Origin of the sequence: Solibacillus cecembensis, assembly GCF_050272495.1 — a bacterium.
Taxonomy (GTDB): Bacteria; Bacillota; Bacilli; order Bacillales_A; family Planococcaceae; genus Solibacillus; species Solibacillus cecembensis.
On sequence record NZ_JBNNMF010000004.1, the window covers coordinates 115,343 to 173,013 of the forward strand.

53 protein-coding genes, 1 tRNA gene, 1 other RNA gene and 1 pseudogene (1 of these 56 cut by a window edge) are annotated in these 57,671 nt (G+C 36.4%); 15 read left to right on the forward strand and 41 right to left on the reverse strand.

Annotation, left to right across the window (positions count from 1 at the left end; all coding sequences use genetic code 11):
* From ACQKIH_RS05290 to ACQKIH_RS05315, 6 genes are all read right to left on the reverse strand, one after another.
* On the reverse strand, positions 1 to 1,163 hold the 5' portion of the coding sequence (locus ACQKIH_RS05290; RefSeq protein ID WP_427763843.1) for an erythromycin esterase family protein. The gene continues 103 nt to the left of window position 1, outside the view; only the first 1,163 of its 1,266 coding nucleotides appear in the window; it begins with the start codon at positions 1,161 to 1,163; its stop codon lies off the left edge, out of view.
* A gap of 14 nt (positions 1,164 to 1,177) precedes the next feature.
* Positions 1,178 to 1,906 carry an ABC transporter permease gene (locus ACQKIH_RS05295; protein ID WP_427763845.1) on the reverse strand — a complete coding sequence of 243 codons (729 nt, stop codon included), beginning with the start codon at positions 1,904 to 1,906 and terminating at the stop codon, positions 1,178 to 1,180.
* The gene (locus ACQKIH_RS05300) at positions 1,906 to 2,616 is read right to left on the reverse strand and encodes an ABC transporter permease (protein ID WP_427763847.1); all 711 of its coding nucleotides are present in this window, start codon (positions 2,614 to 2,616) and stop codon (positions 1,906 to 1,908) included. Before ACQKIH_RS05300 ends, ACQKIH_RS05295 begins: the two co-directional genes overlap by 1 nt.
* Positions 2,613 to 3,524: an ABC transporter ATP-binding protein gene (locus ACQKIH_RS05305; protein ID WP_427763849.1), complete on the reverse strand. Its 912-nt coding sequence runs from the start codon at positions 3,522 to 3,524 to the stop codon at positions 2,613 to 2,615. The genes ACQKIH_RS05300 and ACQKIH_RS05305 overlap by 4 nt, the downstream gene beginning before the upstream one ends.
* 95 nt (positions 3,525 to 3,619) lie before the next feature.
* Positions 3,620 to 4,993, reverse strand: coding sequence for a HAMP domain-containing sensor histidine kinase (locus ACQKIH_RS05310; protein WP_427763851.1), 1,374 nt, complete (start codon positions 4,991 to 4,993; stop codon positions 3,620 to 3,622).
* Positions 4,990 to 5,658 (reverse strand): response regulator transcription factor, encoded by a 669-nt coding sequence (locus tag ACQKIH_RS05315; RefSeq protein ID WP_427763853.1) that lies wholly within the window; start codon positions 5,656 to 5,658, stop codon positions 4,990 to 4,992. Before ACQKIH_RS05315 ends, ACQKIH_RS05310 begins: the two co-directional genes overlap by 4 nt.
* A gap of 468 nt (positions 5,659 to 6,126) precedes the next feature.
* On the opposite strand from ACQKIH_RS05315, the gene ACQKIH_RS05320 reads away from it, so the two are divergent.
* The 4 genes from ACQKIH_RS05320 (at position 6,127) to ACQKIH_RS05335 (ending at position 10,828) form a co-directional block, all read left to right on the forward strand.
* Positions 6,127 to 6,654, forward strand: coding sequence for a DUF2179 domain-containing protein (locus ACQKIH_RS05320; RefSeq protein ID WP_427763855.1), 528 nt, complete (start codon positions 6,127 to 6,129; stop codon positions 6,652 to 6,654).
* Positions 6,655 to 6,980: 326 nt separating this feature from the next.
* Positions 6,981 to 8,678 (forward strand): methyl-accepting chemotaxis protein, encoded by a 1,698-nt coding sequence (locus ACQKIH_RS05325; RefSeq protein ID WP_427763858.1) that lies wholly within the window; start codon positions 6,981 to 6,983, stop codon positions 8,676 to 8,678.
* 497 nt (positions 8,679 to 9,175) lie between these two features.
* Positions 9,176 to 9,862, forward strand: coding sequence for a Dph6-related ATP pyrophosphatase (locus ACQKIH_RS05330; RefSeq protein WP_427763860.1), 687 nt, complete (start codon positions 9,176 to 9,178; stop codon positions 9,860 to 9,862).
* A 126-nt stretch (positions 9,863 to 9,988) separates the two neighbouring features.
* Complete coding sequence (locus ACQKIH_RS05335) at positions 9,989 to 10,828, forward strand: YitT family protein (protein WP_057983441.1); 840 nt, start codon at positions 9,989 to 9,991, stop codon at positions 10,826 to 10,828.
* Between the two features lie 57 nt (positions 10,829 to 10,885).
* On the opposite strand, the gene ACQKIH_RS05340 is transcribed toward ACQKIH_RS05335, so the two are convergent.
* The 7 genes from ACQKIH_RS05340 to hsdR form a co-directional block, all read right to left on the reverse strand.
* The gene (locus ACQKIH_RS05340) at positions 10,886 to 11,044 is read right to left on the reverse strand and encodes a hypothetical protein (RefSeq protein WP_427763863.1); all 159 of its coding nucleotides are present in this window, start codon (positions 11,042 to 11,044) and stop codon (positions 10,886 to 10,888) included.
* Positions 11,045 to 11,905: 861 nt separating this feature from the next.
* Positions 11,906 to 12,235, reverse strand: coding sequence for a hypothetical protein (locus ACQKIH_RS05345; protein ID WP_427763865.1), 330 nt, complete (start codon positions 12,233 to 12,235; stop codon positions 11,906 to 11,908).
* Between the two features lie 177 nt (positions 12,236 to 12,412).
* Positions 12,413 to 14,341 (reverse strand): GTP-binding protein, encoded by a 1,929-nt coding sequence (locus tag ACQKIH_RS05350; protein WP_427763868.1) that lies wholly within the window; start codon positions 14,339 to 14,341, stop codon positions 12,413 to 12,415.
* Between the two features lie 448 nt (positions 14,342 to 14,789).
* Positions 14,790 to 15,077, reverse strand: a complete 288-nt coding sequence (locus tag ACQKIH_RS05355; RefSeq protein ID WP_427763870.1) for a hypothetical protein — start codon at positions 15,075 to 15,077, stop codon at positions 14,790 to 14,792.
* A gap of 353 nt (positions 15,078 to 15,430) precedes the next feature.
* Positions 15,431 to 16,192, reverse strand: a complete 762-nt coding sequence (locus ACQKIH_RS05360; protein ID WP_427763872.1) for a restriction endonuclease subunit S — start codon at positions 16,190 to 16,192, stop codon at positions 15,431 to 15,433.
* Positions 16,189 to 17,658, reverse strand: a complete 1,470-nt coding sequence (locus tag ACQKIH_RS05365) for a class I SAM-dependent DNA methyltransferase (RefSeq protein WP_427763875.1) — start codon at positions 17,656 to 17,658, stop codon at positions 16,189 to 16,191. The genes ACQKIH_RS05360 and ACQKIH_RS05365 overlap by 4 nt, the downstream gene beginning before the upstream one ends.
* A 12-nt stretch (positions 17,659 to 17,670) precedes the next feature.
* Positions 17,671 to 20,013: an EcoAI/FtnUII family type I restriction enzme subunit R gene (hsdR, locus tag ACQKIH_RS05370; RefSeq protein ID WP_427763877.1), complete on the reverse strand. Its 2,343-nt coding sequence runs from the start codon at positions 20,011 to 20,013 to the stop codon at positions 17,671 to 17,673.
* Between the two features lie 772 nt (positions 20,014 to 20,785).
* On the opposite strand from hsdR, the gene ACQKIH_RS05375 reads away from it, so the two are divergent.
* The 4 genes from ACQKIH_RS05375 to ACQKIH_RS05390 all read left to right on the forward strand — a co-directional run bounded on the left by ACQKIH_RS05375 (position 20,786) and on the right by ACQKIH_RS05390 (position 24,014).
* A complete protein-coding gene (locus ACQKIH_RS05375) occupies positions 20,786 to 21,685 on the forward strand; it encodes a ribonuclease H1 domain-containing protein (protein ID WP_427763880.1) in 900 nt (299 codons plus the stop codon).
* Positions 21,686 to 22,780, forward strand: coding sequence for an RNase LS family HEPN domain-containing protein (locus ACQKIH_RS05380; protein WP_427763883.1), 1,095 nt, complete (start codon positions 21,686 to 21,688; stop codon positions 22,778 to 22,780).
* A gap of 64 nt (positions 22,781 to 22,844) precedes the next feature.
* Positions 22,845 to 23,216 (forward strand): type II toxin-antitoxin system RnlB family antitoxin, encoded by a 372-nt coding sequence (locus tag ACQKIH_RS05385; RefSeq protein WP_427763886.1) that lies wholly within the window; start codon positions 22,845 to 22,847, stop codon positions 23,214 to 23,216.
* A gap of 531 nt (positions 23,217 to 23,747) precedes the next feature.
* Complete coding sequence (locus ACQKIH_RS05390) at positions 23,748 to 24,014, forward strand: type II toxin-antitoxin system Phd/YefM family antitoxin (RefSeq protein ID WP_427763888.1); 267 nt, start codon at positions 23,748 to 23,750, stop codon at positions 24,012 to 24,014.
* A 266-nt stretch (positions 24,015 to 24,280) separates the two neighbouring features.
* Here the strand turns inward: ACQKIH_RS05390 and ACQKIH_RS05395 are convergent, their stop codons facing one another.
* The 4 genes from ACQKIH_RS05395 to ACQKIH_RS05410 form a co-directional block, all read right to left on the reverse strand.
* Entirely contained in the window at positions 24,281 to 24,640 is a 360-nt protein-coding gene (locus tag ACQKIH_RS05395; protein WP_427763890.1) for a hypothetical protein, read from the reverse strand.
* A gap of 602 nt (positions 24,641 to 25,242) precedes the next feature.
* On the reverse strand, positions 25,243 to 28,170 hold the full coding sequence (locus tag ACQKIH_RS05400; protein ID WP_427763892.1) for a hypothetical protein: 2,928 nt from the start codon (positions 28,168 to 28,170) through the stop codon (positions 25,243 to 25,245).
* Positions 28,171 to 29,380: 1,210 nt separating this feature from the next.
* Entirely contained in the window at positions 29,381 to 29,794 is a 414-nt protein-coding gene (locus ACQKIH_RS05405; RefSeq protein ID WP_427763894.1) for a hypothetical protein, read from the reverse strand.
* A 141-nt stretch (positions 29,795 to 29,935) separates the two neighbouring features.
* Complete coding sequence (locus ACQKIH_RS05410; protein WP_427763896.1) at positions 29,936 to 30,262, reverse strand: transposase; 327 nt, start codon at positions 30,260 to 30,262, stop codon at positions 29,936 to 29,938.
* Between the two features lie 153 nt (positions 30,263 to 30,415).
* Here ACQKIH_RS05410 and ACQKIH_RS05415 point away from each other — a divergent pair, with 153 nt between their 5' ends.
* Positions 30,416 to 30,757: a helix-turn-helix domain-containing protein gene (locus ACQKIH_RS05415; protein ID WP_427763898.1), complete on the forward strand. Its 342-nt coding sequence runs from the start codon at positions 30,416 to 30,418 to the stop codon at positions 30,755 to 30,757.
* A gap of 767 nt (positions 30,758 to 31,524) precedes the next feature.
* Here ACQKIH_RS05415 and ACQKIH_RS05420 read toward each other — a convergent pair.
* Positions 31,525 to 32,166, reverse strand: a complete 642-nt coding sequence (locus tag ACQKIH_RS05420) for a hypothetical protein (protein WP_427763900.1) — start codon at positions 32,164 to 32,166, stop codon at positions 31,525 to 31,527.
* Between the two features lie 775 nt (positions 32,167 to 32,941).
* Between ACQKIH_RS05420 and ACQKIH_RS05425 the strand changes: the two genes are divergently transcribed.
* Complete coding sequence (locus ACQKIH_RS05425; protein WP_427763903.1) at positions 32,942 to 33,196, forward strand: helix-turn-helix domain-containing protein; 255 nt, start codon at positions 32,942 to 32,944, stop codon at positions 33,194 to 33,196.
* Positions 33,197 to 33,302: 106 nt separating this feature from the next.
* Positions 33,303 to 34,475 carry a site-specific integrase gene (locus tag ACQKIH_RS05430; protein ID WP_427763906.1) on the forward strand — a complete coding sequence of 391 codons (1,173 nt, stop codon included), beginning with the start codon at positions 33,303 to 33,305 and terminating at the stop codon, positions 34,473 to 34,475.
* A 135-nt stretch (positions 34,476 to 34,610) separates the two neighbouring features.
* Here ACQKIH_RS05430 and ssrA read toward each other — a convergent pair.
* The 7 genes from ssrA to ACQKIH_RS05465 form a co-directional block, all read right to left on the reverse strand.
* Positions 34,611 to 34,966: a transfer-messenger RNA gene (gene ssrA, locus ACQKIH_RS05435) on the reverse strand.
* A gap of 211 nt (positions 34,967 to 35,177) precedes the next feature.
* The gene (locus ACQKIH_RS05440; protein ID WP_427763909.1) at positions 35,178 to 35,531 is read right to left on the reverse strand and encodes a helix-turn-helix domain-containing protein; all 354 of its coding nucleotides are present in this window, start codon (positions 35,529 to 35,531) and stop codon (positions 35,178 to 35,180) included.
* A 207-nt stretch (positions 35,532 to 35,738) separates the two neighbouring features.
* A complete protein-coding gene (gene smpB, locus ACQKIH_RS05445; RefSeq protein WP_057987363.1) occupies positions 35,739 to 36,203 on the reverse strand; it encodes an SsrA-binding protein SmpB in 465 nt (154 codons plus the stop codon).
* A 57-nt stretch (positions 36,204 to 36,260) separates the two neighbouring features.
* Entirely contained in the window at positions 36,261 to 38,669 is a 2,409-nt protein-coding gene (rnr, locus tag ACQKIH_RS05450) for a ribonuclease R (RefSeq protein ID WP_427763913.1), read from the reverse strand.
* A gap of 39 nt (positions 38,670 to 38,708) precedes the next feature.
* Positions 38,709 to 39,455 carry an alpha/beta hydrolase gene (locus ACQKIH_RS05455; RefSeq protein WP_427763916.1) on the reverse strand — a complete coding sequence of 249 codons (747 nt, stop codon included), beginning with the start codon at positions 39,453 to 39,455 and terminating at the stop codon, positions 38,709 to 38,711.
* A 169-nt stretch (positions 39,456 to 39,624) separates the two neighbouring features.
* Complete coding sequence (gene secG / locus ACQKIH_RS05460) at positions 39,625 to 39,852, reverse strand: preprotein translocase subunit SecG (RefSeq protein WP_057987356.1); 228 nt, start codon at positions 39,850 to 39,852, stop codon at positions 39,625 to 39,627.
* A 111-nt stretch (positions 39,853 to 39,963) separates the two neighbouring features.
* Positions 39,964 to 40,527 (reverse strand): hypothetical protein, encoded by a 564-nt coding sequence (locus ACQKIH_RS05465; RefSeq protein ID WP_427763919.1) that lies wholly within the window; start codon positions 40,525 to 40,527, stop codon positions 39,964 to 39,966.
* 277 nt (positions 40,528 to 40,804) lie between these two features.
* Between ACQKIH_RS05465 and ACQKIH_RS05470 the strand changes: the two genes are divergently transcribed.
* Positions 40,805 to 41,053, forward strand: a complete 249-nt coding sequence (locus ACQKIH_RS05470) for a hypothetical protein (protein WP_427763922.1) — start codon at positions 40,805 to 40,807, stop codon at positions 41,051 to 41,053.
* Positions 41,054 to 41,079: 26 nt separating this feature from the next.
* On the forward strand, positions 41,080 to 41,757 hold the full coding sequence (locus tag ACQKIH_RS05475) for a nuclease-related domain-containing protein (protein WP_427763924.1): 678 nt from the start codon (positions 41,080 to 41,082) through the stop codon (positions 41,755 to 41,757).
* Positions 41,758 to 42,045: 288 nt separating this feature from the next.
* Here the strand turns inward: ACQKIH_RS05475 and eno are convergent, their stop codons facing one another.
* The 9 genes from eno to ACQKIH_RS05520 all read right to left on the reverse strand — a co-directional run bounded on the left by eno (position 42,046) and on the right by ACQKIH_RS05520 (position 51,137).
* On the reverse strand, positions 42,046 to 43,338 hold the full coding sequence (eno, locus tag ACQKIH_RS05480) for a phosphopyruvate hydratase (protein WP_427763927.1): 1,293 nt from the start codon (positions 43,336 to 43,338) through the stop codon (positions 42,046 to 42,048).
* Positions 43,339 to 43,405: 67 nt separating this feature from the next.
* Positions 43,406 to 44,950: a 2,3-bisphosphoglycerate-independent phosphoglycerate mutase gene (gene gpmI / locus ACQKIH_RS05485; RefSeq protein WP_427763930.1), complete on the reverse strand. Its 1,545-nt coding sequence runs from the start codon at positions 44,948 to 44,950 to the stop codon at positions 43,406 to 43,408.
* Complete coding sequence (gene tpiA / locus ACQKIH_RS05490; protein ID WP_057987348.1) at positions 44,943 to 45,704, reverse strand: triose-phosphate isomerase; 762 nt, start codon at positions 45,702 to 45,704, stop codon at positions 44,943 to 44,945. Before tpiA ends, gpmI begins: the two co-directional genes overlap by 8 nt.
* A 19-nt stretch (positions 45,705 to 45,723) precedes the next feature.
* On the reverse strand, positions 45,724 to 46,908 hold the full coding sequence (locus tag ACQKIH_RS05495; RefSeq protein WP_427763933.1) for a phosphoglycerate kinase: 1,185 nt from the start codon (positions 46,906 to 46,908) through the stop codon (positions 45,724 to 45,726).
* A gap of 292 nt (positions 46,909 to 47,200) precedes the next feature.
* The gene (gap, locus tag ACQKIH_RS05500) at positions 47,201 to 48,214 is read right to left on the reverse strand and encodes a type I glyceraldehyde-3-phosphate dehydrogenase (RefSeq protein WP_427763935.1); all 1,014 of its coding nucleotides are present in this window, start codon (positions 48,212 to 48,214) and stop codon (positions 47,201 to 47,203) included.
* An 83-nt stretch (positions 48,215 to 48,297) separates the two neighbouring features.
* Positions 48,298 to 49,332, reverse strand: a complete 1,035-nt coding sequence (locus ACQKIH_RS05505) for a sugar-binding transcriptional regulator (RefSeq protein WP_427763937.1) — start codon at positions 49,330 to 49,332, stop codon at positions 48,298 to 48,300.
* Positions 49,333 to 49,493: 161 nt separating this feature from the next.
* Positions 49,494 to 49,733 (reverse strand): glutaredoxin family protein, encoded by a 240-nt coding sequence (locus ACQKIH_RS05510; protein ID WP_427763939.1) that lies wholly within the window; start codon positions 49,731 to 49,733, stop codon positions 49,494 to 49,496.
* A gap of 91 nt (positions 49,734 to 49,824) precedes the next feature.
* Entirely contained in the window at positions 49,825 to 50,580 is a 756-nt protein-coding gene (locus ACQKIH_RS05515; RefSeq protein ID WP_427763941.1) for a TPM domain-containing protein, read from the reverse strand.
* Positions 50,581 to 50,618: 38 nt separating this feature from the next.
* Positions 50,619 to 51,137, reverse strand: coding sequence for a LemA family protein (locus ACQKIH_RS05520; RefSeq protein ID WP_083493706.1), 519 nt, complete (start codon positions 51,135 to 51,137; stop codon positions 50,619 to 50,621).
* 176 nt (positions 51,138 to 51,313) lie between these two features.
* Here ACQKIH_RS05520 and ACQKIH_RS05525 point away from each other — a divergent pair, with 176 nt between their 5' ends.
* Positions 51,314 to 51,925: a spore coat protein gene (locus ACQKIH_RS05525; RefSeq protein ID WP_427763944.1), complete on the forward strand. Its 612-nt coding sequence runs from the start codon at positions 51,314 to 51,316 to the stop codon at positions 51,923 to 51,925.
* A 96-nt stretch (positions 51,926 to 52,021) separates the two neighbouring features.
* Here ACQKIH_RS05525 and ACQKIH_RS05530 read toward each other — a convergent pair.
* Both ACQKIH_RS05530 and ACQKIH_RS05535 read right to left on the reverse strand, forming a co-directional pair.
* Positions 52,022 to 52,189: pseudogene (locus ACQKIH_RS05530) on the reverse strand (peptide ABC transporter ATP-binding protein); the annotation flags it as partial.
* Positions 52,190 to 52,798: 609 nt separating this feature from the next.
* Positions 52,799 to 52,873, reverse strand: a tRNA-Arg gene (locus ACQKIH_RS05535).
* A gap of 239 nt (positions 52,874 to 53,112) precedes the next feature.
* Between ACQKIH_RS05535 and clpP the strand changes: the two genes are divergently transcribed.
* Positions 53,113 to 53,709: an ATP-dependent Clp endopeptidase proteolytic subunit ClpP gene (gene clpP, locus ACQKIH_RS05540; RefSeq protein ID WP_057987332.1), complete on the forward strand. Its 597-nt coding sequence runs from the start codon at positions 53,113 to 53,115 to the stop codon at positions 53,707 to 53,709.
* Between the two features lie 129 nt (positions 53,710 to 53,838).
* On the opposite strand, the gene ACQKIH_RS05545 is transcribed toward clpP, so the two are convergent.
* The 5 genes from ACQKIH_RS05545 to ACQKIH_RS05565 all read right to left on the reverse strand — a co-directional run bounded on the left by ACQKIH_RS05545 (position 53,839) and on the right by ACQKIH_RS05565 (position 57,560).
* Entirely contained in the window at positions 53,839 to 54,096 is a 258-nt protein-coding gene (locus tag ACQKIH_RS05545) for an HPr family phosphocarrier protein (protein ID WP_427763948.1), read from the reverse strand.
* Between the two features lie 108 nt (positions 54,097 to 54,204).
* A complete protein-coding gene (gene whiA / locus ACQKIH_RS05550) occupies positions 54,205 to 55,152 on the reverse strand; it encodes a DNA-binding protein WhiA (RefSeq protein ID WP_427763951.1) in 948 nt (315 codons plus the stop codon).
* A gap of 69 nt (positions 55,153 to 55,221) precedes the next feature.
* Entirely contained in the window at positions 55,222 to 56,187 is a 966-nt protein-coding gene (locus ACQKIH_RS05555; RefSeq protein ID WP_427763953.1) for a gluconeogenesis factor YvcK family protein, read from the reverse strand.
* Between the two features lie 4 nt (positions 56,188 to 56,191).
* The gene (rapZ, locus tag ACQKIH_RS05560; RefSeq protein ID WP_427763956.1) at positions 56,192 to 57,076 is read right to left on the reverse strand and encodes an RNase adapter RapZ; all 885 of its coding nucleotides are present in this window, start codon (positions 57,074 to 57,076) and stop codon (positions 56,192 to 56,194) included.
* 16 nt (positions 57,077 to 57,092) lie between these two features.
* A complete protein-coding gene (locus ACQKIH_RS05565; RefSeq protein WP_427763959.1) occupies positions 57,093 to 57,560 on the reverse strand; it encodes an NUDIX domain-containing protein in 468 nt (155 codons plus the stop codon).
* Between the last annotated feature and the right edge of the window lie 111 nt (positions 57,561 to 57,671).

A 57,671-nucleotide genomic window follows, 5' to 3' on the forward strand; every position in this document is an offset into this window, starting at 1 on the left:
TACCACGAACGAAAATCATCGCCTATATTCCCCATTTTTTGTTCAGTAGAAAGAATCGTTGCTAACTCTTTTGATGTGCTAGCTTGCTCAAAATCTACATAAAAAACATTTTCCTCTACACCACTAAAGGCATCTACTAAATCGTTATGATGCTCCAATGTATAGTTTTTTCGTTCACCCGAGCTGCCATTTAGTGCTTGGAATGTATTATCAATAAAATCTGTACCAATCGAAAAATATGCCTCGCCGTAAATTTCCTCTAAATAATCACCCATTGCTTTATAACCTGCTAATGACGCCGATGTTTTTTCGATATGCCCATTATGTGCAGAAATCAGTACTTTATCATGCCCGCGCGCCGCTTCAAAATCCACAATCCATTGCAGATTTTCTGCTAAATATTGGTCTCGCAAATGGGCATAATTGCTATCATTTAAAAATAACTGCGTACGTTGCTTCATAATTTGTGCGTATTGTAATGCCAATGCAAAGGACTCTTCCGAAGAACTTGATCTATATACTGGGCTATTTAACTGTAAATCTGAAATAATCGTGTCCATCGTTGCATCCAGTTCTTGCAGTTGGCTATTTGTTAATTCACGCATCGTCTCATTAGAAACATGCTCCAACTGTTTTACATAACCTTTTGCCGCATCCCCGTTCACTTTTTCATAATAATCTAGCAATCCTATTTTACTGTAATCATAGCGTTGCATGTCATTGCCGTAAAAATAAACTTGCTCATTCTCATCTACCGTCCTGTTGTAATCATGCATCCATTGCACGAGCGCTATCATCTGCTCCGTTTGGTAAATTTTATAGTCAAGGGCATTAACAGCCTCTTCAGCAGTACCATTGCCCGTTAATATAAACTGATTAATTTGCTGTGCACCACCGAAATCGCCTTCTAAAACAAAGACACGAACATCTTCATTCTCAACTAAAGCTTGAAATAAATCCTTTTTCAATTCATGAAATTCAATATTCCCATGTGTCGCTTCTCCAAAACCGATGACTTTCACATCATTTGGAATATCAATAGTTTCTACCGTTGATGTATATTGTGCTACATTTTCTACTGCCTCTCCAGTACCACACCCTGCTAAGAAAACAGAAAGAGCTATGGATGCAGTTACAAACCAACTTTTTTTCAACGCAAACATTCCTCCTAAGCAAGTTATACTGCTTTTCTCTGAAAGTACAAATAACCTCCAATGAAAAACAATAGAAAACTACCACCTACAACCGCAATTAATTGAACCCATGGCACAAAAAATACATCTCCTGTGCTTCCACCGATATTCATCATGAAGAAAGGTTGCACCCACGGATAATAAGGGCCAAATTGTTCAGAATTTGCAACGATTATCGCTGGCAAGGTAAAAATGACGTTCACTGCAAAAGGAGCAGCAAAACTTTTAAACATCACAGACATCCACAATTGCAATGCAACTAAGGGAAAAGTAGCTACCCATCCTCCAAAAATACTCTTCCAAACGATTTCCATTGGGAATGGATCTGTATAACCTTTTATCATTCCTACCGCATAGATTGAACTTAAATATAATAATTGCATCGCCATAATTAGCAGCATGATTAATACAAATTTTGCTACAAATACTCTTCCCCTCGTGACAGGCAATGCTAACAGCTGTTTCCAGCCACCCGCTTGGTGCTCATATCTACAAATAACACTTGCAAAAATCCCTGAAATAAGTGGCAGAAACAATAATGCATATGTTAAATTCATCGAAACTAACGCGAAATACCATTTATTCACATCATAATCATCCTCAAAACTGATCGCTAACCCTATAAACAGTCCAATCATCGGTCCTGTAAAAATAAGCGGAATCATTTTTGATTTCCATAATTTATACCATTCAGAGTGAAGTATCGCGCGCATTATTTCACATCCCTTCTCGTGAAATCGATCATTCCAACGATATATAATAGAACCCCTACACCTAGACCTAGTGCCACATTGATGATTGGTTCATTCCATTCATTCATTAAAGATGGCCACTTCCAAATCATCCAATCTGGCAAATTATACGCTGAAAAGGCAAAGATCACACCGAAGACCCCAGTAGTAATTGGGATCGCTTGATTTTGACTAACTGTCGCAATCCACAGCTGCAATGCCAATACAGGCAATGACGCTAAAAACGGATAATAACTGGATTTAACTATCTCCGTATAAGGAATAGCCGCTCCCAAATCTAAATACACTCCGTAAGCAAGTGATAAAACCAACAAAAGCGAAGAAGATACAAATAATAATAGAGCGAGTACGGTAAACTTGGATAAATACACTTTCATTTTCGATACCGGTAAAGCTATTAACTGCTTCCATGCATTTGTTTCACTTTCAATGCTCGCCATGAAAGATGTTAAGATCGCAATCCCTAAAATAAGTGCAAGTGGGGTAAACGCATGTACATTTCCTAAATAATAGCCCCAATCATCGTCACTTTGCTGTAACAAATAGTCTTTTCTTATTCCGTAATTGACCGTTTGTAGCGCCACTACCCCAATAGGGCCTAAAGCGGTTAAAAACCATAATCCTTTACGTTTAATTTTTAAGAAGTCCGACGACAAAAGTTTACCCATCATATCGCCTGCACTCCCGCCGTCATTTGAAGGAATATATCCTCCAATGATTGTTTTTCTTCTTCTACGCGATAAACCGAAAAATCCTCTTGCACAAGAATCTGAACAATTTGCGCTACTTTTTCATCAGAGCATTCATCGAGTACAATTTGCCCCTCTTTGCATTCCGCTTTAATCCCATGTGCCACTAACAACCGCCACGCTTGCTCACTTTTATTCACCTTAAATAATACTTTTGGCTGTGCATGCATTCGCATTGCTTCAATTGAATCTTGAAAAATCATTTTCCCTTTCGAAACAATGCCAACTGTTGTCGCCATTTGATCAATTTCAGACAATAAATGACTTGAAATCATGACCGTCATCCCATATTCAGATGGAAGTCTTTTAATTAGATTTCGAATTTCAATAATGCCAGATGGATCAAGCCCATTTGTTGGTTCATCTAAAATTAATAATTCTGGATTGTGTAATAGTGAAGCGGCAATACCTAGACGCTGCTTCATACCAAGCGAAAATCCTTTCACTTTTTTATTAGCTGCCTCTGTTAAACGAACAATTGCTAACACTTCATCAATGCGCGCTTTTGGAACACCTAAAATTTTTCGTAATGCTTCTAAATTTTCATACGCTGTTAAATGCGGATAATAGGATGGATTTTCAACTAATGAACCAATTTTCGATAATATTTCGATGCGTTCCTTTGTTATATCCTTTTGAAAGATTTTTATCTTGCCAGCTGTCGGTTTCATCAACCCTAAAAGCATACGAATAGTCGTTGTTTTCCCTGCGCCATTTGGGCCTAAAAATCCGTATATTTCCCCTTTACGAATTTTTAAATCTAACCTTGATACTGCCTGCTCTTTACCAAATGATTTTGATAAGTTTTCTGTTTGTACGATATATTCCATTTCCCTCACCTCTTTATTTAGCATAAACAACCAAGTTTAAAAGCAGGTACGAACGAAGTTTAAATTTTGTTTAAAAAAAGAAGCTACCCGAAAATTTATTCGGATAGCTTCTTACGTCTTATTATTTTAATCATTGTGCCAGATTCACTTGATATGATATCCCAATCTAGCTCCATCCCTTTCACCATAATATCCACAATCGATAAACCAATGCCTGCACCTTTTGCATTGGATTCATTGTTCATTCCTTTTCCACAATCTGAAATAACGAAAGCATCATAGTGCTCTGTCGATTCTGTTTTAAAGCCAATATATTGCCCACTGCTCGCATGGCGTAATACATTTTGAAAGAAATTATCAAATATACGACCTAACCAAAGTGTATCAACTCGCCAATTATTATCCTCAAATGAATCGAATGCTACATCTATTTCAAAGCCTTCCTTTTCAAAAACAGAATACCACGTCGTCATATGCTCCCGTGCAAATCGAATAACATTGATTTCTTTTGGTTCAAATTTATATTTACTCGCCATCAATAACGTATAAGACATTAAATTTTCCATTAATCCATCAATATTAACAATTGACGTTTCCAAAGCTTTCACAGCGTATTTGCCTTCATCGGATAATTCTTCTTTACTAATGGAATAAGTTTGCGCCCGTACTTTCGTCAAAGGCGTACGTAAATCATGAGATAGATTAGCAATTAGTTCCCTCCGCAATTGTTCCTCTTTTTGCTCACGATTTTTACTTTCCCTAAGCTCACACACCATGCGATTAAAGCTATGCTCGAGTTGACCAATCTCGTCCTTCTTTTTCACATGAATCTCTATAGGTAACCCGTCTACATCACGTATTTCCATCGCATCCTGTAACATTAATAATCGTTTTCGAATCCCTCTAAAAAATAAAAAGGATACACTGATAAAAAATATAATAATCGCAATAACTCCGAAAAATAAAATGGGCCCATAATGGTTATATACATTTTTAAGTGGTGGATTAAAAAGCGATTTTGGCATTTCTAAAACAATAAAGCCATTTGCCTCTTCTTCTCCTAGAAATGCAATAACTGTATAAGGATCTCCTCCATATCGTGATTTAATATACTTTGTGGTATATGCAGGTGTCCATTGTGCCGGAAGCTGCTCCTGCACATTTACTTCTGTTAGTAATATCCCCTGCTCACTTATCCAAAACATAGATGCTTCAGGATATTGTTGTTCCCAGCTTTCAAAATGCCGAGAGATTACTTCAAGCTCATAATTTATTATTTCATTTGCTTCAGCATGCCATCTTTCTTCAATGTCACTTTCAAGGATAACTTCACCCAAACCTGCTTTATCTTCATTTTTTGCTATTCCCATCACAAAAAAACCAATAATAAAATATGCTAATTGAAAAATTGACATGGCTAATACAATAATAAACATATACTTCGCTAATAGTGAGCGGAAAAATTTCATAGTTTCACCCGATATCCGATGCCGCGAATGGTTTCAATAATAAGCGGCTTCGCTGGATTTAATTCTATTTTTTCTCTTAAATGGCGAATGTGGACCATTAATGTTTTATCCCCTTCTATATAAGCCTCTTCCCAAACCCCTTCATATAGCTGTTCTTTTGTAAGGATTTGATTTAAATGACGAATAAAATATTGAAACAAATAAAACTGCTTGCTCGTTAATTGAATTTCTTCATTAGAGTTACTGTCCATTATTCGCATCTCTTTTGTATGTATTTTTAAATGTTGCAACTCAATTACATCATCATTTTTTTGATATCTCCTAAGTAATACTTCGACACGTGCTACTAGTTCATCCGGATGGAAAGGTTTTGTTAAGTAATCATCCGCGAAATTTAGCCCCTCAATTTTATCCTCCACAGCTGTGCGTGCAGAAAGCATTAAAATCGGTAATTCTTTATTTTCTCTCTTTATTCTTTTCCCAATAGAAAAGCCATCTAAACCAGGTAACATCACATCCAAAATAACCACATCGGCAGATCCTATGTAGTGTTCAATACCTTCACCAGATTCTAGCCAACTTACCTCAAATCCTCTTCCCGTTAATTCCTTCGTAACCCATTGCCCAATTTCTTTTTCATCCTCTATGTATAAAATACGAAACAACTGCTATCAACTCCCACTCTCAATCCAATTAGAAATACCCATTTTGAATTATTATACATTTAAGTAAAAAAGCACTCAATCTATAATCCTTTCTTTTAATATTTATTTAGGCAGTCATGTTTATAGAGAATCAAAAAAGCTACATTAAAAGCCCAAAAATTTGAGCTATGGCGTAACTTATTTATTTTTAAAATAACCTATATTGGCTACAAAGATTGACTTATCAAAAAAAAGCGTTAAAAATTACTGCGGGCTGAAGAGGAGTCTATGGGAAAGTTGATATAACATTAATGGATACGAATCGAGCGAAAGTGGCGATTATTAACCTTGCACAAGGTGCACACACAATACTTTTTTAGGACTCACTACCCAATGTTTTGAGCACCCTCGCTCATTATTCATATAGATTGCATTTAAAACTTGTTCCGTATATGATGGGCATATTCTATAGTAAAGGACTCGATTTGAATGAAGGAAATTTTACTTATACTATTACTTCAGCTAATATATGTACCTTTATTTACACTTCGTACGATTTTTCTAGTAAAGAATATTACTGTGCTCGCATCGTTGATTGGCATTGTGGAGATGTTGATTTATGTATTTGGTCTGTCCCTTGTGTTTAGTGGAGATCAAGGTTTCCTTGCGATGGTCGTTTACGCTGTCGGCTTTGGTATCGGGATTATTATCGGAACACGTATTGAGCAAAAGCTCGCGATTGGCTATATTTACGTAACGATTAATACACAAAATCGCAATGAAGAATTGATCAAAATGATTCGTGAGGAAGGGTTTGCGCTCACTACATACGTAGGCGAAGGGCGTGACAGTCAGCGTTATAAATACGAAATTTTAACAAAGCGTAATCGCGAAAAGGAATTGTTTATGCTCGTGCAACATTATGAGCCGACTGCGTTTATTATTTCCTATGAGCCAAAGTCGTTCAAAGGCGGATTTTTAGTCAAACGAATGAAGCAACATAACAAACATAAATAGCTAGAACTTACTAAACTTAGTGCCATGTCTGCCATTGCACTAAGTTTTTTTTGAAATTGAGGTGCTGTGTGTCCTGCACAGGGTACTAATACAATTAGTGAAATAAATTGTAATATTGTCGATATAAAATTGTAGAAAAAAGTATTATAGACTAACAATATAAATGTTAGATACCAGATACCATGACTAAAAAAATAGTGAAAATATTCTCAGTGTTTTAACTAGGCTTTTTCTACATGTTTTTTTTTGAAAAATAAGAAGGGAATGGGATAATGAATAGTAGGTTAAATAAAATATCAGTAAAACTTTTACTTTCAATTCTACTTATGGCAGTAGTGATTAGTACTACGATAGGAACGGTAAATTATAATTTTGCTAAGAAACAACTTATTGAAAGTGGAAAACTAGATTTGCAGCATTTAACAAATACATCAATAGCTACTTTAGAAACGCTGAACCAAGCTGTAGAAGAAGGCACGTTATCTGAAGATGAGGCAAAAAATCAAGCGCGGGAAATATTAAATGGACCAAAAGTAGACAACGGAAAGTTAATCTATGATTATAAACAATCACCATTTGTCTATAAAGAGAATGGTTATCTTTTTGGAGTAGACTCTTCACTTGATGTTGTATTAAATCCAGTCATTCCATTGGGAACTGATAAAACGTCAGAACAAGGAAAAGTAGTGCGGGAAAATTTAATACAAGCGGCTAAAGCTACAGATGAGGAAAAGCATTTTTATACATATGAATGGAAAAATGCTGGCGAGGATAAACCCCGAGAAAAAATTGCCTATATGACGTATTTTGAACCGTGGGATTGGAGTGTAGGAATCGGTGCTTACACAGACGAGTTTTATGAATCACTAAAGATGATGAAATGGGTAACGATCCTACTTTGTCTTGGTATAACTCTAATCAGCATGCTAGTCTTTTATTTTGCTATTCGAAATAAATTAAGCATATTAAATCAACTTTATATTGCTTCATCTCAAATAGCGAATGGTCATTTAAACATAGATACACTTCCAGAGTCAGCGGATGAACTAGGTCATTTGGGTGCTGCTTTTAATAAAATGACAGTGGAACTTCGATTGATGGTGCAGCATTTACAGGAATTAAGTATGAATCTAGTAGATTCTGCTAATCAACTATCGGCGATATCAGAGGAAACTGCCGCTGGTAGCGAAGAAGTAAGTCGAGCGCTGATCGAAATAACAAGAGGGACGGTAGCCCAAGCTTCTGAAACTGAGGAGACAAGTGATAATATAGGTTTACTTACACAATCAATTGAAAATATGAATGAACAGTACTGGAAATTAAAAGAAGTGACTGCAACTTCTGAACAGGCTGCGGAAAATGGTCGTAAAATGGTTACAATTTTAAAGAAATCCAATGATGAAATGTTACTTTCATCGGAAGAAATTAGTCAAGATATTACGAGCCTTCATCAAAAAATACATGGTATCGGAAAAATTACAGAAACGATTAATGGTATATCCGAGCAAACGAACTTATTAGCTCTAAATGCTAGTATTGAAGCGGCTAGAGCAGGAGAGCATGGAAAAGGATTTGCTGTCGTAGCACAAGAAGTTAGAAAATTGGCAGAGGAATCGAATAAACAAACCATTAAGATTCAGGAAATGATTACAGCAATAGAGCAGGATGCAGAAAAAACAGTGAATGCTATGAGTAAAACGCGAGGCTTATCTGACAGATTAAATACCGTAGTTGGAGACACGGAAGCAGAGTTTAATCAGATTGGTTCAAAAGTATTTGACGCTGCTCGTGCAATTGAAAATATGAATGCGGAAATAGATCACATTAAAGGAAGTAGTGATGGCATTCATTCGGCCATTCAAAATATTTCGACAGTATCTCAAAGCGCTGCCGCTGCATCAGAAGAAATTACCGCTTCGGTTGATGAACAAACAATAGCGATTGCTAATAGTACAGAACTAGCGGTAAAACTGAATGAAGTGAGTGAAGAGTTAAACAGGACGATTCAGAAATACAAGCTCTAATAGAACACAGAATAGCTGCCCATAATTCTAAAATCGAATAGTTTATAAGAAAACGGTGAGACGCAATAGTAATTTAGCTCCTCACCTTTTCTGTTAAATCCTATACATACCAACTATGGTGTGTCATGCAACGGGTGCAAATACAATAAAGCTATTTTTGGTTGATTTGGACGAATTTATTTTGCTTGAAGATAGTGATAATATAGAACAAAGGTGAACTAAATTTGAGAACTCAACAGAAAAATCTATTATTGAATTGTTACAAGAAATAAAGCAAGAGCAGCAAAAGTTGAACAAAGAGTTATTTATTGAATTTGTCGTCTAGAGAAATCAAGACTAAGAATCTAAATAATCCTCATAAATATGTAAACAATGGTCTCTCATCTTTGAAGACTTCTGCTGGGCACTGGGTAACATACTAGGAGCTATTTTTGAATGCTTCTTTCAATAGAAGAGGTTCTATTGTTCATTCGCTATATAAAAGGAGATACATATTGATGGAAAACTTAAAAGATTGGAAAACCGGTGCGGATGGGCAAAATTTTGTCGCCTCCTTTAGCGGTGGGAAAGATAGTACACTCGCTTTATACGAAGCCATGAAAACCGGGCAAGCAGTAGGTTTAATAATCGTACTGGAGGAGGATGGGACACGCTCTCGCTCACATGGTATGACCGTCGACTTTATAAAAGCACAAGCCGAGTCTATTGGCTTACCGATTCATTTAGCGGCAGCAAGCTGGGAAAACTATGAAGAAACATTTATTGACATGCTACATAAAATGAAAAGTTTGGGAGCAGACGCACTTGTTACAGGTGATCTTGATATGCCTGAACACGGCTGCTGGCATGAAAAAGTCGCAAACACCGCAAATTTAAAACTCGGAATGCCTTTATGGGAAGCAGATCATACAGAAGTTGTCGAGCGCTTCATTCATTTAGGTTTTAAAACGATCATAACTACTGTTAATTTAACACTAGGTATGCGAGAAGATGATTTAGGGAAAGTATTAACATATGAGTATGTGCAAGAGCTAAAATCGCGAGGTATCGATCCTTGTGGAGAAGGTGGCGAGTTCCATACAACCGTAATTGATGGGCCCATTTTTAAACAGCCCATTTCTTTTCAACCGTGCAATATTATTCGAAAAGACAACTATGCGTTTTTACCACTCCAATTAATTTGAACATTGGTTTGAGTAAAAGCTCTTTGCATGAATCAAACAGTAGATGGCGTTATTCAATCCCATTGCATGCTATTTTGAAGTAATATCAACTATAGGAAAAATAAATTACAAACGGTGGTGTCAAAAATGAAAAAAGTTACACTTGATATTTTTATTATGATGATCGGGGCATTCCTCTTTGCACTTGCGATCAACTTATTCGTTATTCCAAACGATTTAGGTGAAGGCGGTGTAACAGGTATAACGATTATTCTTTATTATGTATTGGAATGGTCCCCTAGTATTGTCAGCTTGGTAATCAATGCCGTCCTCATCATTTTCGGCTATCGATTTCTCAATAGGCAAACGACCATTTATACAATTATTGCTGTAATATTCCTTTCTATTTTCTTACATTTAACAGAATCTTGGTCCATTCAATCTGATGAAATTATGATTAATGCTATTTTTGGTGGCGTTTTTGTAGGTGTTGGGATTGGTTTAATTATCCGCGTAGGTGGTACAACTGCTGGCACGACCATTTTAGCAAGAATCGCGAATAAATTCCTTGGCTGGAATATTAGCTATGCGCTACTCTTTTTCGATTTAATCGTCGCCTTTTCATCGTATTTCATTATCGGCGCAGAAGCACTTATGCTGACGATTATGATGCTTTACATTGGAACAAAGGTGATGGAATTCGTGATTGAAGGAGTAAACCCACAAAAAGCGGTGACCATCATTACAAACAATCCAAATGCCATCGCAGATCAAGTAAGCTCTAAAATGAATCGTGGTGTCACTGTTCTATCTGGGCACGGCTATTATACGAAGGAACAAAAAGAAATTCTCTATATCGTGATTAACAAACAAGAAGTCATGAAACTAAAAAATATCGTAAAAGCGGTAGATGCGGATGCCTTTGTTGCCATCCATGATGTACGCGATGTGTTTGGTAAGGGCTTTATTGAGCTGTCGAAGTCTTAGTAAGAAAAGCAAATTTAAAACGAATTAAGCCGCGCAATTTTATTGATTGCGCGGTTTTTATAATTGCTCTAACCAGCTAACTAATATCGCTAGTGTTGTTTCATCTTTAAAAAATGAACGACCTTGCGCAGGTATATGTGGAAATTCACTTAAATGGGATAACCACTCTTCTCTTAAAAACTCATCATCGGTTAGTAGATGTTGTGTTTGTTGCATAGGTATTCCCCCTATTTCATTCTTTTGTAGCTATTATTACGATATTTTTACTGCACGCATACATTAGCGTCAAAAGGAAAAATCCGAAACAAAGCTTATTCATGAAAACGGATATCCAATATACCTGCCCTTACACAATTGCAGCAACCATTAACCGAGTCGTAAATGAATTACGAAAAAAGGGATGTTATTGGGATGGTTGGATACGGTCGAAATACATAATGGCACAAGAAGGTAGTATCAAGGATTGCCATTTTCTATGTTTCTTGAGGAGCTACTGTAATTATCCTATCCATATTAGTGCTTAATCTGTTCAAAAAGCGACCTTTTTCAATGAAAATAAGCTATTTTTTTAAGCGAAAAATAGACATAAGCACAGCGAGATTAAAATCAAAATATTTTATTCAGCGCGAGAAAAGCCCGTCCTTACAAGCATTAAGCTAATATTAAAAGCATGTGTAAAAAATTTGAGTCGAACATTTTTTTGCGTGTATTCATGATTTGGCGAATTTACTATACTACATATTAAAAAATAAGTGCTAAAAGGAGTAAAAGAGGCCATTTGACACTTATTTAAAATTAAGTAGTATGTCGATTTGGATGAATCGTAGAAAGTTGATTTGAGAAATGTGTAAACTTTTTTTGCATCGTTGTTAAATCAGGGGTTAGAGAAAAATAAACAAAACATTTTTAATAGCTGAAGCAATTTTTTGTGTATATTAAAACAAAGAATCAGTTGAAATATGATGTTTTTCGATTGCTTTTCAGCATGAATTATATTGGGAAATATCACGCTATTATATAATTATTGGATTTTCACTTGTTTTTTGCTATGAATATTCTAACTAAATTAATCTGTTTTTAGGGATATTTTGATATAAATAGTGCTTTTCCACCTATAAAACGTGGCATACCTATATAGAAAGTTGTTATATTCATTTTAAATCCAATCAAATTATTTACATGATCAATCCGTATTTTCACCTTAGTAAGTAAACTAACATAAATTTTCGGAACAAAATATTTCTTACCAACACACCAAGGCCGAGCATGTACAGGCTTTGAGTCACTTGGACAGCCCAAACATTCATATCGAATATGCCCCATATCTTTCATGCCACATCGCAAAGCTTTTTGAACTGTCTCTAAAATATCTTGGCGGTACTGTGCAGGAAAAGCCTCTTCGTTCATTCACCAAAAACCATCAAAGTGATCTTTTAATATTCGTTTCATAATTCCTCTATGATCGAATTGCATTTTCCACACCCCCATAACATTATTTTACATAAAAGTTATCCACAATGCCAAAATCTATAGTTTCCTTAACAATGAAAAAAACCGAATCCTAAATAAGATTCAGTCTTTTCATTACTCCAGATCACAATGCATGGCTTGTTTAGCTTCTTGCCATGGGACACTATAGCCTTTCCCTTTTGCTAAAAAAACACTTGAGGATGTATAAATGGGATCCGCGTTTTTGTTATAACCGATTTGTTCGATTACTTGTTCTTCATTATGGCAAAAATCATAGCCGTCAAACTGCATAGAAAGTGCGCCTTTACCGTTCGTATAAGCGGCAAAATGAGTGCTATAATCCATAAAGGTTGCAACTGGTGCACGTCCGGTAATGATTACCGTTTGTTCGGTTAAAATCGGTGCTTCAAATGTGCCATTCGCTTTTTGAATATCACTCATCATACGGCCAATATGATCATTCGTTGCCTTCATTTTAAAACGGTAATATGGCTCAAGCAATCGATTTTCTACTTGTTCAAGCCCTTGCCGTAATGCGCGCCATGTTGCTTCTCGGAAATCCCCTCCAGCTGTATACTGATTATGAGCTCGCCCCGTTAATAGCGTCACTTCGATATCCGTTACCGGAAAACCAGTTAACAGTCCGTGATGTTCCTGCTCAAATAAATGCTGCTCGATTACCCGTTGATGTCCTACCGATAAATGATCGGCATGACAAACATTCATAAACGTGATTCCTTGTCCGCGCGGATTTGGCGTAAGTTGTAAATGCACCTCAGCATAATGTTTTAAAGGTTCAAAATGACCATAACCTACTGTTTTTTCGCAAATCGTTTCTTTATAAAGGATTTGCGGCCTTCCAAATAAAACATTCATATCAAAACGTTCCTTAAGCACTTCTGTTAATACTTCTAATTGAATTACACCCATTACATGAACAGATATTTCTTGAAATTGTTCGCTCCAAACTACATGTAAGCTTGGCTCCTCGGCTTCGAGCTCACGAAAGACTCGAGTTACTTCTTTCATATGTAATGGTCCATTATAAAGTACTTTTGCATGAAGTGTTGGGATCATCTCAAACGTAGTTGATTGTTGTTCACTGCCAATGACATCACCAATTTCCGGTGTGGATAAGCCTTTCACTGCAAAAATATCCCCTGCATTTACTTGTTGAACGGTCACAAAATGACTTCCATTATAGAGGCGGATTTCTGTAATCTTTTCGACCACTTCTCCAAATGTAAATTCATCGCGCACCTTCATTGTTCCTGACAGAGCCTTTAAAAATGTAAGACGTTGCTGCCCGTCATGTCGGATTTTAAATACTTTCCCTTGAAAATCTGATGTCGAATCATAATTGCTAAAGGTAAATTGATCTAGCCATTGGAAAAATTCAATAACCCCTTCGTCTTTTAATGCGGAACCGGCCATGCAAATTACCGCTTGTTGCTTTTCAATGAGCTTTCTCAGCGCTTGTATACACTCTGTATCTTCTAATTGATCCGCAAAGTAAAGCTCCATTAGTGCTTCATCTCTTTCAGCAACCCATTCTTTTACAGTTGTATCAATTTTATGATTGAATAGCAGTGCATTTTGAGTCAAATCACGTGTTATCGCTTCCATCACTGGATGTAAATTCGCACCTTCACGATCTGTTTTATTAATAAAGATAAATGTAGGAATCTGATGCTTTTTTAATAGTTGCCACACGGTTTCCGTATGTCCCTCAATGCCATCGACTGCACTTACAATTAAAATGGCTGCATCCATTACTTGAACAGCACGCTCCATTTCCGGTGCAAAATCGACGTGACCCGGTGTATCAATTAGTGTATACATGGTGTTATTGAATTCAAATCTACCTTGTTCAGCAAAAATAGTAATGCCGCGCTGCCGCTCAATCGTATGATTGTCTAAATAAGCGTCTTGATGGTCCACTCGACCGCGTTTTTTTATCGCAGCTGTGTGATAGAGCAATTGCTCACAAAAAGTTGTTTTCCCAGCATCAACATGCGCTAAAACTCCAATCGTTTTATACAAAAAAACACCACTTTCAATACGTTTCTCGTCTTCAGTATAGCATGATTCGCATACGTGAAAAAAGAGCGTCAACTATCTACGCTCTTTTCGGTGAACCTGGATTTAAAAATTGGAAATGTACAACAATTGAAATTACTATCAGCTTTATTCCGATTTGTTATCCTTCATTGTTTGCTGTAATTCAGGCTCAATGTTTTCATTTGTAACGGGTCATTGTATTTTGTTTTCAGTGCTCACCCTGTTACCAAGTATTGAATCATTAATCGCATCCTTCACCGCTTTATAAATCACCTAATATAAAATAAAGGAGGATAAAATTTTATTTACTATAAACCCCTTTTTCTCCTTATCAATCTTGATTTGAATGTTGCTCCAAAAGCGGTCTTTAATCCAACCGTTATTGTAAAACTTGCTTAGAACAGCCTTAATTGATTTTAAGCGAATTAGTTTAGTAGCAAGGCTTCACCTCTTGAACATCAAGGTAGTGGTACAGTTTATCAAGGTCAATCTCCTCCACATAGGCAATCTGATAAACATCTACAAACTGTTTAATGATGTAATCGTAGCTTTCAATTGTGCGCGGTCTATTCCCTGCTATACGCATTTGATTGAATATCGTATCAAGTGCCGCGCTAATTGGCAGAAAATCCTTCCGCGCTTCCTCTTTATTACCAGATAAGGCAACTACATCACCACTGACAGCAAAAATACCATGCTTTCGTTTTCTGTTAGACAAAAAAACCTCCTATTATTATCATTAGTAAGTCTACGAATAAGCTTAAATATGTCATTTTTCCATAGGGATAAGAAAAGGGATATTGCCCAAGAGTTCAACTCCCGTTCAATATCCCTAGCTCTTAAATCTTTAATATGACTGCATTTGTAGTCATTTTTGTATGGAGACGGCGGGAGTCGAACCAACCGTCTCAGAATGTCTTTGTATCAATGCTTGCGGGGGCAATTGATTTTTTTGACTACGTTTTTGACTACGTTTTATAAAAATAGACTGCGGGGTAAGATTTTCTAAAGTATTAAGAAAACATCTCGCAATAGAAGAATTCCGTTACAATAAAAGGGATTTCTAATTTATTATTTATTTTGTTTAGGATTCATATTGTGTTTTTCCAATTGAACAAAAAGTTTATCATAATGATTTACTTTTTCTAGTAATTTTTCTATCTTTGATACTATTTCGTTTTGCTCTTTTATTGGGGCGATAGGTATCATTATATCTCGAAGTCCTGATAAAGATATAAAAGCCTGTACCCCACCACTTGCATTTTTTTTGATGATATTTTCCATATAAGTCAAAAAATATAAAATATATTTCATATTTACTTTATTTACTGGGTAACTCTTGAAAATCCCTACATTCTTAACACTAAAATCTCTATGTTTCTTTACTAAAACAGGATTTCCTATTGTCCCAATCATAGCAAATAGGATATCGTCATTATCAACTTTTGATCGTTGTTCAATTGCTAAATGATCTTCCATACTAATAAACTTTGCACTTTCAAAACTAATATCACCATTATTCAAGTTTTTGCTAGTAACCAGAGGAATACCTTCAGATACGTACTTAGGTGTATCATGTGTACCATCACGCACATCTAATACATTTGCAGCTCTTTCCCAAACCCAGTGCTCAGGAATATCCCATAAATAATCTGTGTCTTTTATAGTTGAAATCTTTACTTTTTTTATTATTTTTTCTTTTATAAGCTTATTTCTCTCATCAATTATTGCCTCAACAAGTTTGATGGCTTTCTCAGATACGTCTATAGGATTTACTAATTTCCCTTGAAACGCATACTGTAAAATAGAATCTCTTAATTGCTTGGCATTCATTCCACATCACCTAGCATTTCTATAATATCATTTAAAATATTATCTATTTCATGGTTCAATCTTGAACGCTCTGCTATATATGTCTCAATTAATTCTTTAGGTTCTAGAATAATTTCTTCCTCTTGTGGGAATTTACATAAGTCGAGATTATAATTGCGATCGATAATTTCTTGAGCTGTAAATTTACGTGCTTTTTCATCTTTACCATCAATTATTTCAACACGGTTTTCCCACCAGTCCATTGCTGATTGAAAGTGTTCCAGTTTAATTGGTCGTGTTTTTGAGAAGTTTTTGTATGCTTCTGGCATATCTAAACGATAAAACCACACGTCCTCTGTTGGCTTTGTGTTGTCAAAGAATAGCATATTTGTATGAATAGATGTATAAGGTGCAAATACACTTTTTGGTAAACGAATAATTGTGTGTAAGTTAAATTCCTTAATTAGTTTTTCTTTAATCGCTAATTTTGCACCATCTTCTCCAAATAAGAAGCCATCAGGTAAAATGATACCTGCACGTCCATTTTGCTTCAATCGATACATAATCACCGAGATAAATAAATCAGCTGTTTCACTGCTGCGTAATTCAAGTGGAAAATTAATTTTAATACTGTCTTTTTCTGAGCCACCATAAGGAGGATTCATTAAGATGACTTCAAATTTTTCACTTTCGTTAAAATCACGTACATTTTTCTCTAGTGAATTCCCATGCACAATCATTGGATTATCAATATCATGTAAAAGTAAATTCGTGATTGCTAATAAATACGGGAACGCTTTTTTCTCAATACCGAATACTGAATTATTATAAAGCTCTCGATCTTCTGTCGTTTTTACTTGATTAATTAAATAATTCAATGAAGATGTCAAGAAACCACCAGTACCACATGCAAAGTCACCTACTCGTTCACCCAATTGTGGCTTCAGCATTTGCACCATAAAGTCAGTTGTAGCACGTGGCGAATAATATTCACCTGATGCTCGTTGTGCTTGTAAATCTTTTAAAATTTGCTCGTAAATTTCATTAAATGCATGACGTTCAGTATAATCTGTGAAATCAATATCATCAATGACATTGATTACTTGGCGAAGTAATACGCCATCCTTCATATAGTTATTAGCATCTTCAAAAGCAAACTTTACAATTGATTTGCTGACAGGGGTAAATTCATCTACTTCTAGTCCTTTTAACGTTGGAAATAGCGTTTCATTAACAAAATTTAATAATGATTCACCTGTTAAAGCTTCACCATCTTTATTATCAACAGCCCAATTTCCCCAACGACATTCTTGTGGAATGATTGATTCATAATCATCATCATGCAGTTCCCAAAGTTCTTCCTTAGCTGCATAGACTTTTAAAAATAAAATCCATACGATTTGCTCTAAACGCTGTGCATCTCCTGATACCCCTGCGTCATTACGCATAATGTTTTGTAGTGTTTTAACAAAAGATGTTATCGACATATATTAATTCTCCTAAGATACATAAATTTCGTCTTTTAGACGTTTTAAAGCACTTAAATATCCTTTCTTGCCACCAAAAGCTTTCACAATTTTTAATGAGCTACCGAAACGTTGGAATTCTGGTAGTTCGAGAATCTCTGTTCCATCAATTTCTTGGATACCTTCGTTCATATACTTTTCTAATAGGAGTTCCAATACTTCCCTTGCTACATCTTGATACTCATAAATATAGCCACGCTTCTTTACATTGTTAGCCCGTTCTGCCTTTGTTAACGGTGGTTGGTCAAAAGCTAGGTGGCAAATTAAATCAAATTCATCTAATTCACGCAGTTGCGGCTCTTGTTCAAACAACGCTTCTAATAATACACCTTGTTCTTTTAATTTATCAAGAATAGCATATTTTTGTTCCGCTTCATTCCACTTTCGTAAAAATGCTTCGAGAGTTGCATATTCATTACGAATATTTTTCTTTGTGTAATCAATTAAGTTTTCTGTTATCAATTTACCGTTTGCATCATAGTAATAGACACGTTCACTGGCGATTCGTACATCGACATCATTCACACGATATTTAACTCGACCTGTGCCACCTTCTCCAGTCTCACCATTATCAGAACCACCTTCACCTTCTGGGTTTTCCCATCCTTCTGGCGTTGGGTCATCTGGTATTTCACCATCTTCTGGTACTTCTATAATTACTTCCGGATCACCATCAAAGTCTGGATCAGCAAATAAACGGCTCACGTTGCGGAAATCCATAATCGTGAAGTATTCTTTCCCATATTCAGGATCTAAACGTGTACCACGACCAATAATCTGTTTGAATTCCGTCATCGAATTGATATTTGAATCGAGCACAATTAGTTTACACGTTTTTGCATCTACACCTGTTGTTAATAGCTTTGAAGTCGTAACAATTGTTGGATATTTACTAGAGCGATCAATAAAGTTATCTAACTGCGCTTTACCTTCTGGATTGTCCCCAGTAATGCGCATTATATATTTCGAGTTCTCTTTGACTAAATCTTGATTAAGATTCACTAGAGCACTTCTCATTCGTTCTGCATGGTCAATATCTATACAAAATATAATCGTTTTAGCAAAACGGTCGTGTTTCTTTAAAAACTCTGTAACGCGTCTTGCTACTGCATTGGTACGATCATCAATGACAATGTTTTTGTCAAAGTCTTTTATATTGTACTCGCGATCTTCAATTTCCTGACCAAACATATCTAACTTACCTTTTTCAGGACGATAGCCTTCTAAATCTCGATCAAGTCCAACACGAATTACTTTATAAGGTGCTAAGAATCCATCATCAATACCTTGCTTTAAGCTGTACGTATAGATTGGTTCACCAAAATACATGATATTTGATGTATCTTTTGTCTCCTTCGGTGTAGCCGTTAAGCCGATATGTGTTGTACCTGGCGCACTGAAGTATTCCAACACTTTACGCCAACGACTTTCCTCTTTTGCTGAACCACGATGCGCTTCATCAATAATAACTAAATCGAAAAAATCAGGTCTGAATTGACGAAATGGTTCATGACCTTCTTCACCTGCTAGTTGTTGATATAAAGCTAAATAAATTTCATAGGAACTATCAAGTTTACGATCTTCTACTTTTGTCATCACCTTTTCAAAAGGTTTGAAATCGTTCACCATTGTTTGATCTACTAATATATTACGGTCAGCCAAGAACAATACACGTTTCTTTACGCCAGCTTTCCATAAACGATATATAATTTGGAAAGCAGTATATGTTTTACCTGTACCTGTTGCCATTACTAGCATTATACGTTCTTGTCCTCTAGCTATAGCATCGATTGATCGATTAATCGCCACGCGTTGATAATAACGTGGTGTTTTATCACCTAATTTATAATAGTATGGCTCATCGATTAATACCTTCTGTTGGTCATTTAATCCTGCGTCCATTGTGTAACGTTGCCATAGTTCATCATGCGAAGGAAACTCATTTAGCTGAATAGTACGTTCCTCACCTGTTAAACGGTTATGCTCAACAAATGCATCTCCATTTGAGCTATAAGCATAAGGAATGTCTAATATTTCAGCGTATTCAAGAGCTTGCTGCATTCCACCACCAATTGGATGTTTATTATCTTTTGCCTCTACGATCGCCAAAGGATAATTACTTTTATGCATCAATAAATAATCAGCACGTTTTTGTTTTCCTCTTGATGTCATATTACCGCGCACAATAACACGTCCATCAGTAAAGCTATGTTCAAAATGCACTTGAGATTTTAAGTCCCACCCAGCACTAACAATTGCCGGTGTGATGTATTTATTTTTAATGTCTTCTTCAGTCATAATATTCTTTGATTTCATATATTTACTCCTTTCAAAATAGATTAAGTCATATTTAAGATACGATCTAAAAATTATTGATAATAACTTTCTAGTGGATGTATATAAACTCTTGTAATCATCAAATAATTTATCCTTGATTACATTAGATATATATATTGTAATGTAATCAAGGATAAATAGAAATCGTTTACAAAAAATCTATTAGGTAAAAAAAACTATATTATTTCCCCTCAGTACCTAGCTATTTATATAAAAAAGGGTGATAGCCTTTGTTTCATGTCCCCTCCCTCGAAACATAAAATCGTTATGTACTTTAGATTGCACTTTAAAAATAACGTCATTAAAACGAAGGTGTACTCATTAAATCTACGCTAAAAGGCTATCAACAATAAAAAAATGTATCGGAGGAATAACAAGATAGATCTACATTCCCATAGTCGTTTCCGTGCAACTAATTTTGACCAAATTTAAAGCGTACTGACAAATTATAATCAGTACGCATTGTGAAAAAAGTTTATTAATAATACGTTGTCTTAATAGAGTAGTTATCAAAGGGAAATGTTAATTTTTCACTAAATATCTATATAATTAATTTACCCCTAACGCCTTAAATACCGCATCAGTTGGATCTGCATAAAAAATCGGCTGGTACATGCATTCAATAGCATACCAACTTACAAAACCATTAATATAAAATACACCCACCGTTTTACTATTGGAAAAACTACCAATTTACTATATATTTAAAAGAAAGATTTAAAAAAACTCAAAGAAAGTGGAGGTGTGTTATTTGAATAAATTTTATGCTGTAAAGTCTGGTAGAAAAACTGGCATTTTTACAACTTGGGCTGAATGTGAAAAATCTGTTAAAGGATACAAAGGGGCAATATATAAATCCTTTCCTACTCAAAAAGAAGCCGAACAGTTTCTAAACGTTTCCTTTCAAGATAATAAAACAAACATTTCCTCATCAGATTTATGTGTTTATGTAGATGGAAGTTATTCTAAAATTAACAATTCTGGTGGTTATGGATGTGTAATGGTTATTGGTAATAAAATAATTCATACCTTATCTGAACCCATCCAAATAGATATCGATGATAATTTATGGAATGTTGAAGGAGAAATTAAAGGTGCCTTAGCCGCTATCCAATGGGCTATCAAAAACAATTATAATTCAGTTCAAATCTTTTATGATTATGCTGGAATTGAGCATTGGGCTAATGGTTCTTGGAAAGCTAATAAAACACTATCAAAAGCCTATACGAAAAAGATTCAAGAGTATTCTAATCAAATCGCAATTAATTTCAATAAGGTAAAAGCACACTCTGGAGATACATTCAATGAGTTAGCAGATCAATTAGCAAAAGAAGCTACATATATGTCACCTGATTTTAGCATTGAGAAGAAACCAAATAAATCAAGTAGTGATATCTTAAACATCGATTTATACAAAACTATAATCGGTACTTTAGGAAACGAAAAGATAGCATTAAAGTATCATTCCTTTATCTTCAATGATCAAAATCTAAAAAAAATTGCAAAGTATTTTTGGAAAATTAGCGGTTATAAAATTAAAGATTTGACTGACTTACAAGTGACATTGGATTTGAACTTGAATAGTCTACAAATCGAGTATATTACGCAAAACGAAAAAATAACTAAAACAATCGAATTGGAAGTGGAATAAATGCAAAAAACCTCTAATCCATATTTAAAACTTAATATAGATAGAGAGAAACTATTAGATGCTATTATGGAGTTTTTCCTTTCAAAGGGAAATGGCTATGAAGTTGCTGATATCTTCGAATCTAAGGGTGCCGATCGACAAAGGTTACATTTTAAAGTTGAAGGTTCAACTTCATATTTAGACTTTAGATTTAATAACGATGGAACAACAACTATCGATATTAATACAGGACCATACTCTAATTTCAGAAATGAACTGGCTGATTTTATTAAAAAATCTAATATATGTACTACTCCTGAAATTGTAGACTTTGACAAAAGTTATTTTACATTTCCAGGTATAGAGCTAACTGATTTTGAAGATACTTTACATATGGTATTGGCTGAAAATAATACACTTTGTCCTATTCCTCAAACATTACAATTCGGAAAACAGTGGAAGATATTAAAAACAACTGGAGAAAAATTGACCGTTTCTTATTTTTTTAAATCAAAAAAAGCTTTATTACAAGGTAAACCTTTAAAGATCTTTATGGATTTACATACTCATTTAATAACCCTATTCGAACCTTCTGATATCCCTAAGCTATTCGAAGAAAATAGAATAGTGGTAACAAGTTCTATTGAAAAAAATGATATTATCAACGAATTTGATACTCATTTCCCAAATAGTTCTAGTTCTTTATCAGAAACCCTTAAAAAGTTTCTTTACCAAGCTTTATATAACACTAAAATTACAACTGTACCTTTTGAAAGCAGCCAATTAGCTTTTCCAGCTCTAAAAGCTCTAGAAGGACATTTAAAATATGTTATGCACGATAAAAGGATTGCATTAGAGGATAAACGTTTTACTATGTTTGCCAAGGACACTCAAGGTAATTATCATATACATGACCTGAATTACCAAAGTAAATTTACTCCATCACAATTAACTGCAATTAACCAAGCATATAGATACTATAATGCAAATAGACATTCTATTTTTCATTATGAAGATGTTCATCCTGTTGATCTAACTCGTATTATAGATAACCCAGTAGATGCACATAGAATTATTAAAAGTATATTCCGGATTATCGATTCATATTACTTATAATGGCTTTTAAATAAAATCTGTGGTAAGATTCATTAAGTTGTTTTTTAGAGGAGGGAATTGATCTATGAAAACATATTTCTTGTATTGTAACGATACAAAGTCTTTGGATTTTCAATATATGGTCATTGCCAATTCTTATGAAAGTCCTTTAAAAAATTATACGGATATTGAAGATGAATTATCACAAAACGATTTTTCTGGCTATGTATTATTTGACATGCTAGCATACTCTGGAAATGATTCGAGAAGATTTTTCTCAGTAAATTTCGATGGAAATAAATTTGACTTTTCCTCTTTAGATTACCTTCTTTTTTCTAAAGAAAGTAATTACAGAAAAATCACTCAAGATATGTTAAGAACCCATTACAACACAATTGACAATACTGTTCTAGATTATATTCAAAAAAATATGATAATGACAGGTATTACATTATAAAAATTGAACCATCATTTATTTGAGGTTTCAAAATTGTCGACAAAAGTCCTTTAGAATGAGACCATTCTGAAGGACTTTTGTATTTTTGAAAGCCCTGCGCGGGATCGAAAAATAGTAAATGCAGTAAGTTATTAATATTTCTCCCATGAATTTAAGGAGCTTGCCAATGGACAAGGCAAGCTCCAGAAATGGCCCAACTCTGAATACTCTAAGAGTTCTTTTGATTAGAATAAGAGTGTAAAACACCTGTCCGTCGCATACCATTCTTTTCTTTTGCATCCGCTTTTGCGTTCAAATTGTTCACCTCATTTATCTGTATTTTATAGGCCATAAATAACTTCATTTATCATGATTTTTTTATCACTTATCATTATTACTAACCTCTAATTATAGAACAAATTAACTAGTAGTTAAATAAAATATCACATTTTCTATACATGCCTTAACGACGAAGCCTTTATAAAAACATTGAATTTACATTCACTTTCCCCCATAATTTATTATACGATTAAAAAAAGGAGTGTTGGCGATATGGATGTAGTACATTATTCTTCTCTACGAAACAACTTAAAAAGCTACATGGATCGTGTAACGGATGATTATGAAACACTAATTATTACACGTGAAATTGGTAAAAATGTCGTAATGATGCGACTAGATGAATACAACAATTTAATGGAAAGCATCCACTTATTAGGCAATAGCTTAAACAGAGCTGCCCTTGAAAAATCCCTTAAACAATTAGAGCAAGGGTTCACTGTAAAGAAGTCATTGATAGATATTGAGGACAACCAATAATCGTAGTTTGCACAAAACAAGCCTAATAAGAAGGTACTGTGTGGCAATTAGAAGATGAAAAACTGTATACAAACCTCAAATATTTTTATACTTATATCAACTACATTTTTGTTCCTCAGACACCTCTGCACTTGGCTGATCTCTACTTCGGGGTTCAGGGCTTTCCCTCAATAGTTAATGCGCATGCCAGGCGCACGTAAAATGCACGTAACATTAAAATGACATTACGTGCAGTTTAGTCTATTAACTTTAAATGTTTTCCTGTACTATTTTATAAGTTGTTCTCTCGCTTCTAATATTTGCTCTCGCTTTTTCAATAATCCTTGCATTTTTTCATTATAATAAACATCTGAGCAATCTTTAGAACAGAAGCGAATACCTATTGTATTAGGCACCTTCCATGTAATCGATACAATGTAATATGCTTCATCCTTATCACTTTTAACTTTCCTTCCGCAATAGAAACATTTAAATCCCCATGCTCTTTTTACATCACTTCGGAAGTATTTTTTATAATGGTTCTTCTCTAATGCTTTAATATTCAATTCAACCTTTATTAATTTCATCATTAAACAATCATCTTCTGTGACGTCAAAAATGTCTTCTAATTGCTTCGTTAAATCCATAATGCCTCCCTATAGTCGTTGTCCACCTTCAAGATCTTCTCTTTCTATATTCTGATTTTAGTAATATCCCCCTACATTTATAGTATAGGGTTAAATCCCCAAATTACATTCCCCCTACTGATGAGTTGGTGTACTATCGAACTTCGCAAAATTATCTAATTGAAAGAAATGTAAAAACACTATATAACTGTAAAGAGTATAGCTACTATAGGCGCGGCTTTAGATATTGCATTAGCTTCATTTTCCCGTGTCATACATATTATATTCGATTGATTTAAAATTAGATTGGAAAGGTAATTAAAATGCAACATGTATCGAAATTCACTATTTATTGCAGTTTGGTGCGTTAACTTTTTATATAAAACGCACCACCACTCTGTACTTTCAGGTCCACAGAGAACGAGGCCTAGTTAAAGCTATTACTTTTTTTCCGTTTTTGATAGGTGAAAATCACACTTCCGTAAAGTAACCTTTTTTACAATAGAAATCTATTGTACTTACCGTATACTTCTACTATATTTACCGTAGATTTCTATTGTATATACCGTAGAAAAAAGCATGTACAATACTATAACTAGCTGTACATGCTCTTATCTCTTTTTTTAAGCAAAAAACCTTTTTATGTTCACTTTGACAAGCACTCTTGCATTCAACTCATCTATATTATTCAATCTACGTAGGCTTATAAACTCATCCCTTCGAAGTAAACGTTGCAACTGCTTTTTACCAGCCGCCCCCTCCAAGCTTAACTTATGCCGTATATCCTTTTTATTTATCTTCTCGCCAATCCCTATTGTAGAAAACAAATTGCTTATAAGATCATACCAACTCGGTTTGTGTCCAAGTAAATCCCATTTCATAATTTTGCTGCCGACAAAATATTCATGTAGCATTTTTGTTAAAACCATATCTCTTGTAAAGAGAAACACTTCCACTTCTTGAGTACTACCATTATTTCGTATACTCGTTCTAAGAATGTCTTGTACAAGACTAACAAATTGGTCACTTAGTTTATGCTGCTCGATATTAACGTCATTAAATCGGCGCACTTTGTTTATCGTTGTACGTTCTAGGTTTGAAACTTCTGAGAAAATTTCTCCCGATTTATTCATGTAGTAGGGCTCCCCCTTATTCACTATACCAACTATCACCACACAGGAATAATTTGAATAGCTATTCGATCCTTTCACGTTCCCAAAATGATTTATAGCTACTCTTTTTTTCTTCACCTCATCATTTAATGCATTTTCAAAAGTCTTTCTTAATGATTTATAACATAACAATAATACAGGCTTTTCAACTGACATTTCTCTCGTGTATTTTACTATTTTATCTATGAGCTCAGGATCATTTATCAGCTTCGTTTTACTTGAAGCAATTGTATTATCTACGTTTAGTGTCAATTGATTATATGATTTTAATCTCGGAACATCTAACATCTTAAAACCACTTAAATACCGATACTCAAAATCATTTATAGCAGTACCATCTAATATGATTGTGTTATACAGTGAAAAGTCATATGCTACCTTCTTAGACGTCGTAATACTAATTTTATTGTTGTATTCATTAACTGCCCCGCCCAAATTAATAACCGCTTCTACATCTTTTAGAAGCCCAACTTTATTTCCCGAATAACGTTTATACCAAATTGAATCAAATCCAAATGCAAATGATTCATCTAACGGAGGCATTTTTTCTTCCTTATCGGTTGATAATAATATTGCTTTTAAATTATTCACTACTTCAAGTGAGCGATCAATGTCTTCACTACCAATCTCCAACTCCATACTTTTTAAATTGAATATTAACAATTCTAAATCTAGTGTGCTAATTGTTTTTACATCTAGTATGGGCGGCTTTTCATCAATAATAATTCTACTTCGCTTGTACTCCTTGCCATCTGCAGCCTTCCATGTTGCAAATTTACTTAATTGCATTCCTTCCATTTGTAAGCGGGCGTGGGTTATAATTAAAATTGGGTGTTGTTTTTGTACTTCGTATTTCATAGGTAACTTACAACTTTTCCTAAAACTACATCTCCCACACAAATTATGCTCATACTCAGTTGGTTTTTTTTTACAGTCTTTATAAGTATAAGCACTTTGCATAACATAAGTTGCTTTCGAAAAAAGAAAATGATCAGCATCGTAAGGGGTAGTTTCATTTGCTTCAAAATAAACTGTATAATCAGGGAACTCTTTTGCTAAAGCTATCGCAGTTTCATTCCTTTCAACAACGATAATAGTTCCTGCATTTTCAAATTTGTTCCTTAGCATATATTTCAAATAAGCTACGTAAGTTGTACTTTTCCCCCCACCTGGCTCTAATGGGAATACAGTTATACCTGGTTCACTTCTATGTATTTCCACAACTAAATTTGAATAAACTTGAAGTGTATCTTTATCAAGCTTTATTTTACGTTTCTGCATTGTATCTACTAATTCTGACCCAACATTTTTCACGGTTATATCAAAATCATCTTTAACAATACTTAATGGCGTTAATTCTGGATAATTCAACTTTTGCAATGAAATCTCTGCGTACTTTTCACCAGGCTTCATTTCAACTTTCTTTGCTATTTCCAGTAAGTCATCCCAACCTAATTGCTCAGCCACCCAACTTAAAGGTTTGCCATTACCTATTGCACATTCTCCATTTTGTCCATTAGAACAATGACATATTAGACTATCGTAGAACATGAACGCTGACGATTTACCATCACTATGGACAGGGCATTGATATGAAACTTTTGTGCCATTGTCATGATAATCTAGTCCATTTAACTCTAAATTATCCATAAATACTGTTATAGCTGTTGACACATCTTGATCTAAAACATCATACATTCTAATATTTTTCTTTTTCTTTGGTTCTTCCCCAGGAGGAAATGCGTCTGACAATTCTTGCTGAGTGTACACATTATCCGGCTTACTATATACTATCCGTTCTTGATATACTTTACCGTTACTACTAAACTCCTTATAATTATTTGTAAAAGGTAACCTAAAACAATTGTGTGGTTGACGTTTAGATCGATCGCCCTTGAAGTATCCTATTAATTGAAACTGGATTTTTTCAAATATATAAGTCGATTCATTCAACGCTTCTTGAGTACTATTATCCCAATATGCTTCTTTCACTTCATATAATACTTTATATCCACTTCGCCCTTCATAAACAATTGTTGGTTTTAAAGGAGCATCCATAATTCTTTTAAGTTGTTCTTCTTTAGTCCCTCCGCCAGCATCTATATCAACAAAGTGAAAACGAATCCAATCTATATATATTAATTCTTTTGCACCGTTCATATAAAAACATAACGAACGCTTTTCTAAATGACAACGATCTAGGTATGAGCAAAGCTTATCCTCTAAGCTTTCATTGAAACTATCAATTTCCCAAAAGGTCGTTCCTTTATTATTCTTTTTATAGACTTCATCATCTGTAAAGGCCTGAAATGGGTACACATCCATTCCTTCATATACATACTCTAAAAACCCAATCACTTTTTCTACATTTACTTCCATCTTATATGCTCCTTTAAAGAGGACATTTACATTATATATAATAGGAAAATGTCCCTTTTTAATTTATTTTGTATCATCCGACAGCGAAAATTGCTGTAAAATCCGCTTCATTCCCGCAAAACTATACTAGTAATAGATTTACAATGTATGTAAATGGGAAATGACCAAATTGTAGTGAATCATATAGCGTTTATTATCGCTCGCATACGAATTTCACTTATTTATTTTGCAATAGTTTATAATCCCTCCAACTTTAATAACAAATTTATGTAGGCTGCTTGCTATTTCTATGATTTACTCCATTGACATAGCCACCTATCGATTCAACCTAAATCCAGAGACAAAACGATTAGTTGTTCCCCATACAAAGTACATATACGAGGTGTTATATGAAGAGTTAAATAGATGATTAAATTTTTTTTAGTCGCTGATTGATTAAACAGCTATTTACATTACCCACAACCTGCTAAATCATCCTTCTAAAAATATTTGGGTTCAATTTTCATAGGTTGGAACCTCGTGTAATGTTATATACGAACTGTATTTTGCACAGTTAAATAAAAACAATCCAATCCGCACCACTTTTCACGGGAAATTCCCTGTAGGTATCACGTGGCCCCAGTACAATGTGCCTTCAACACTTGATTTTCTAGGCACTGGGGGGGATTAGAAAATTCCTGGAGCATCGTTATTTTTTATTAATGTTGTACATAATAAGGGATAGACAAGCTATAATGGATGATAAATTCAAAGGTTACCGTTTTTAATCCACCTATAAAATATTTAACACTTTAATTTACAGTACTAATAAACTAGCCAATCTCCTTCACTTTCTGTATACGATTCCCCTTACGTAGAGTAAAAAGAAATTATTCCTAAATTCCGTTTTCACATTCATATATGTACATGGTTATCCCAAAACAAAAGAAAGCAGCTATTAACAAAGTAAATTTGTTAACAACTACCTTCTAGGTTGGATCTCATTTATTTTAATAGGGAATATCTACTTACATACTATTTTGAGAGCTTTCTATGTCATAATGGGTGGCTGTACTGTTAAATGACATGCTACTGAATAGACATATTAGTTAATGATCTATGTACATAATGATTTACTGCCGCAATTATGTACAAAAGCTAATAATTATTCGCCATTTAATAAAAGGAGCTCCAATATAAATTGAGCCCCTTTAAGTATAAAAAATTACCGCTATTCTTCCATTCTTGACTTAACTAATTCTGCTTCTACATAACCGCGCATTCCTGTTGAAACAACTTCAATGTAAGATTGCGTAAAACCTGCATCTATAATCGTAACTACTTCGCCTTTTCTGCCTGCAAAAACGCGACCCGCTTCCATCATTCTTATTAGCGCCTCGCCGTTGTCTGCAACTATATAGCTAATTAATTCATCAAAACTCTCTTCATCAATAGCTAAAAATGTGTTTTGAGTAAGGTAGCCATTATGCCCTTCAACTACTCTAACTGGTTTTTTCTCTTGAACTTCATCAGATCCTATTAAATCGTTTGCAAATTCACACCCTTTTACAAGTAGCATAAGCAATGTTACTACGACAATAATCCCTATAAAACTTCCACATCCTGATGAATTTGAATTGCTCATATGCACTTCCTCCTGCTGTAAATCTATGATGTTGCACTAATTAAGCATTTTAACCGTTTCATAATAGTAGTCTATTTATTAAATTAGAAGGATTCACTTAACTAGCTACACTAATAATTTTTACTGCGCTTTAACTGCCTATTATCTTAAGCTTTTTTCAAGCTTTTTAATATGCAAATTCTTTTCACCGATTATTATCATCGCTTCATTCAGATCATTTTGTGTATTTTTCAACTGTATTTTCAAGTCCAGCACTTCTCGGTTAGATTGCGTTCCTTCCTTTTCATTGCTAAATTTGTCCGCTTTTTGGATTTCTCCCATACCTAAACTTTTTTCTAAACTCTTTATCCATTTACTTACAGTATTGGAGTTTACATCGTATTTCTTTGCAGTAGCTGAAATGTTGTTTATACTAACCGCTTCCTTAGCTACCATCTCTTTAAATTTAGTATCATATTTCCCCCTCATTTCCACACCTCCCTTCCTAATATTACCCATTTATAAACAGTATATAATCCACTACATATAATATCAATAGTATATATTTTAACCTTCAATATATTTATAGTCTGTTGGTGATCAACTATCAACTAGCTATTGTATTTGTATGAGGTGATAGTAATGGATAGTATCGTTAAGGTTGTTGGTGAAAGAATTAGAGCTTTCCGTAAAAAACGTGGATTAAGTCAAGAAGAGTTGGCACATCGAGCTTCCTTGCATAACACATATATAGGACAACTTGAACGTGGGGAGAAAAATGCAACAATTGAGAGCCTATTTAAAATTACTAATGCACTAGGAATTACATTAGAAGAGTTGTTTAGCAATACTCAATCTGGCCTAAAAACTAATAGTTATGAAATGACCCAAATTATCGCTTTACTAGAAGATAAATCAGTTAAGGACCAACGTACAATTCAATTGTTGCTTGAACTACTTATTAATTGGAAGGGCAATGATTGATTATCCTAATGTTTTACGATGTAAGCCATATAGGCTCTAATTTGTGAATATACGGCTAGTATTTTCTTGCATAACACATATATAACTCCTTGAACATGTGTAGAAAAACGCACCGATTGAATGCCTATTTGTTCAGCACTAGATATTAAATTAGCTGAACTATTTGAAGAAAACGCCGGCCACCCAAAGGTGTTTACTTTAAATTAGTGGAATTGAAACACCTATTAAATGGCTGCTCAAAGAAAGACCCAAGAGTAGCCTTATTGCTCATTGAATCCTTTATGGCATAGTAGGTTAATTAGCAACTACCAATTATTACAGTGGGGGGACTATTAATGTGTGTTGGTGCACTTACATCTTCTTAACACGCACCATAACATTTCTTATTACCGAGGGGATATCACTTGGTTACGTACAATATAATTCTATTGTTTTTGCGGTATGTGCTACAAAATCACCATAGAAACCACGGTATTTCTCCGATATTTAATTTGTTTTCAGCTAGATAGAAAATTAGCTTATACATTCCCCCTTGATATGGATACTTTTGTGATTTTTAATGTGTAGCTGTGTTATAGCAATAGCAAAAAAGCTGTAGCCACATTCTATTGTGAACTACAGCTTTTGATATATGTTAAAGATGCATTAGAAGTGGCAACAATTTTTCCAAGTACCTGTTGGCATACCTTATTCATCTTCTAATAGTTGTTTATCAATTATATTGAATTAATTTCCCTCCTTCATTTCTCAGAACTAATTTTAGAATTTCACGATTGTGTCCTTGAAATACTCATATGTATTTCGATACCCGATTTTCTTACATACACATTTGAAAATTTATTTTCCGGAGTATCATCATGAAAGGTCCATCCATTCACATCCAAATCTTCCATTAGCATCTCTAACTCCATATTAGCTTGTTCAATCTTTAATTCTTCCTTCACACTATTAATGACGCCTTCGATAAATTTTAACTTAGCACCTTTATGTCGATTGCTAATTTCTCTTCCTATTGCCCACTCCTCGTTTAATAATACAAACGCAACTTCTTCAGGAGTATGTTGAGCCTTTAATAATTCAATTACAACATAGGAGAGTTTCTTTAATCGATTCTCACAAACGTGTGGACCATATACTATTAAACTTTTTATATAAAACGACACCTCCAATGCATCAATTTCAATTGGTGATACCCATTTTATCTCAATCTTATCTGATGATTTGCATTCTTGTTGAATTTCTAAATCATACAAGTCGTTTAAATAATCCAAATCATAGAAATACCTAAAATCATCTAAATGATACGGATCATTTAAATGTGCAAGTTCATTTAAACAATTGGTAACACCTGAATTTTCCGCTATTGGGCAAAACTTAACGTCTATAAGGTCTATTTTTTGATTACTCATTTTGTAATCCTCCTCACAAATTTTTATTGGGTTATACACCCTCATTTCCTATATACGCAATGTATTTTGCGTAGTTAAATCTTTTTCAAATCCGCAACAACCTTCACGAAAAATTCCCCATAGGTATTACATAGCTCCCACCAAATCCCGCTCTTACACTTGATTTAGTAGGCACTGGGGGGGTATTTAGAACATTCCTAATAAAACATTCCTTATTAATCTTTCTGTGGTTGAATTTTATTTGACAAGCAATAACAATCCGTTTCCAATGAAAGGTTACAGCTTATTTGGACGATACTTTCTAGTTGTAAATTTTCATGTTGCTTCATCTCCTTCTTTTCCTTATACGCAAGCTAAATTACATAGTTGAGTACAACGGTTTAACTTAATTTCTAGAATTGCATTTCATGCTCACGTATAACTTATACGAGGACTATTTAGCATAGTTAAACTAATTCTTCATTTCTAAGTTCATAAAACTAGCCAAACCGCCTACATAGCACATATACGCAAACGAATTACGAGAGTTAAATGCTTTTATAAAATTTTTATACTTTGCTAAATTTTATTGATTGAGAAATCACCAAAAAGCTACCAACACGGATTTATGCTAGTAGCCTTTTGCTCTGTATTCATTTTGATTTAAAGTGGAGGATTATCCTACTACAATTAATTTTTTTCCATGTTACTTAACTCCTCTATCCATAGCTCGTATAAATTATCAGCAGCAATTAACCATATTGTGGCGGGGAGTTAATTTTAAAGGAGAATGATTATGACTGTAAAAGTAGCAACAATGGAATTAGAGCAACTGATAATGAAAGCTGTGCAAAAGGCACTACACGCCGCGCATCACGAATTTGTAGACAGTGGGTGGCTATCTTTAAAAGAAGGAGCAAAGTACGCTGGTGTCTCATATAACACGCTTATGAAGTACCGTACACTTGGCTTACAAGTATGTGAAATTGATGGTGTAAAGCGGATTTCACGTAAGGAGATCGACCGCTTCTTCCAAGAGCATAGTTTTTAATTTATATTTTTTGAGGATTTATCGCTTGATTAGCTTATAATAATCATGAGGTAAATCCTCTCTTTTATCATTTGCCCCCGCAACTGATTTAGGAGGAAATACTGAAATGACCAAAAAGAAAGTATCGCCAATTAAAAGCTATAAGCTAAAGAATGGTGAAACAAGATATGAATTCCCCGCTTATTTAGGGATTGATCCACTAACAGGGAAACAGAAGCGTACAATGAAGCGCGGCTTTAAAACACGTAAGGAAGCGGAATTAGCACTTGCACGATTAAAGCTTGATGTAGCGAATGGTACGTACAAAATAGAGCGTGCCGAAACGTACCAAGAGCTTTACGACTTATGGGTGGTTCAATATGAAAATACAGTAGAAGAAAGTACGTTTGTAAAAACAATAAGCCTTTTCAAAAACCATATAATCCCTTCAATGGGTGCATATAAGATTGAAAAAATCACTATCGATATATGTCAAAAGCATGTAAATGAGTGGGCGGGAAAATTGAAGAAGTTTCGTACCGTTAAATCATATGCAGCAAAGGTATTAGACTTCGCCATTAAGCGCGGATTCATTCAAACAAACCCATTTACACACGTTGAAACGTCTATTAACACTGTAAAAAAACGGGTTGTTGAAGATGAAGAAGAATCGGAAAACTTCTATACACGTGAGCAATTAATTCACTTCTTGTCATGCTTAGAGCAAGAAAGTAATTTCAAAGCATATGCCCTATTCCGTTTACTTGCCTTCAGCGGTATGCGTAAAGGTGAAGCACTGGCGCTTTCATGGAATGACTTAAACTTCACAACAAACGAGCTGCGTATTAATAAGGCTCTTTCACGAGGGAAAGATAATAAGCTCTATGTTAAATCTACAAAAACAGGTGTTGCTCGTACGATTAAAATGGACGACAAGACAATGACAATATTAAAAGAGTGGAAGAAAAAGCAGAAGCAGGATTATTTAGTGCTAGGCTTCAATACAATGCAACCTAAGCAACTCGTGTTTAGTAATGAAGTGAATGAATACCTACAGCCCACAAAGACTCGTAAGTGGATTCTACACATTCAGAAAAAATATGGGCTAGGTACAATTACAACACACGGATTACGTCATACGCATTGTTCGTTATTATTTGAAGCGGGTGCTAGTTTGAAGGAAGTACAAGATCGTTTAGGACACAGTGATGTACAAACGACAATGAACATCTATGCACACGTTACGAAAAAGGCAAAAGAAGAGGCTATACAGAAGTTTGCTAGCTATATTGAAATGTAATTTTCGTGACTGCGTTTTGACTACGCTTTTGACTACGTTCGATTGATATTAAATGAAACTATATGACATAGGGCAAAAGAAAAAACCCTTGATATACAAGGGTTTTGACGCTCATTGAAATTCAATGAAATCGTATTATGGAGACGGCGGGAGTCGAACCCGCGTCCAGAAGCTCCAATACGCCGGCTTCTACGCGTGTAGTTTGTCCATTTGCGATTCGCGAGCCTTTATGCCGACAAACAGGCGTCTAGGTCGCTAACCTGGAAATCTCTTATTGCTGACTCAGGTGGTACCAGCAATCGTATCCCACTAAAGTTGGGCCCGACGTACTGCACATGGGCGATGCAGAGGCCGAGCGCTTACGAGCTTACGCTGCGAAAGCTAAGTTTTGTTGTTTGCCAGTTATAATATAACTTCCGTTGATGACGAAGACGAGACCTCCGACGCGCGACCAGAGCTTGAACCACCCCTGTCGAATCCGTAACGTCCCCGAGTATAAAACCCGAGAATAGTTCGGCTGGAGACAAAGCTCCTAAACGTATGTCGTATGAGTAGACATACACTGGCTATCTGTAATAAATTATATGACAAATTAGCTAAACTAGCAAGCAATAACAATCCCTTAATACATGTCTCTAAATAATCCTTGCACGTAAATGTCACTACCGTAAAGAAACATTTCAGCATGTAGCTAATTGGATATTAATTACTAACTTTTTCATCGCAAATTTGATTTCGGTACGCATTAGGGCTGACTCCCATAAGTTCTTCAAAAATATGCACGAATTCATAGTAGCCATTAATCCCTACTGCTAACGCAACCTCCTCTACGTCCAATTGAGTTTCTTCAAACAATTGAATTGCTTGCTCCGTACGTACATTATTGATGTATTGATTAATCGTTAAATTGACTTGTTCTTGAAAGGCCCTTTCATATACGGGACACTCTACAAAAGTTATTTGATGTATATCCTTTAAGCAGTTCTGTATGTGAAAGTTTTTTTCAATGTGGAAAATGATTCTATCTACTACCTCTATTTGCCTTAAAAGCTCCATATTTTTGTAACCACTCCTTTTCCAAGAATTTTATTCTACCCCAATTAAATGTATAAATCATTGAAAAAAGTCACAATTCCTCATTAAAAACTAAATGTTCTTAATTTTCTGCAACTAACGACATAATAAGACACTCTCCTAATTCCCTATTATTAACAAATACACAAAAAAGAGTGCGCTCATTATAATAATGAGGCACTCTTTTTATTAGCGTTGGCGGTCTTTGAATACACGTTCCATATCGCGCTTAGCTTCTTTTTGACGCATATCATTGCGCTTGTCGTAATCCTTCTTACCTTTACCAGTTCCGATAAGAAGTTTGGCATAGCCGTCTTTAATATACATTTTTAGTGGAACAATCGTATAGCCATCTCGTTTTACCGCGCCGACAAGCTGACCAATTTGCTTCTTATGTAAGAGCAGCTTACGTTCGCGGAGTGGGTCGTGATTGAAGCGATTTCCTTGTTCAAAAGGGCTGACATGCATATTAATAATCCACGCTTCGCCGTTTCGTAGACGCACGTAAGAATCCTTTAATTGAACCCTGCTTGCGCGAACTGCTTTAATTTCAGTCCCAGTTAGCACCATACCCGCTTCGATTGTTTCTTCTATGAAATAATCATGATTCGCTTTTTTGTTTTGTGCTATTACTTTACCTGCGCCTTTTGCCATTAGTAACACCCCTTAGAAAAGAGCTAGGATTTCGAACATCGATCCTAGCTTCATACATTATTTCTTCTTTTTGTTCTTTTTCTTTTTCCCTTTAGCAATGCCTTCATAGAACTTTGGCTTGTCGTCTGATTTACCATCTTTTCTACGACCGCGTGGATCACGTTCATCGGAACCGCTACTTCTTTTCGCTTTTGCCGGACGCTCTTTGCTGGCTCCGCGCGACTTGCTATCACGTTTTTCACCTGTTCGCTCTGGACGGCGCTTTTCTTGACGGCCTGCATGAATGACTCTTGCAGTTGGCTTTCTAAATGGTCGTGCATTCGAAATCATATCCACAATTTCAAAGTCTACAGAAGATTCTTCAATCACTACATTGGCAACGCGAATTTTCACTTCATCACCAATACGGAATTGGCGTCCAGTGCGTTCGCCAATCATCATCAATGAGCGATCGTCAAAACGGTAGTAGTCATCAGCCATATTTGAAATATGCACGAGACCTTCTACTGTATTTTCTAGCTCCACAAAAATTCCGAAGTTTGTAACGGAAGAAATAATTCCATCAAATTCTTCACCAATTTTATCGGACATAAACTGCGCTTTTTTCAGTGAATCTGTATCACGTTCTGCTTCTACTGCACGGCGTTCACGACTTGATGTATGATCCGCAATATCATCCATCGCTTGACTCCACTGGAATACCGTTTCCTTCGATGTATCGCCATTAATTAAATACGTGCGAATTAAACGATGCACGATTAAATCTGGGTAGCGTCGAATTGGTGAAGTAAAGTGCGTATAGAAATCCGTCGACAAGCCGAAGTGACCAAGTGATTCTGGATAATACTTTGCCTGCTGCATTGAACGCAGTAACATCGTCGAAATAACCGGCTCTTCTGGTAATCCTTCAATTGCTGTAATAATTTCTTGTAACGCTTTCGGATGAACCGAATTGCCCGAACCTTTAATGACTAAGCCAAAATTCGTCACGAACTCAAAGAAACGCTGTAATTTTTCAGGCTTCGGATCTTCGTGAATACGATAAATAAATGGAAGTTCCATATGGTGGAAATGTTCCGCAATCGTTTCATTGGCCGCTAACATAAATTCTTCAATCAAACGCTCGGCAACTGTGCGCTCACGTAAAACGATTTCAGTTGGCCAGCCATCTTCTGATACAAGTACTTTCGATTCTTTGAAGTCAAAATCAATGGCACCGCGCGACATACGTTTATTGCGCAACACTTGTGCAAGCTCCGCCATATCTTTAAACATCGGCACTAAATCGGCATAACGCTCCATTAGCTCTGGATGTTCATCTGGCTGCTCTAAAATCTGGTACACATCCGTATACGTCATGCGCTCTGTTGTATTGATAACACTTTGGAAAATGTCATGCTTAATCACATGCCCACTGCCATCAATCGTCATTTCACATGATAATGTTAAACGATCAAGCTGTGGATTTAATGAACAGATTCCATTCGATAAACGATGTGGAATCATTGGAATAACACGGTCGGTTAAGTACACAGATGTTGCACGCTCATACGCCTCGATATCAAGGACCGAACCTTGTGTCACATAATAGCTAACATCCGCAATGTGAACACCTAGCTTATACGTGCCATCTGCATTTTTAACGACAGTAACCGCATCATCTAAGTCTTTCGCATCTGCGCCGTCAATTGTCACGATCACTTCATTACGTAAATCACGACGATCAACTAAATCCTGTGCTGAAATTTCATCCGTTACTTCCGTTGCCGCTTTCACGACCTCTTCAGGAAACTCTGGTGGAATATCGTATTTATAAAGAATCGATAAAATGTCCACACCTGGATCATTTCGATGACCTAAAATTTTTGTAATCATACCTGTAGCCGATTTTGTTTCATCTGGCCAATGCGTTACTTCTGCAACAACTTTATGACCATCTACTGCACCTAAAGTATCTTCCTTGGCGATAAAAATGTCCATGTTGAGCTTTTTATCATCCGTCACGACAAAGCCAAAGCCGCGATTTGCTTGGAACGTACCGACAAATGTTGTTTTGCTGCGTTCTACTACTTTTGTAATTGTACCTTCACGGCGATCACCAGAAGTCTCTTTTAACACACGGACTAATACGATGTCGCCATTTAATGCCCCATTAATTTCATACGGTGGAATGAAGATATCATCCATACCTTGTTCTTCCGGTGCCACGAAGCCGAATCCTTTCGCGTGTCCGATAAAGCGACCGCGCATTAAATTCATGCGTTCTGGCAATCCGTATCGATTGGAACGAGAGCGAACAATATGGCCCTGTGCTTCCATTTTAACGAGTGTTTTAACGAGTTCGCGGAAATCATCCGCTTCCTCTAATTCAAAAGCTTCCTCAATTTCAGAAACTGTCATTGGGTTATAATCCTCTTCTTTCATAAAAGAAAGGATTCGCGTTTGAAAATCATTGTTTTGAGTCATTTTTTACCCTCCTTTGAACAGAAAATATCTATCTAATCATTAGACTGTCCAATCTAATGAATTAAAAAACGTAAGAACCTCTTCATGTAGCTGATCTCTTTCTTTACCAAGTGTAATGACATGCCCAGATTGCTCAAACCATTTCAACTCTTTTTGGATCGATTCCACACCATTATAAATAATATTTGCTGATTGTGGATCAATGACCTGATCTTGACGTGATTGTACGACCAAAATCGGGGCATATAACAGATCAATGGACTGTCGCACTTCTTGAATAAGTTGCTGCAACTGTGGTAAAGAAGCCATTCCTCTATTTTTGAGCGCTTCTATTTCTAGTTCTATTTTCTGTTCATTTTTACCTTCTTGTTTTTTATATTGTTGTGCATATTCGATGACACCTTGCAACATTAGATCGGTTGTGCGCATCGTCATCGGTGAACACATTGTAATAACGCCCTTTACTGGCTGTTGCAGTGCTAATTTTAATGAAAAAACGCCACCTAACGAAAGTCCCGCAACGGCGATTTCTTCATAGCCTGCTTGTTTTAATGTATCGTATCCAGTTATGACGTCTTGCCACCAATCTTCGGGACTTGTGACAATCAGTTCTTCTGGCGGTACACCATGCCCTTTATAATGAGGTGCATGAGAAGTATATCCATTTTTCTCTAAAAAGCGACCAAGTATTCGTACATCTGCAGAACTTCCTGTAAAACCATGTAATAATAAAACAGCCCGTGGACCTGCTTCAAATAAAAATGGTGCAGACATTGCCTTTTTCATCACAATTGCTCCTGTCAATATGTTTCCTTAGAAAAATACGATTCATGCATTACTGCAGAATCGCGATCTTCCTAATCTGGATAATTCTATTATACGTTTTTTTGCTGCGGAACTAAAAGAAAACGCCCAACCATGCATGGTGCTCGGTTAGGCGATTGATTTCATTCGATTAGAATTTTGTAATAGCTAATGCTAATACGAAGAATAAAACAGCAAGAACAATCGTGATACGGTGTAATACTAAATCCATCCCACGAGCTTTCTGTTTACCGAATAGTTGCTCAGCCCCACCTGAAATGGCACCTGATAAACCAGCACTTTTACCTGATTGTAATAATACAATAACGATTAAAGATAAAGCTACGATAATAAGTAATACTGTAAATATTGTATGCATTTGCTCCACCTCCTAGACACGGACGTTACAATACATAATAGTATATCAAATTCATTGTGTGCTGACAATATATCATTGACGTTGCGAACCATTTTTTGTATGAATTCTTTATTATTTGCTCGTGCTAGGATGTAATTGTTGCGCTTTCTTATATCGACTTAAAGGGTCCTCCACGCTATCAATTGATCCTTTTCCGGACTCCTGCTTTCTTTCATACGTGCAATATACGATTTCAGAATAATGTCCAACATCACTATACAGTTGAATGGCAATAGAATCCTGTGCTAATAATGCAGTTTCTAGCACTTCAAATTGAAATTGATTTTTTTTGGTAATTGGAATTTTTGCCTGATAACCAAATTCTAAAAATTCCTTTTGCCCACTTAATTTAAAGCGAATCGAATAATTGGCCGCTACTTTTTTTGCGTTGGATTCGTCGATTTCACCTTTTACAATGATGCTTTCGCTCGCAACATTATATGTAAATTGTACTTTTTTCGGCGCAGGCAAGGCATTTTTCTTATCCTCAAGCTGCTGGCGTTTTTTTATTTTTCGAAGGGCTTTTTTCGTTTTTGAGTTTTTATTATCCTCATTTAGATTTTGCTGCGTGTCTTCATTCTGGTTTGGGTTGGATTCACTTTCTAAATCTACATTTTCTTCTACATATTTAATCACTAATACCCCTCCTAAATTATCCCTTTTTAATAGTATATAGATTATACTATTAATTGAAATGGTTATTTTGAAACTTCTTTTTACGTCATAATAGATTTTATATGCTACATTTCCACTGAATATACGTCAATTGAATCAGTTTGTATAACTTTTACAAACATTGTACAGTAAAGTTGGAGGTGAAAAAGACTAATTCAACCACACCACACAAGTTTAAACTCTCATAAGTTGCTCGCCCCTCTATTTTCCACACTACTAGAAATGGAGGATTTTGTTGATGCAAATTAATCAAAAATCTTTACACTATCTTTTTATAGAGTCACTCGCAAATCGCTTGAAGAAAGATGATTTAGATACGGCCGCTGTCAAAGATGAATTTTATCGTTTGGAAGCTGGTCTTGCTGGTGAAATGAAACTTCAGCAAATTTTGACGGAGTATTCATTTAAGAATGATGCCCAAATCATTTACAATTTTGAATGTAAAAATGAAAAAGGTTCTACCCATCAAATGGATGCCCTCATTTAACACCTAGATTTATTCTGATCCTCGAAGTGAAACAAATTGCTGGCACCCTCTTCTACAAACCTGCACAACATGAATTTTATCGGATTCAAGATGATGGCATTCATGAAAATTTCCCCAACCCATTCGATCAAGCGTATCGACATCAGCTTTTTTTAGAAAACCTTTTTGCCTCATGGAAATTGGCTATCCCCATACTTTATACGGTTGTTATTGCTAACTACCGTGAAAAATCAGACAATTCTCTTCAAAATTCCCCGATTTTCCACATTAGTGGGCTCCCAAGCTTTTTAGAAAATTTAAACAAGCGTTTTCCGGTGAAGTCGGGCAATTTGTCATTCATTCGCGCGAAATTAGATGCTCTTTATTTCCGATTACCTCCGCGTCGAACAGTGGAAAGTAGCCGTTTGCGCCGAGGTGTACTTTGTAGGGAATGCAAATATTTACATGCGATGCAATATAAACATGGGAGTTGGATTTGTGCGGTCTGTCATTTTAAAAGTAAAAATGCATTAAACGAAACGCTCTTTCATTATCGCATGCTAATTAAACCTCATATTACTAACCGGGAATTTCGTGAGTTTGTGGGGATTTATTCGATACATGCTGCTTCCAAATTATTGATGCGCCTCGGTTTAGAGAAGGTCGGTACGGGGCGTGGCACGTATTATATTATCCCGGAAAATATTTTAGGCGAGGAGGATTAGAGTGAAGTAAGTAATTGCGTTTTGAATTAGATGCGTGGGGTTGTGAGATTGGGGTTAGGGGATGAAATTGGCTAGTTTAGCAACTCATTTGGCTAGTAAATCATAGTTTGACTAGTTCCTACAGTAAATCGGCTAGTTAGTATCTTAAGTTGGCTACTTTACGATGATTCTTGGCTAGTTTCACACAGTTTTTGGCTAATTACTCCGCCCCCACTCACTTTCATCCAAAAAAACACTCAAACAACGGACCACTATCTCCCGTGTTTGAGTGCTTCTAAAAAGAACAAATTATTTAATATTATAGAAAGAATTCAATCCTTCATAACGTGCAGTTGCACCTAGTTGGTCTTCGATGCGTAATAATTGGTTGTATTTTGCAACGCGGTCAGTACGAGAAGGTGCACCTGTTTTGATTTGACCAGCGTTTGTTGCTACTGCGATGTCTGCAATAGTAGCGTCTTCTGATTCGCCTGAACGGTGAGAGATAACTGCTGTATAGCCAGCGCGTTTCGCCATTTCGATTGCTTCGAATGTTTCAGTTAATGTACCGATTTGGTTTACTTTAACTAAAATTGAGTTACCCACGCCTTGCTCGATACCTTGTGCAAGTTTAGCAGTGTTTGTAACGAAAAGATCGTCACCTACTAATTGTACGCGGTTACCGATGCGCTCTGTTAATAATTTGTGACCAGCCCAGTCATTTTCATCTAAACCGTCTTCGATTGAGATGATTGGGTATTTAGAAGTTAATTCTTCGTACCAAGCAACCATTTCTTCTGAAGTACGAACTACGCCTTCACCTTTTAAGTGGTACTTGCCGTCTTCTTTGTTAAATAACTCTGAAGCTGCTACATCCATTGCTAAACGAATTTCTTCGCCTGCTTTGTAACCTGCTTTTTCGATTGCTTCTAAAATAACTATAATCGCTTCTTCGTTTGAACCTAGGTTTGGAGCAAAACCGCCTTCATCGCCAACAGCTGTGTTGTAACCTTTTTCTTTTAATACCGCTTTTAAATGGTGGAAAATTTCAGTACCCATACGTAATGCATGTTTGAAGTTTTCAGCACCTACTGGCATAATCATGAACTCTTGCACGTCTACGTTGTTATCCGCGTGCTCACCACCATTGATGATGTTCATCATTGGAACTGGTAATTGTTTTGAGTTGAAGCCACCAAGGTATTGGTATAATGGCACATCCAGGTAATCTGCTGCTGCATGTGCAACGGCCATAGATACACCAAGAATTGCATTGGCACCTAATTTACCTTTGTTTTCAGTACCGTCAAGTGCGATTAACGCTTGGTCAATTACAACTTGGTCTAATACTGAATATTGGTTTTCTAATTCTTCAGCGATTAGCGTGTTAACATTTTCAACAGCTTTTTCAACGCCTTTACCTAAATAACGGCTTTTGTCGCCATCGCGTAATTCTACTGCTTCATATTCACCAGTTGATGCACCAGATGGCACGATTGCGCGACCGAATGCTCCTGATTCTGTAAATACTTCTACTTCTACTGTTGGGTTACCGCGAGAGTCTAAAACTTCACGAGCATATACTTGAGTAATAAATGGCATAATAAAAATCTCCTCTTTAAGTAAAATTAATATGTTTCATAAGCTATATAATTAGCCAAAATCAAAACTAGTCTTGATTCTTTGGCAAAATTAACGATTTCCCTATCATTTCAACAGGCTGTTCAATTGCTAATAATTGTAGCATTGTAGGCGCTAAGTCCGCTAAAACGCCATCTTGATGTAACACAACCCCCGGCTCCGTCACAATAACAGGCACTGGATTTGTCGTATGGGCTGTCATCGGGTTATCATCCAATGTTACGACCTCATCTGAATTTCCGTGGTCCGCTGTAATAATTGCTTTACCACCTTTTGCAATAATCGCATCTACAACTTTCCCTAAGCATTCATCTACAACTTCAATTGCTTTGATCGTAGGTTCTAACATGCCTGAGTGTCCAACCATATCCGGATTCGCAAAGTTTAAAATGATTGCATCAAATTGATCCGCTGCAATTGCTTGAAGCAGTGCATCTGTCACTTCATAAGCACTCATTTCAGGTTGTAAGTCATATGTCGCTACTTTTGGCGAAGCGATTAAAATACGCTCTTCCCCGTCAAAAGTTGCTTCACGGCCACCGCTCATAAAGAATGTTACGTGTGGATATTTCTCCGTTTCGGCAATGCGCAATTGCGTTTTACCTGCCTTCGAAATGACTTCACCCACTGTATTATCGAGGTTGTTCGATTGGAACGCAACACTTGCATGCACCTCATCACTATAATGCGTGAATGAGATGAATTTTACGTTCGATGGCTGCTTGTCTGAAAGCTCAAAACCTGCAAAGCTTGCATTCGTAAATACTGTTGAAAGCTGAATGGCGCGGTCAGGGCGGAAATTAAAGAAGATAACCGCATCATTTGTATCAACAGTTGCAACAGGCGCGCCATCTTCTGTAATGACAAACGGTTGAACAAATTCATCATATACCGTTTGTTCGTATGATGATTCTACACCTGCTAATGCAGAAGTAGCCGTTTGACCGATGCCATCTACTAACGCTTTATACGTTAGTTGTACACGTTCCCAACGTTTATCACGGTCCATTGCGAAATAGCGACCATGAATACTCGCAAATTTACCAATGCCGATTTCCGCCATTTGCTTTTCGGTTTCTGTAATATAGTCACGTGCAGTCGCAGGACCAACATCACGACCATCTAGGAAACCATGGACATATACCTCTTCCAAACCATTTGATTTTGCTAATTTTAACAAAGCAAACAAGTGTTCATAATGACTATGAACGCCACCATCTGAAAGTAAGCCCATTAAATGAAGCTTTGAGCCCTGTGCTTTTGCATGCTCAATCGCAGCTAAAAACTGTTCGTTATGGAAGAAGTCTCCCTCACGAATGGATTTATTAATGCGCGTTAAGTTTTGATAAACAATGCGTCCAGCACCAATGTTTAAGTGCCCCACTTCAGAGTTCCCCATTTGTCCTTCTGGTAATCCTACTGATTCTCCACTCGCTGTTAATGTTGCATGCGGATAAACGTTCCAGAAACGATCAAAATTTGGTTTATTTGCTTGTGCTACAGCGTTTCCCTTTACTTCATCGCGAAAGGCAAAGCCATCTAAAATAATTAAGGCAACGGGTTGCTTAGGCATTTGCTGCTGCCTCCAATAATTTTAGATAAGAATCGGCTTGCAAGCTTGCACCGCCAACAAGTGCACCATCAATATGTTCTTTCCCTAAAAGTTCTTCAATATTTTCAGGTTTTACACTTCCACCATATTGAATACGAATCGCTTGTGCTGTTTCCACACCGTATAATGTTTCCACTACATTACGAATCGCACCACATACTGCATTGGCATCATCTGCTGTTGCTGTTTTACCTGTACCGATCGCCCAAATTGGCTCATATGCAAGTACCATATGTTCCACTTCTGTTGGTGTAAAACCTTCTAAAGCTTTTATAATTTGGCCCGCTACTTTTTGCTCTGTGGCACCTGCTTCACGTTCTTCCAGTGTTTCTCCGCAGCAAATAATTGGTACGATACCATGGTTTAATGCCGCGCGTACTTTTTTGTTCACCGCTTCATCTGTTTCATTGAACATTTCACGACGCTCTGAATGGCCTAAAACACAGTAATCTACTTGAATATTTGCAAGCATTGCAGGGCTAATTTCCCCTGTAAATGCGCCTTCATCTTCAAAGTGCATGTTTTGTGCAGCAATCGCTAATGAAGAATCCTCTGCTGCCACTACTAACGTTGGTAAGTATAGTGCAGGTGCACAAATAACTGCATCTACTTTATCTGGAGATGGAATCGCTTGCTGAATCGCTTCAACAAAGTCAACCGCCTCATCAAATGATTTATACATTTTCCAGTTTCCTGCTACGATTGGTTTTCGCATCAAAAAATCCCTCCATCTATTATTTATCGTTTAAAGCCACAATACCTGGTAATTGTTTACCTTCCATTAATTCAAGAGAGGCACCGCCACCCGTTGAAATGTGGTTCATTTGTGATGCTACGCCGAATTTTTCTACTGCCGCCGCTGAGTCACCGCCACCGATAATTGTATAGCCCGCTGTTTTTGCCATCGCATCTGCAACTGTTTTCGTACCGTTTGCAAACTTATCGATTTCAAATACACCCATAGGTCCGTTCCAAATGATTAAATTTGATTTGTGAATCACTTCTGCATATTTTTCAGCCGTTTTCGGTCCGATGTCTAAGCCCATCCAGTCAGCTGGAATCGAATCGATTGCAACAACTTGTGTATCCGCATCTTTTGAAAATTCATTCGCTATAACAGCATCGACTGGCATATGTAACTCGACACCTTTTGCTTTCGCTTGCTCGATAAAGCTTTTTGCTAATTCGATTTTATCTTCTTCTAATAAAGATTTTCCGATATCATGACCCATTGCTTTTACAAATGTGAATGACAAACCGCCACCAATAATTAAATGGTCTACTTTATCTAATAAGTTCTCGATTACGTCGATTTTATCCTTTACTTTTGCGCCACCAATAATCGCTGTAAATGGACGCTCAGGATTTGATAACGCTTTTCCAAGGACATCTAATTCTTTTTCCATTAATAAACCGGAAACAGCTGGCACAAATTTTGCGATGCCTTCTGTTGAAGCATGTGCACGGTGCGCTGCGCCAAATGCATCATTAATATAAAGGTCTGCTAACTTTGCAAAGCTTTCTGCTAAAGCTGCATCATTTTTTTCTTCGCCTTTATGGAAGCGTACATTTTCAAGTAGCACGATGTCGCCCTCTTGCATGTTGTTTACTGCCGCTTCAACCGCTTCACCAATTGATTCATCTAGTTTTGTTACAGGCTTGTTCATTAATTCTGCAAGACGCACACCAACTGCTGTTAAACGCAACTCTTCATTTACTTCGCCTTTAGGTCGACCTAGGTGAGAAGCTAAAATAACTTTTGCACCGTTTTCAACTAGTTGCTGAATTGTCGGAATCGCTGCACGAATACGCGTTTCGTCTGTAATACGCCCAGCTTCCATTGGTACGTTGAAATCCACACGTATGAATACGCGTTTCCCTTTAACTTCTACATCGTTCATTGATTTCTTTAAAAACATAAAGAAAATCCTCCTTTAATTCGTATCGGATATTTCTAATTTCGTTGCTATGCAAATTCTCATTAAGAATAGTATCAAAATTTAATATCACTTGTCGTTGTTACGCTCTATATTTTTCCATTACTTATTTTTATTCCATGTTAAAAAAAGAGCGGTTAGGTAATCCCTTCCGCTCTATACCCTCATATATTATAATGGTTGCTTCTTTTAAAGGCTATACTTTTTATGACGAATAACATGCAATATGTCACACTTTTTCTTCATTCGACATTAAGGTATGACACATTTAAACTTATTTTTCATTTAACCCTTGTTCGACAATGTATAAAGCTAAGTCCATTAACCGTGTTGAATAGCCGATTTCATTATCATACCAAGATACGACTTTGACCATGCGATTTTCCATGACCATTGTTGAAAGACCGTCAATTGTCGATGATGCTGGATTACCATTATAGTCAATCGACACAAGTGGCAATTCATTGTATGCTAAAATGCCTTTTAATTCGCCTTCTGATGCTTCTTTAAAAGCGGCGTTGATCGATTCACGTGTCACATCTGTATTAAGCTCTGCTACTAAGTCCACACATGATACATTCGGTGTAGGAACACGCATTGAGAAGCCATCTAACTTTCCTTTTAACTGTGGTAATACTTGCGAAACGGCTACCGCTGCACCTGTTGAAGTTGGAATCATAGACACTGCGCCTGCACGTGCACGACGTGGGTCTGAGTGTGGGAAGTCTAAAATGCGTTGATCATTCGTGTATGAGTGAATCGTTGTCATCATACCGCGTTTAATCCCGAATTTTTCATCCAATACTTTTGCAAATGGTGCTAAACAGTTTGTCGTACAAGAAGCATTGGAAATTACATCCTGCGACGGATCATATTGTGTATGGTTGACGCCCATTACAAATGTTGGCATATCGCCTTTTGCAGGTGCTGATAAAATCGCCTTTTTAGCACCAGCTTCAATATGCTTCGACACTTCTTCCATCGAACGCCATCTACCTGTACATTCCAATACAACGTCTACACCGAGTTCACCCCATGGTAATTTCGCTGGATCTGGCTCCGAGTATACTTGAACACGTTTGCCGTTGACGATAAATGCATTGTTTTCAGCTTCTACATTTGCATCGTATACACCGTGAACAGAATCAAATTTCAATAAATGTGCTAACTGACCTGCATCTGTTAAGTCATTAACCGCAACTACTTCAAATTCTTCATGTTTCATCGCCTCACGGAATACTAAACGTCCGATTCGACCAAATCCATTAATTGCTAATTTTAATACCATGTGTAATTCCTCCAGTTAAATATATTTATTATTTAATCAGTCTGCTCTTGAGTCAGTTTATGGCCGAGCACACCGTAAAAAACTCACTTAATTTTGGCAATAATTTCATTTGCCGTTCGTTCATCTGTAATAAATGTTGTCTGGCAGGTGGCATTTTTAAAATACGCTTGAATTGCGATCGCTTTATTAATACCTGCCGCAATCGCAATAATATGCTGTGCCTTTTTTACTTGTTCGAGCTGAATGCCAATCGTTCGAATATGGTGAACAATTTCGCCAACCTCGTTGAAATAATAGCCAAAAGCTTCACCAACAGCCCCTTTTTCTTCTAATAGTTGCTGCTCTTTTGGAGAACTATTGCGCCTGATGGCCATCTCTTGCGCCGCGCCAATGCCGTGAACAACGATATCGATTCCTTCATATAAAGCCATCATCTCTTGGATCATCGGCTCACTTTTCATCGCTTGATACGCTTGCTCACTTAAATGTTCTGGTAAAAATAATGTGCGATACGTTGCGTTACATGCTTGTGCGAATTTCGCGACGACTGTATTTGCCTGGAAGCTCATTTCGTCGCCCATACCACCACGTGCTGCAATAAAGCATGCCGAATTGAGCGGAGATGTCGGCGATAAGAAATCACCAATTGCTGCAACGGAATTTCCACCCGTAACCGCAATATTGCATTTTTCACGTGCGTGTTGCGTAATGATTTTCGCGCCTTCTTTGCCTAATACATTTTTAACAGATGCATCTTCTTCAACATTACCGGGAATGATAATAACCCGTTCAATTTTATAAAGCTTTGCGAGTTGCTGCTCTTTCACTGTTATACCCGATATTTCTTGAAATAATGCTTTAAGCTGTTCTAATATGCTATACCCTTGCGCCGAGCAAATCATACCCTTTTGTTGAATGACAATTAGTTGTTGCTCACTTAAAACATCTGTTTCATTGCGCACTTCTCGTTCTGTCCATTGCAGCTGCTCTGCTAAAGCTCTTCTACCAATTGGACCGTACATCTCAATTGCTTGTAAAACACGAAATCGTTTTCTAAAAATCTGATCGATTTCTGGCATTAACTTACGCCCTGCATCCAAAAAAGAGCTTTTGTCCAAAAAACCACCTACTAACTATCCATTGGACACTTTTTGTCCCTGCTACCATTTTTATGTCCCGCTTGGTGCAAAAAAAATATTTCCTAACCACAGTATAAAGGATAGCCGAATTTTCTGCAATTATTTTTTATTAAATCTGTTCATATTTTATCGTTTAGGCGCTAATTTTTGTCACTTAGCGCCAGCGTTAATGTTGGGTAATCCAACCGTCCAAATTGAATAACATCCCCGTTAAACTCTACAACCGGAATCATTACCATAAACTTTTCGTGCAATGCATCATTTTCTTCAATATTGATTTGTTCAATTTGAAATGGAATATCTTCTTGAACTAATTTCAATATTTGCAGCCCTTCCACACATAATTCGCAATTTGGTCTGGAATAAAATTGTACAATCATTTTTGATGTCTCCTTGCTACGTTTAAAATTCAAAACACTTACTAAGGTAAATATCAATTATACCTTAGTAAATGTTCGTTTTCTTACAAACTTAAAATTTACGTCCCGCTCCGCCACCTGATGAACTGCCTCCACCAAAGCCTCCAAAACCTCCGGATGAGCGACCACCACCGCCAAAGCCGCCAGTTGAGAATCCACCCGCGCGGTAAATGCGTCTTGCTGCTCGTCTACGGCCACCAGGACCACCGCCACCAAATTTACTAAGACTTAAATAAATGATAACGATAAAAATGATGAGTGCAATCGGCCAATCATCATCCTCATTAATGGGTTTCACCAAATCGGCGCCACCTGCATCTCCACCCATTTCCTCATAGAAAGTGCTAAAAATGTTGGCAAATGCATTCGTATAATCTCCATTTTCTAAATAAGGCATCATATACGTGTCAACCATGCTCCCTAGCAACCCATCTGGATAATCTCCTTCTAAGCCTTCACCGACCGAAATCCAAACATCATTTTTTCCAGGTCCTTGATCCGTCGTCGCAAAAATGAGCATCCCATTATTTAACTTCTCATCTCCAATGCCCCATTTACGAATTACTTCTGTACCAAATTCATAAGGCGCCAAATCGCCAATCGTATCAATCGTCATCATGACAATTACATTACCTGTTGAACCTTCCAAAGCCTTTGCTGCTCGAATCAAATTTTGCTCCACATCATCCGAAATGACATTGGCTTTATCATAAACGTACGAATTGTATGCAGGTTTTTCCGGAATTGCTGCCATTATCGTCAACGGCATAACGAGCATACATACTATGATTGAAACTAAAAATCTCATATCATCCCCCCTTCCCTTACAGTGACTTGACCATATACTTAATCGTTACTTCCAAAATCAACAGTCGGTGATTCTTCCACACCCTCTTTAATTTCAAAATACGCTTTTTTCTCAAAGCCAAACATTTTTGCGATTAAATTGCCTGGAAATGTTCGAACATTATTATTAAACTGCTGGACCGTCTCGTTATAATCTTTTCGAGCAACTGCCAAACGATTTTCCGTTCCTGCCAGTTCATCCATTAAGCGTGTAAATTGAACATCCGCTTTTAAATCCGGATATTTTTCCACAATAACAAGTAAACGTGCTAATGCTGCTGATAGTTCATTATTTGCAGTTGCTGTTTGTTCAACAGTGCCAGCATTTCCGTAATCTGTGCGCGCCTTCGCAATTTGTGTAAAAATCCCTTCTTCATGTGCTGCGTAACCTTTTACTGAATTGACTAAATTGGGAATTAAGTCAAACCGTCTTTGCAACTGATTTTCCACTTGTGCCCAAGAAGCATCAATTTGTTCTTCACCTTCTATTAATTTATTGTATTTTGGAATAGTGAACATTGCTACAATTCCAATGACTGCAATAATTACAAGTACTGTCACTAATGCATTGCCTTTATTATTTTTTATCACAAAAAATCCCTCTTTTCCTTCTTAATTCATTTTCGTTCATGCATATTTTTTTTACTAATTGCCACAATAACGTTGTACGAAAATTTTGTTATGGAGGTTATTATATGCATACTCAATCTTCCCAATCTCAAGACAATCCCATGCCACTTTCGATGAATCACGGTGCGCACGAGCTATTTGACGCACATGAGGTCTTAGGTTCAATGATTGCTGGTCTCAATCAATATGTACTATTAAGAGATCAAGTACAAGACCAAGAGCTCCTTACCATTATGGACCGTCAGTATGCGTTTATGCTCGATGAATACAATATTACGATGGAGGCATACAAAACCGGGCACGACCCACAGCATCCGACACGAAGCTATAATATGCAAATGGGCAATGACTTCACTTATGGGCTGAAACCTGGCGAACCGAAAAAGCCGATACAAACACCAAGTGAAATTTGTGACGGCGTTATTTCTGGTTTCATGCTTGGCTGTCATAAAACTAGTGCTACCGGAAAAACGTCTGCTGCACTCGAAGCAACAAACCCCGTTTTACGTCGCGTTCTCCAAGATTCCGTGGCCAACTGTATTGAAATGGCCTACGAAATTTCACTTTACCAAAACAAAAAGGGTATTTACCAAGTCGCACAACTTGCACAAGCCGATATGAACACGATGCTCAATATGTACGGACAAGCGCAACAAGCGAAAAATATGCCAAACTAAAAGAGGAAAAAATGCCGCCTTACTTTATTTCAGTAAGGCGGCATTTTTAATTTAATTTTGAAAGAGCAGTATACACTAGTATATGCCGCTAAATGTTTATAATACTTTGCCTAAAAACGCTTTTGTACGTTCGTTTTGCGGATTGCCAAATATATCTTTTGGATGACCTTCTTCTACAATATAGCCACCATCCATAAATAATACGCGGTCGCCCATTTCACGTACAAAGCCCATCTCATGTGTCACGACAACCATTGTCATGCCTTATTTTGTTAATTTCCCCATAACTTCTTTAAGATTTACAAAAAAAACGCAACACATGGATTAGATGTGTTACGCTCGAAAGTTAATTTTAAGTTTAAAAAGATTGAGTTTAGGATAAAATGAATCGGTACAGTGATTATCTTATCCCTTAAACCTTCAACCCCCATTGTTGATGATAGCCCAATCAATTACGCCTAGCCTATCTCTACAATTGGTATATATAAGTATATTAAAACAGTAAAATGGTGCCCATAAAAGGCATAACAGTATAGCTACTTAAATAAATACATAGCTTTTGTTCGTTGTCGAAAAAAGTCGATTTTTCTTACAACAAATGTAATATGTATAAATGTACTAATTATTGAGGTTTTTTTCAAGCGAATTCAATTATTTTTAGAAAGATATTTAAGTTTGTGAACTTTCGGTTAAAACTTAAGGGAAGTTATAATGGTCTACACTATTTGCAGGTCAAAAATAATGTGTAATATCGCTTCATTTTTAACGTTTTCTCGAAAATACATTTGCAAAGAGTAAATCCCCCTAAACGCTGATAGCTCAACATTTAGAGGGATTTATATATAATTATTACTAGTTCTTTAATAAGTAATTTGGCGCCCTCGGAGGGAATCGAACCCCCAGCGCAAGAACCGGAATCTTACGTGTTATCCATTACACCACGAGGGCTTAGTATTAAAAGGTATAGGCTTCATTATGTTATTAATGGTAAAATGACCACTTCTATTTAATGAAGTATACGACCTTCCTATTATACAAAGGCTTAGCTTATTTTTCAACTACGAAAATCAGACTTTATATTTGACCATCCTTGACTAACACGTGTATTATAGGTATACAGCTGGAATGCATACCTAAATTTCAGCACAAGTAAACGAATTTAGCTTTTAACAGGGGAGGATTTTACAATGAATTTAATTCCTACAGTTATTGAACAAACAAATCGCGGTGAGCGTGCTTATGATATTTATTCACGCTTATTGAAAGACCGTATTATTTTACTAGGAAGTGCCATTGATGACAACGTTTCAAACTCAATCGTTGCACAGCTTTTATTCCTAGAAGCAGAAGATCCAGATAAGGATATTCACCTTTACATTAACTCTCCAGGTGGCTCAATTACTTCAGGTATGGCCATCTATGACACAATGAACTTCATCAAGCCAGATGTTTCAACGATTTGTATCGGTATGGCAGCTTCAATGGGTGCTTTCTTATTATCTGCGGGTGCAAAAGGAAAACGTATTGCATTACCTAACTCAGAAGTAATGATTCACCAACCTTTAGGCGGCGCACAAGGGCAAGCAACTGAAATTGAAATTGCTGCAAAACGTATTTTATTCTTACGTGAAAAATTAAACCGTATCATGGCTGAAAATTCTGGTCAAGATTACGAAACACTTGCGCGCGATACAGATCGTGATAACTTCATGACTGCTGAACAAGCGAAAGAGTACGGTTTAATCGATAAAATTTACGAACGTAGTAACGATTCTAAAAAGTAAAAGATTAAGCTACTAAACTGCCCTTACAATCATTTTCCATGATTGTAAGGGCAGTTTTTTTCTTTCCACAAACAAAAACACAAACAAATGGAATTAACTCATTTGTTTGTGTTACGTAAACTTGCTTGATTAGTCTTCTTTTTCAATTAACACTTGCAATGCATCAAGTGCCTTTTCTTCATCATGGCCTTCTGCTCTTAATGTGACAACTGTTCCTTTTGCCACAGCTAAGCTCATAATACCCATAATCGATTTTGCATTGACCTTTTTATGGTCTTTTTGTAAAAATACATCCGATGTATATCTGTTTGCCTCTTGTACAAATAATGCTGCTTGCCTAGCTTGTAAGCCAGATTTTAGTTTTACTTCAACTTGCTTTTCTACCATATATAAAACTCCCTTTCACAACCGTTCCTTACTCTATATACTTCATCTTATCTAAATTTTCCAAAAAGAACAATCCATGAACACATGAATTATGAAATCGTTCACATTTTATTTGATTACATGCTCTCCGCGACGTATAGCTTCGGCGATTTCATCAATTTTTCGTAAACGGTGATTCACACCAGATTTACTTACGACACCAGTGGATACCATTTCACCCAGTTCTTTTAATGTAACATCTTGATATTCCACACGCAATCTTGCAATCTCACGTAATTTCTCTGGTAACTGATCTAAACCGATTGCATTATCAATATAGCGGATATTTTCTACCTGTCTTATCGCGGCACCAATTGTTTTATTTAAATTAGCCGTTTCACAATTCACGATGCGATTGACACTATTACGCATATCGCGAACAATCCGAACATCCTCGAACTTTAACATCGCTTGGTGTGCACCTACTAAGTTTAAGAAATCAGAAATTTTTTCAGCTTCTTTTAAATACGTAACGAAGCCTTTTTTTCGTTCAATCGTTTTCGCATTCAAATCATAACGGTTCATCAGGTCTGCTAATGCTTCTGCATGCTCTATATATAAAGAATATACTTCTAAATGATAGGAAGATGTTTCTGGATTATTGACTGAACCACCCGCTAAAAATGCCCCTCGTAAATAAGCACGCCTCTGATTATTTTTCTGAATAAATACATTTGAAATCGTATGATTGAGTTCAAATGAGTTCGATAGTATTTCTAAATCTGCTAATAATTCACGGGCTCCATCACGAATACGGCAAATATAAACATTGTTCTTTTTCAAACGCATCTTTTTTCGAACAAGCAATTCTACGGTATATGGATACAGTTTTTTCACAATGGTATAAAGTCTTCTTGCAATCGCGGCGTTCTCCGTTTGCACATCTAAACTGAGCTGGCGATTGGCAAAACTTAATGAACCATTCATGCGAATAAGAGCGGATACTTCTGCTTTTAAGCTGCTGTCATCCGCTTCAATTTGTGTAATTTCTTTTTTCATTTCTGATGCAAATGACATGCGTTGTGTTCCCCCTTTCCTAGCAAACTATGTATACAGACACTTACAAGTTTATTTTTTTGATCCTTATTAATTTTTATTTTGCCCTGTATATTCACAAAGCCAATCTGCTAAATTTTTCGCATCATGACGTACAACACCGTCTTGAATAATAGCGATTTCTTTTTTTATAATTTGAATACCCATTTGTTCGAGTTTCTCGACATCAAATTGCACAGGCTCCGCATTTTCTTCACGGTAATTTTCATAAATAGAAGACGGCAATCTTTTTTCATTTATAAGCATTGCCTCGATAAACGGTTGCCCCACATGTTCATGGATTGCTTCTATATGTTGCGACGCGCTGTAATGAATCGTCTCTCCAAGCTGCGTCATTAAGTTGGCAATATAAATTTTTTGTCCTTTTGCGCGCACGACTGCCTCCCCAATTCCTTTCACAAGTAAGTTAGGGATAATGCTCGTATATAAGCTACCAGGACCAATTAAAATATACTCTGCACGCTCAATAGCATGAATCGCAGCTGGTAATGGCTTCACATTACCTGGCTCTAAATACACGCGCTTAATTGGCGCATGGCCAGACGGAATTTTAGATTCCCCAACGATTTTCGTACCATCGTTTAATTCTGCATGGAGTGTTACTTTTTTATTGGCAGCTGGTACGACTTTTCCATGGACATTTAATACCTTGCTCATCTCAGCAATGGCATGATTAAAATCACCGGTAATTTCCGTTAGAGCAGTCAGCATTAAATTTCCTAATGAATGCCCTTCTAAATCCGCTGATTGAGAGAAACGATATTGAAACATTTGCTCCACCAAAGGCTCTACATCCGATAGTGCTGCGATGACATTTCGGACATCTCCTGGTGGTGGAATATCGTAATCATCGCGCAATCGTCCTGATGAGCCACCATCATCTGCTACGGTTACAATCGCCGTAATATCAAATCGATGCAGTTTTAAACCACGTAAAATCGTTGATAGCCCTGTACCGCCACCAATAACTACAATACGTGTCTTCTTTTTTTTCATTACATCAATCCTTTCTATGATTGATATCTCTATGCGAAATAACGGCGTGATGATTGTTTCCAATGAGCTTACCGAAATATTCCGCTAGTGTCACAGAGCGATGTTGACCACCTGTACAGCCAAATGCAATGACTAACTGTGATTTCCCTTCATCACGATATTGTGGAATCATAAATGTTAATAAATCCGTTAACTTCATAATGAGCTGTTGCGTTTCTTCCGTTGCTAAAACGTAGGAGGAAACTTCTGTTTGCAACCCTGTTTTGTGACGAAGCTCTTCTACATAATATGGATTTTTTAAAAATCTGACATCAAAAACTAAATCCGCATCAATCGGAATCCCATGCTTAAAACCAAATGACATGACATTAATTGAAAATGTAGGACTGCTCATATTCGAAAACTCTGTCGTAATGCGCTCTCGTAATTCACGTGGCTTTAATTTTGAAGTATTAACAACGATTTGTGCTCGTCCTTTTACTTCAGAAAGTAGCTGACGTTCAAGTTGAATCCCTTCAAGTAGTAACCCTTGTGGTCCAAGCGGATGTGCTCGACGTGTTTCTTTATAACGACGAACAAGTGCTGCATCATCTGCATCTAAAAATAAGATGCGCGGCGAAATTTCCTCTTCTTCTAACAAAGTATCGAGGGATTCGATAAGCGATTCAAAAAATTCGCGCCCGCGTAAATCCATCACAACGGCAACCCGTGTAATTTTCTTTGCAGAATCTTTCATTAAGGTTAAAAAGGTCGTTAATAATTCTGGTGGTAAATTATCGACGCAGTAATATCCTAAATCCTCAAAGCTTTGTACAGCAACTGTTTTACCTGCTCCGGACATCCCTGTAATAATAACTAGCTCATGTGTATAGCTTGAACTATTACCCACAAAATCAGCTCCTTTTTTATTGTTCCATTGAATTTTGGATTTTTTCGCTAATTAACTCAAAATCCTTTGTATATTCAAATGTACCATATTGCATGCCACTCTTTAATGCCGCGAATATTAAATTTGTGCGATCCCCAGCAGCCATTGGTAGTGTACTTAAACTATCTATTGAATGCCAGCCAAGCTTACCTTCTCTTGTTTCATCAAACGCGGTACCTTCCACATCTGTTGCGACAAATGTGTAAAGCATCCATTCATCTACTACGTTATCGCCATCCTTTATGACCATAGTGTATGTGCCTTTTAAATGAACATAGTTTGGTGTTAAATTCGTTTCTTCTTGGAATTCACGTACTGCTGATTCATAAATGGATTCTCCTTGCTCCATCTTTCCGCCTGGAGCAACAAACCATCCTCTTCTTGGCTTTTGCAGTAATAACACTTTGCCATCCTTAATCGCCAATAAGTTTGTAATACGTTGCATATTAACACCTCAATCCTTCATTTGATCCTAGCTATATTATACATTGTCAAATGCATTCCGTAAAAGAACGTGCGCAACCAGTTATTTCTATTCAGTAGATGAACGAACTAA

Excerpts from the sequence above, each read along its gene's own strand:
- ACQKIH_RS05295 (WP_427763845.1), bottom strand. The coding sequence starts at position 1,906 with ATGCGCGCGATACTTCACTCTGAATGGTATAAATTATGGAAATCAAAA.
- ACQKIH_RS05300 (WP_427763847.1), bottom strand. The coding sequence starts at position 2,616 with ATGATGGGTAAACTTTTGTCGTCGGACTTCTTAAAAATTAAACGTAAA.
- ACQKIH_RS05305 (WP_427763849.1), bottom strand. The coding sequence starts at position 3,524 with ATGGAATATATCGTACAAACAGAAAACTTATCAAAATCATTTGGTAAA.
- ACQKIH_RS05310 (WP_427763851.1), bottom strand. The coding sequence starts at position 4,993 with ATGAAATTTTTCCGCTCACTATTAGCGAAGTATATGTTTATTATTGTA.
- ACQKIH_RS05320 (WP_427763855.1), top strand. The coding sequence starts at position 6,127 with ATGAAGGAAATTTTACTTATACTATTACTTCAGCTAATATATGTACCT.
- ACQKIH_RS05325 (WP_427763858.1), top strand. The coding sequence starts at position 6,981 with ATGGCAGTAGTGATTAGTACTACGATAGGAACGGTAAATTATAATTTT.
- ACQKIH_RS05330 (WP_427763860.1), top strand. The coding sequence starts at position 9,176 with ATGGAAAACTTAAAAGATTGGAAAACCGGTGCGGATGGGCAAAATTTT.
- ACQKIH_RS05335 (WP_057983441.1), top strand. The coding sequence starts at position 9,989 with ATGAAAAAAGTTACACTTGATATTTTTATTATGATGATCGGGGCATTC.
- ACQKIH_RS05340 (WP_427763863.1), bottom strand. The coding sequence starts at position 11,044 with ATGCAACAAACACAACATCTACTAACCGATGATGAGTTTTTAAGAGAA.
- ACQKIH_RS05345 (WP_427763865.1), bottom strand. The coding sequence starts at position 12,235 with ATGAACGAAGAGGCTTTTCCTGCACAGTACCGCCAAGATATTTTAGAG.
- ACQKIH_RS05360 (WP_427763872.1), bottom strand. The coding sequence starts at position 16,192 with ATGAATGCCAAGCAATTAAGAGATTCTATTTTACAGTATGCGTTTCAA.
- ACQKIH_RS05365 (WP_427763875.1), bottom strand. The coding sequence starts at position 17,658 with ATGTCGATAACATCTTTTGTTAAAACACTACAAAACATTATGCGTAAT.
- hsdR (WP_427763877.1), bottom strand. The coding sequence starts at position 20,013 with ATGAAATCAAAGAATATTATGACTGAAGAAGACATTAAAAATAAATAC.
- ACQKIH_RS05380 (WP_427763883.1), top strand. The coding sequence starts at position 21,686 with ATGCAAAAAACCTCTAATCCATATTTAAAACTTAATATAGATAGAGAG.
- ACQKIH_RS05385 (WP_427763886.1), top strand. The coding sequence starts at position 22,845 with ATGAAAACATATTTCTTGTATTGTAACGATACAAAGTCTTTGGATTTT.
- ACQKIH_RS05390 (WP_427763888.1), top strand. The coding sequence starts at position 23,748 with ATGGATGTAGTACATTATTCTTCTCTACGAAACAACTTAAAAAGCTAC.
- ACQKIH_RS05395 (WP_427763890.1), bottom strand. The coding sequence starts at position 24,640 with ATGGATTTAACGAAGCAATTAGAAGACATTTTTGACGTCACAGAAGAT.
- ACQKIH_RS05400 (WP_427763892.1), bottom strand. The coding sequence starts at position 28,170 with ATGGAAGTAAATGTAGAAAAAGTGATTGGGTTTTTAGAGTATGTATAT.
- ACQKIH_RS05405 (WP_427763894.1), bottom strand. The coding sequence starts at position 29,794 with ATGAGCAATTCAAATTCATCAGGATGTGGAAGTTTTATAGGGATTATT.
- ACQKIH_RS05410 (WP_427763896.1), bottom strand. The coding sequence starts at position 30,262 with ATGAGGGGGAAATATGATACTAAATTTAAAGAGATGGTAGCTAAGGAA.
- ACQKIH_RS05415 (WP_427763898.1), top strand. The coding sequence starts at position 30,416 with ATGGATAGTATCGTTAAGGTTGTTGGTGAAAGAATTAGAGCTTTCCGT.
- ACQKIH_RS05420 (WP_427763900.1), bottom strand. The coding sequence starts at position 32,166 with ATGAGTAATCAAAAAATAGACCTTATAGACGTTAAGTTTTGCCCAATA.
- ACQKIH_RS05425 (WP_427763903.1), top strand. The coding sequence starts at position 32,942 with ATGACTGTAAAAGTAGCAACAATGGAATTAGAGCAACTGATAATGAAA.
- ACQKIH_RS05430 (WP_427763906.1), top strand. The coding sequence starts at position 33,303 with ATGACCAAAAAGAAAGTATCGCCAATTAAAAGCTATAAGCTAAAGAAT.
- ACQKIH_RS05440 (WP_427763909.1), bottom strand. The coding sequence starts at position 35,531 with ATGGAGCTTTTAAGGCAAATAGAGGTAGTAGATAGAATCATTTTCCAC.
- smpB (WP_057987363.1), bottom strand. The coding sequence starts at position 36,203 with ATGGCAAAAGGCGCAGGTAAAGTAATAGCACAAAACAAAAAAGCGAAT.
- rnr (WP_427763913.1), bottom strand. The coding sequence starts at position 38,669 with ATGACTCAAAACAATGATTTTCAAACGCGAATCCTTTCTTTTATGAAA.
- ACQKIH_RS05455 (WP_427763916.1), bottom strand. The coding sequence starts at position 39,455 with ATGAAAAAGGCAATGTCTGCACCATTTTTATTTGAAGCAGGTCCACGG.
- secG (WP_057987356.1), bottom strand. The coding sequence starts at position 39,852 with ATGCATACAATATTTACAGTATTACTTATTATCGTAGCTTTATCTTTA.
- ACQKIH_RS05470 (WP_427763922.1), top strand. The coding sequence starts at position 40,805 with ATGCAAATTAATCAAAAATCTTTACACTATCTTTTTATAGAGTCACTC.
- eno (WP_427763927.1), bottom strand. The coding sequence starts at position 43,338 with ATGCCATTTATTACTCAAGTATATGCTCGTGAAGTTTTAGACTCTCGC.
- gpmI (WP_427763930.1), bottom strand. The coding sequence starts at position 44,950 with ATGCCTAAGCAACCCGTTGCCTTAATTATTTTAGATGGCTTTGCCTTT.
- tpiA (WP_057987348.1), bottom strand. The coding sequence starts at position 45,704 with ATGCGAAAACCAATCGTAGCAGGAAACTGGAAAATGTATAAATCATTT.
- ACQKIH_RS05495 (WP_427763933.1), bottom strand. The coding sequence starts at position 46,908 with ATGTTTTTAAAGAAATCAATGAACGATGTAGAAGTTAAAGGGAAACGC.
- gap (WP_427763935.1), bottom strand. The coding sequence starts at position 48,214 with ATGGTATTAAAATTAGCAATTAATGGATTTGGTCGAATCGGACGTTTA.
- ACQKIH_RS05510 (WP_427763939.1), bottom strand. The coding sequence starts at position 49,733 with ATGATTGTACAATTTTATTCCAGACCAAATTGCGAATTATGTGTGGAA.
- ACQKIH_RS05515 (WP_427763941.1), bottom strand. The coding sequence starts at position 50,580 with ATGAGATTTTTAGTTTCAATCATAGTATGTATGCTCGTTATGCCGTTG.
- ACQKIH_RS05520 (WP_083493706.1), bottom strand. The coding sequence starts at position 51,137 with ATGTTCACTATTCCAAAATACAATAAATTAATAGAAGGTGAAGAACAA.
- ACQKIH_RS05525 (WP_427763944.1), top strand. The coding sequence starts at position 51,314 with ATGCATACTCAATCTTCCCAATCTCAAGACAATCCCATGCCACTTTCG.
- clpP (WP_057987332.1), top strand. The coding sequence starts at position 53,113 with ATGAATTTAATTCCTACAGTTATTGAACAAACAAATCGCGGTGAGCGT.
- ACQKIH_RS05545 (WP_427763948.1), bottom strand. The coding sequence starts at position 54,096 with ATGGTAGAAAAGCAAGTTGAAGTAAAACTAAAATCTGGCTTACAAGCT.
- whiA (WP_427763951.1), bottom strand. The coding sequence starts at position 55,152 with ATGTCATTTGCATCAGAAATGAAAAAAGAAATTACACAAATTGAAGCG.
- ACQKIH_RS05555 (WP_427763953.1), bottom strand. The coding sequence starts at position 56,187 with ATGAAAAAAAAGAAGACACGTATTGTAGTTATTGGTGGCGGTACAGGG.
- ACQKIH_RS05565 (WP_427763959.1), bottom strand. The coding sequence starts at position 57,560 with ATGCAACGTATTACAAACTTATTGGCGATTAAGGATGGCAAAGTGTTA.